At 63.1% G+C, this 56596-nt stretch carries 55 protein-coding genes and 1 pseudogene (2 of these 56 only partly in view); 39 read left to right on the forward strand and 17 right to left on the reverse strand.

Annotation, left to right across the window (positions count from 1 at the left end; all coding sequences use genetic code 11):
* Both JQ558_RS22025 and JQ558_RS22030 read left to right on the forward strand, forming a co-directional pair.
* On the forward strand, positions 1-586 hold the 3' portion of the coding sequence (locus tag JQ558_RS22025; RefSeq protein ID WP_212295045.1) for a bifunctional cytochrome P450/NADPH--P450 reductase. It extends 2651 nt beyond the left edge of the window; the window shows 586 of its 3237 coding nt (coding positions 2652-3237); the start codon falls outside the window, past its left edge; the stop codon is at positions 584-586.
* Between the two features lie 155 nt (positions 587-741).
* The gene (locus JQ558_RS22030; protein WP_212295047.1) at positions 742-1416 is read left to right on the forward strand and encodes a spermidine synthase; all 675 of its coding nucleotides are present in this window, start codon (positions 742-744) and stop codon (positions 1414-1416) included.
* Positions 1417-1525: 109 nt separating this feature from the next.
* On the opposite strand, the gene JQ558_RS22035 is transcribed toward JQ558_RS22030, so the two are convergent.
* Both JQ558_RS22035 and JQ558_RS22040 read right to left on the reverse strand, forming a co-directional pair.
* Positions 1526-1987, reverse strand: a complete 462-nt coding sequence (locus JQ558_RS22035) for a nuclear transport factor 2 family protein (RefSeq protein ID WP_212295049.1) — start codon at positions 1985-1987, stop codon at positions 1526-1528.
* A 104-nt stretch (positions 1988-2091) separates the two neighbouring features.
* On the reverse strand, positions 2092-3009 hold the full coding sequence (locus tag JQ558_RS22040; RefSeq protein WP_212210605.1) for an alpha/beta fold hydrolase: 918 nt from the start codon (positions 3007-3009) through the stop codon (positions 2092-2094).
* Between the two features lie 255 nt (positions 3010-3264).
* Here JQ558_RS22040 and JQ558_RS22045 point away from each other — a divergent pair, with 255 nt between their 5' ends.
* The 16 genes from JQ558_RS22045 to JQ558_RS22120 all read left to right on the forward strand — a co-directional run bounded on the left by JQ558_RS22045 (position 3265) and on the right by JQ558_RS22120 (position 17657).
* The gene (locus JQ558_RS22045) at positions 3265-3645 is read left to right on the forward strand and encodes a poly(R)-hydroxyalkanoic acid synthase subunit PhaE (protein WP_212295189.1); all 381 of its coding nucleotides are present in this window, start codon (positions 3265-3267) and stop codon (positions 3643-3645) included.
* Positions 3642-4727 carry an alpha/beta fold hydrolase gene (locus tag JQ558_RS22050; RefSeq protein ID WP_212295051.1) on the forward strand — a complete coding sequence of 362 codons (1086 nt, stop codon included), beginning with the start codon at positions 3642-3644 and terminating at the stop codon, positions 4725-4727. The genes JQ558_RS22045 and JQ558_RS22050 overlap by 4 nt, the downstream gene beginning before the upstream one ends.
* A complete protein-coding gene (locus JQ558_RS22055; protein WP_212295052.1) occupies positions 4724-5317 on the forward strand; it encodes a GNAT family N-acetyltransferase in 594 nt (197 codons plus the stop codon). The genes JQ558_RS22050 and JQ558_RS22055 overlap by 4 nt, the downstream gene beginning before the upstream one ends.
* Before the next feature lie 310 nt (positions 5318-5627).
* Entirely contained in the window at positions 5628-6104 is a 477-nt protein-coding gene (locus JQ558_RS22060) for a phasin (RefSeq protein WP_212295054.1), read from the forward strand.
* A gap of 248 nt (positions 6105-6352) precedes the next feature.
* Complete coding sequence (locus JQ558_RS22065; protein WP_212210611.1) at positions 6353-7639, forward strand: DUF445 domain-containing protein; 1287 nt, start codon at positions 6353-6355, stop codon at positions 7637-7639.
* 189 nt (positions 7640-7828) lie between these two features.
* A complete protein-coding gene (locus tag JQ558_RS22070; protein ID WP_212273680.1) occupies positions 7829-8599 on the forward strand; it encodes a triacylglycerol lipase in 771 nt (256 codons plus the stop codon).
* Positions 8600-8713: 114 nt separating this feature from the next.
* Positions 8714-9583: a phenylacetic acid degradation operon negative regulatory protein PaaX gene (gene paaX / locus JQ558_RS22075; protein WP_212273679.1), complete on the forward strand. Its 870-nt coding sequence runs from the start codon at positions 8714-8716 to the stop codon at positions 9581-9583.
* A gap of 75 nt (positions 9584-9658) precedes the next feature.
* Positions 9659-10651 carry a 1,2-phenylacetyl-CoA epoxidase subunit PaaA gene (gene paaA / locus JQ558_RS22080; protein ID WP_212210621.1) on the forward strand — a complete coding sequence of 331 codons (993 nt, stop codon included), beginning with the start codon at positions 9659-9661 and terminating at the stop codon, positions 10649-10651.
* 10 nt (positions 10652-10661) lie between these two features.
* A complete protein-coding gene (gene paaB / locus JQ558_RS22085; protein ID WP_212210623.1) occupies positions 10662-10949 on the forward strand; it encodes a 1,2-phenylacetyl-CoA epoxidase subunit PaaB in 288 nt (95 codons plus the stop codon).
* A gap of 118 nt (positions 10950-11067) precedes the next feature.
* Complete coding sequence (gene paaC, locus JQ558_RS22090) at positions 11068-11844, forward strand: 1,2-phenylacetyl-CoA epoxidase subunit PaaC (protein WP_212295056.1); 777 nt, start codon at positions 11068-11070, stop codon at positions 11842-11844.
* Positions 11838-12341 (forward strand): 1,2-phenylacetyl-CoA epoxidase subunit PaaD, encoded by a 504-nt coding sequence (gene paaD / locus JQ558_RS22095; protein ID WP_212273676.1) that lies wholly within the window; start codon positions 11838-11840, stop codon positions 12339-12341. Before paaC ends, paaD begins: the two co-directional genes overlap by 7 nt.
* Positions 12342-12343: 2 nt before the next feature.
* The gene (paaE, locus tag JQ558_RS22100; RefSeq protein WP_212295058.1) at positions 12344-13423 is read left to right on the forward strand and encodes a 1,2-phenylacetyl-CoA epoxidase subunit PaaE; all 1080 of its coding nucleotides are present in this window, start codon (positions 12344-12346) and stop codon (positions 13421-13423) included.
* An 88-nt stretch (positions 13424-13511) separates the two neighbouring features.
* The gene (paaI, locus tag JQ558_RS22105) at positions 13512-13964 is read left to right on the forward strand and encodes a hydroxyphenylacetyl-CoA thioesterase PaaI (RefSeq protein WP_212295060.1); all 453 of its coding nucleotides are present in this window, start codon (positions 13512-13514) and stop codon (positions 13962-13964) included.
* A 27-nt stretch (positions 13965-13991) separates the two neighbouring features.
* On the forward strand, positions 13992-15323 hold the full coding sequence (gene paaK / locus JQ558_RS22110; protein ID WP_212210632.1) for a phenylacetate--CoA ligase PaaK: 1332 nt from the start codon (positions 13992-13994) through the stop codon (positions 15321-15323).
* Positions 15324-15366: 43 nt separating this feature from the next.
* Complete coding sequence (locus JQ558_RS22115; RefSeq protein ID WP_212295062.1) at positions 15367-16371, forward strand: zinc-binding alcohol dehydrogenase family protein; 1005 nt, start codon at positions 15367-15369, stop codon at positions 16369-16371.
* A 182-nt stretch (positions 16372-16553) separates the two neighbouring features.
* A complete protein-coding gene (locus tag JQ558_RS22120) occupies positions 16554-17657 on the forward strand; it encodes a YeeE/YedE family protein (RefSeq protein ID WP_212210637.1) in 1104 nt (367 codons plus the stop codon).
* A gap of 161 nt (positions 17658-17818) precedes the next feature.
* Here JQ558_RS22120 and JQ558_RS22125 read toward each other — a convergent pair whose 3' ends face one another.
* Genes JQ558_RS22125 through JQ558_RS22135 form a run of 3 tightly spaced genes read right to left on the reverse strand, consistent with a single transcriptional unit; the run spans position 17819 to position 21251 of the window.
* Positions 17819-19042, reverse strand: coding sequence for a bifunctional alpha/beta hydrolase/OsmC family protein (locus JQ558_RS22125; RefSeq protein ID WP_212295063.1), 1224 nt, complete (start codon positions 19040-19042; stop codon positions 17819-17821).
* A gap of 26 nt (positions 19043-19068) precedes the next feature.
* Positions 19069-19734, reverse strand: a complete 666-nt coding sequence (locus tag JQ558_RS22130) for a sulfite oxidase-like oxidoreductase (RefSeq protein ID WP_212295065.1) — start codon at positions 19732-19734, stop codon at positions 19069-19071.
* A gap of 50 nt (positions 19735-19784) precedes the next feature.
* Positions 19785-21251 carry an amidase gene (locus JQ558_RS22135; RefSeq protein ID WP_212295067.1) on the reverse strand — a complete coding sequence of 489 codons (1467 nt, stop codon included), beginning with the start codon at positions 21249-21251 and terminating at the stop codon, positions 19785-19787.
* Between the two features lie 52 nt (positions 21252-21303).
* Between JQ558_RS22135 and JQ558_RS22140 the strand changes: the two genes are divergently transcribed.
* The gene (locus JQ558_RS22140) at positions 21304-22155 is read left to right on the forward strand and encodes an alpha/beta hydrolase (RefSeq protein WP_212295069.1); all 852 of its coding nucleotides are present in this window, start codon (positions 21304-21306) and stop codon (positions 22153-22155) included.
* Positions 22156-22325: 170 nt separating this feature from the next.
* Here the strand turns inward: JQ558_RS22140 and JQ558_RS22145 are convergent, their stop codons facing one another.
* A complete protein-coding gene (locus tag JQ558_RS22145) occupies positions 22326-23102 on the reverse strand; it encodes an SDR family oxidoreductase (RefSeq protein WP_212295070.1) in 777 nt (258 codons plus the stop codon).
* A gap of 191 nt (positions 23103-23293) precedes the next feature.
* On the opposite strand from JQ558_RS22145, the gene JQ558_RS22150 reads away from it, so the two are divergent.
* From JQ558_RS22150 to JQ558_RS22160, 3 genes are all read left to right on the forward strand, one after another.
* Positions 23294-24367, forward strand: coding sequence for a tartrate dehydrogenase (locus tag JQ558_RS22150; RefSeq protein ID WP_212295072.1), 1074 nt, complete (start codon positions 23294-23296; stop codon positions 24365-24367).
* Between the two features lie 157 nt (positions 24368-24524).
* Complete coding sequence (locus JQ558_RS22155) at positions 24525-24686, forward strand: hypothetical protein (RefSeq protein ID WP_212273666.1); 162 nt, start codon at positions 24525-24527, stop codon at positions 24684-24686.
* 25 nt (positions 24687-24711) lie between these two features.
* Positions 24712-24900, forward strand: a complete 189-nt coding sequence (locus tag JQ558_RS22160; protein ID WP_212273665.1) for a hypothetical protein — start codon at positions 24712-24714, stop codon at positions 24898-24900.
* Here JQ558_RS22160 and JQ558_RS22165 read toward each other — a convergent pair.
* The 4 genes from JQ558_RS22165 to JQ558_RS22180 all read right to left on the reverse strand — a co-directional run bounded on the left by JQ558_RS22165 (position 24867) and on the right by JQ558_RS22180 (position 29094).
* A complete protein-coding gene (locus JQ558_RS22165; protein ID WP_212295074.1) occupies positions 24867-25574 on the reverse strand; it encodes a topoisomerase DNA-binding C4 zinc finger domain-containing protein in 708 nt (235 codons plus the stop codon). The two genes, JQ558_RS22160 and JQ558_RS22165, sit on opposite strands and share 34 nt — an antisense overlap.
* 371 nt (positions 25575-25945) lie before the next feature.
* A complete protein-coding gene (locus JQ558_RS22170) occupies positions 25946-26860 on the reverse strand; it encodes an NAD(P)-dependent oxidoreductase (RefSeq protein ID WP_212295076.1) in 915 nt (304 codons plus the stop codon).
* Positions 26861-26885: 25 nt separating this feature from the next.
* On the reverse strand, positions 26886-28136 hold the full coding sequence (locus JQ558_RS22175) for a Zn-dependent hydrolase (protein ID WP_212295078.1): 1251 nt from the start codon (positions 28134-28136) through the stop codon (positions 26886-26888).
* A 40-nt stretch (positions 28137-28176) separates the two neighbouring features.
* The gene (locus JQ558_RS22180; RefSeq protein WP_212210656.1) at positions 28177-29094 is read right to left on the reverse strand and encodes a LysR family transcriptional regulator; all 918 of its coding nucleotides are present in this window, start codon (positions 29092-29094) and stop codon (positions 28177-28179) included.
* 119 nt (positions 29095-29213) lie between these two features.
* On the opposite strand from JQ558_RS22180, the gene JQ558_RS22185 reads away from it, so the two are divergent.
* The 6 genes from JQ558_RS22185 to JQ558_RS22210 all read left to right on the forward strand — a co-directional run bounded on the left by JQ558_RS22185 (position 29214) and on the right by JQ558_RS22210 (position 34662).
* The gene (locus JQ558_RS22185; RefSeq protein ID WP_212295080.1) at positions 29214-30035 is read left to right on the forward strand and encodes a putative hydro-lyase; all 822 of its coding nucleotides are present in this window, start codon (positions 29214-29216) and stop codon (positions 30033-30035) included.
* Positions 30036-30116: 81 nt separating this feature from the next.
* Positions 30117-31361, forward strand: a complete 1245-nt coding sequence (locus JQ558_RS22190) for an ABC transporter substrate-binding protein (RefSeq protein ID WP_212273661.1) — start codon at positions 30117-30119, stop codon at positions 31359-31361.
* A gap of 23 nt (positions 31362-31384) precedes the next feature.
* On the forward strand, positions 31385-32263 hold the full coding sequence (locus JQ558_RS22195; RefSeq protein ID WP_212273660.1) for a branched-chain amino acid ABC transporter permease: 879 nt from the start codon (positions 31385-31387) through the stop codon (positions 32261-32263).
* Positions 32263-33243 (forward strand): branched-chain amino acid ABC transporter permease, encoded by a 981-nt coding sequence (locus JQ558_RS22200; RefSeq protein ID WP_212210664.1) that lies wholly within the window; start codon positions 32263-32265, stop codon positions 33241-33243. Before JQ558_RS22195 ends, JQ558_RS22200 begins: the two co-directional genes overlap by 1 nt.
* Complete coding sequence (locus JQ558_RS22205; protein WP_212273659.1) at positions 33240-33974, forward strand: ABC transporter ATP-binding protein; 735 nt, start codon at positions 33240-33242, stop codon at positions 33972-33974. Before JQ558_RS22200 ends, JQ558_RS22205 begins: the two co-directional genes overlap by 4 nt.
* Positions 33958-34662, forward strand: a complete 705-nt coding sequence (locus JQ558_RS22210) for an ABC transporter ATP-binding protein (RefSeq protein WP_192737287.1) — start codon at positions 33958-33960, stop codon at positions 34660-34662. Before JQ558_RS22205 ends, JQ558_RS22210 begins: the two co-directional genes overlap by 17 nt.
* Positions 34663-34865: 203 nt before the next feature.
* Here JQ558_RS22210 and JQ558_RS22215 read toward each other — a convergent pair whose 3' ends face one another.
* Both JQ558_RS22215 and JQ558_RS22220 read right to left on the reverse strand, forming a co-directional pair.
* Complete coding sequence (locus tag JQ558_RS22215; RefSeq protein WP_212210670.1) at positions 34866-35132, reverse strand: hypothetical protein; 267 nt, start codon at positions 35130-35132, stop codon at positions 34866-34868.
* Positions 35133-35151: 19 nt separating this feature from the next.
* Entirely contained in the window at positions 35152-35808 is a 657-nt protein-coding gene (locus JQ558_RS22220; protein WP_212273658.1) for an aldolase, read from the reverse strand.
* A gap of 36 nt (positions 35809-35844) precedes the next feature.
* Here JQ558_RS22220 and ltnD point away from each other — a divergent pair, with 36 nt between their 5' ends.
* From ltnD to JQ558_RS22255, 7 genes are all read left to right on the forward strand, one after another.
* On the forward strand, positions 35845-36837 hold the full coding sequence (gene ltnD / locus JQ558_RS22225) for an L-threonate dehydrogenase (RefSeq protein ID WP_249142582.1): 993 nt from the start codon (positions 35845-35847) through the stop codon (positions 36835-36837).
* Positions 36838-36859: 22 nt separating this feature from the next.
* Positions 36860-37642, forward strand: a complete 783-nt coding sequence (gene otnI / locus JQ558_RS22230) for a 2-oxo-tetronate isomerase (RefSeq protein ID WP_212295081.1) — start codon at positions 36860-36862, stop codon at positions 37640-37642.
* Positions 37639-38916 (forward strand): 3-oxo-tetronate kinase, encoded by a 1278-nt coding sequence (otnK, locus tag JQ558_RS22235; protein WP_212295083.1) that lies wholly within the window; start codon positions 37639-37641, stop codon positions 38914-38916. The genes otnI and otnK overlap by 4 nt, the downstream gene beginning before the upstream one ends.
* A gap of 189 nt (positions 38917-39105) precedes the next feature.
* A complete protein-coding gene (locus JQ558_RS22240; protein ID WP_212295085.1) occupies positions 39106-40797 on the forward strand; it encodes a methyl-accepting chemotaxis protein in 1692 nt (563 codons plus the stop codon).
* A gap of 206 nt (positions 40798-41003) precedes the next feature.
* Positions 41004-43031, forward strand: coding sequence for a methyl-accepting chemotaxis protein (locus JQ558_RS22245; protein WP_212295191.1), 2028 nt, complete (start codon positions 41004-41006; stop codon positions 43029-43031).
* 210 nt (positions 43032-43241) lie between these two features.
* Positions 43242-46421 (forward strand): efflux RND transporter permease subunit, encoded by a 3180-nt coding sequence (locus tag JQ558_RS22250; protein WP_212295087.1) that lies wholly within the window; start codon positions 43242-43244, stop codon positions 46419-46421.
* The gene (locus JQ558_RS22255) at positions 46411-47610 is read left to right on the forward strand and encodes an efflux RND transporter periplasmic adaptor subunit (RefSeq protein WP_212295088.1); all 1200 of its coding nucleotides are present in this window, start codon (positions 46411-46413) and stop codon (positions 47608-47610) included. Before JQ558_RS22250 ends, JQ558_RS22255 begins: the two co-directional genes overlap by 11 nt.
* A 120-nt stretch (positions 47611-47730) precedes the next feature.
* On the opposite strand, the gene JQ558_RS22260 is transcribed toward JQ558_RS22255, so the two are convergent.
* Positions 47731-49239, reverse strand: coding sequence for an acetyl-CoA acetyltransferase (locus JQ558_RS22260; protein WP_212295090.1), 1509 nt, complete (start codon positions 49237-49239; stop codon positions 47731-47733).
* Between the two features lie 132 nt (positions 49240-49371).
* A complete protein-coding gene (locus JQ558_RS22265; protein WP_212295092.1) occupies positions 49372-50505 on the reverse strand; it encodes a nitronate monooxygenase in 1134 nt (377 codons plus the stop codon).
* 233 nt (positions 50506-50738) lie between these two features.
* Here JQ558_RS22265 and JQ558_RS22270 point away from each other — a divergent pair, with 233 nt between their 5' ends.
* On the forward strand, positions 50739-52397 hold the full coding sequence (locus JQ558_RS22270) for an NAD(P)/FAD-dependent oxidoreductase (RefSeq protein ID WP_212295094.1): 1659 nt from the start codon (positions 50739-50741) through the stop codon (positions 52395-52397).
* Between the two features lie 72 nt (positions 52398-52469).
* Here the strand turns inward: JQ558_RS22270 and JQ558_RS22275 are convergent, their stop codons facing one another.
* On the reverse strand, positions 52470-53636 hold the full coding sequence (locus tag JQ558_RS22275; RefSeq protein ID WP_212295095.1) for an aminotransferase class V-fold PLP-dependent enzyme: 1167 nt from the start codon (positions 53634-53636) through the stop codon (positions 52470-52472).
* Positions 53637-53822: 186 nt separating this feature from the next.
* On the opposite strand from JQ558_RS22275, the gene JQ558_RS22280 reads away from it, so the two are divergent.
* On the forward strand, positions 53823-54185 hold the full coding sequence (locus JQ558_RS22280) for a hypothetical protein (RefSeq protein ID WP_212210696.1): 363 nt from the start codon (positions 53823-53825) through the stop codon (positions 54183-54185).
* A 26-nt stretch (positions 54186-54211) separates the two neighbouring features.
* Here the strand turns inward: JQ558_RS22280 and JQ558_RS37335 are convergent.
* Positions 54212-54439: pseudogene (locus tag JQ558_RS37335) on the reverse strand (ABC transporter ATP-binding protein); the annotation flags it as partial.
* Between the two features lie 177 nt (positions 54440-54616).
* Here JQ558_RS37335 and yghU point away from each other — a divergent pair.
* Positions 54617-55510, forward strand: a complete 894-nt coding sequence (gene yghU, locus JQ558_RS22290) for a glutathione-dependent disulfide-bond oxidoreductase (protein ID WP_212210700.1) — start codon at positions 54617-54619, stop codon at positions 55508-55510.
* A gap of 127 nt (positions 55511-55637) precedes the next feature.
* Complete coding sequence (locus JQ558_RS22295) at positions 55638-56393, forward strand: alpha/beta fold hydrolase (RefSeq protein ID WP_212295097.1); 756 nt, start codon at positions 55638-55640, stop codon at positions 56391-56393.
* Positions 56394-56485: 92 nt separating this feature from the next.
* Here JQ558_RS22295 and JQ558_RS22300 read toward each other — a convergent pair whose 3' ends face one another.
* A protein-coding gene (locus tag JQ558_RS22300) for a GNAT family N-acetyltransferase (RefSeq protein WP_212210704.1) crosses the window boundary here: on the reverse strand, positions 56486-56596 show its end. The gene runs 174 nt beyond the window's last position; only the last 111 of its 285 coding nucleotides appear in the window; its start codon lies beyond the right edge, outside the window — the gene reads right to left on this strand; it ends in the stop codon at positions 56486-56488.

The raw sequence follows: 56596 nt of genomic DNA on the forward strand, positions 1-56596 counted from the left end.
TTCGGGCCGCGGCGTCTACAAGGGCGTCTGCTCGAACTATCTCGCCGGCCGCCGCGCCGGCGACACCATCCATGCCACGGTACGCGAGACCAAGGCGGGCTTCCGCCTGCCGGACGATGCGTCGGTGCCGATCATCATGATCGGCCCCGGCACGGGGCTGGCGCCGTTCCGCGGCTTCCTGCAGGAGCGCGCCGACCGCGAGGCCAAGGGCGCGAGCCTAGGCCCGGCGATGCTGTTTTTCGGCTGTCGCCATCCCGAGCAGGATTTCCTCTATGCGGATGAATTGAAAGCGTTCGCCGCCAACGGCATCACCGATCTGCACACCGCGTTCTCGCGCGCCGACGGGCCGAAGACCTATGTGCAGCACCTGGTCGCGGCGCAGAAGGACCAAGTGTGGAACCTGATCGAGAAGGGCGCGATCGTCTATGTCTGCGGCGACGGCGGCAAGATGGAGCCGGACGTCAAGGCAGCGCTGGTGTCGATCTATCGCGAACGCACCGGCGCGGACGAAGCAGCAGGCCTGCGCTGGATCGACGATCTCGGCGCCAGGAACCGCTACGTGCTGGATGTGTGGGCGGGGGGATAGTCTTTCATCCGTCGTCCCGGCGAACGCCGGGACCCATACCGCGTGATCTATCGGTCTAAAAAAGCTGTTCGACGAGTCTTCGTAACCACCAGCATTTGTGGTTATGGGTCCCGGCCTTCGCCGGGACGACGAAAAAATCATGCTAGAACCCCCTCATGATTCCCTGGGAAAAGCTCGACACCGCACATATTCCCGGTACCGACGCGGAACTGCGCCTGATGCGGCGCGGCGCCGAGTTTTCCATCATGCTCGGCACCAACGAGCTGATGAACAGCCGCCTCAGTGGTTCCGAAGCCGCGCTCGCGACCCTTGCGGTCAAGAAGCTGGAAGCGAACAAGAAGCCGCATCTGCTGATCGGCGGACTGGGCATGGGCTTTACGCTGCGGGCCGCGCTTGCGGTGCTCGGTGCTGGGGCGCGGATCGTGGTGGCTGAACTGGTGCCGGCTGTCGTTGCCTGGGGGCGGGGCCCGATGGCGGAGATTTTTGGCGGCAGCCTGAACGATACGCGCGTCAGCATTCAGGAAGTGGACGTCACCGAGATCATCCGGTCTTCGCGATCGAAGTTCGATGCCATTCTGCTCGACGTCGACAACGGCCCCGAAGGTCTGACCCGCAAGGCCAATGATGGGCTCTACAGTTCAGCCGGATTGGGCGCGGCACATACGGCGCTGCGGCCCGGCGGCGTCCTCGCGGTCTGGTCGTCAGGTCCGAATCCGCCGTTCTCAAAACGGCTGCGTGCCGCCGGCTTCGATGTGAACGAGGTTGCCGTGCGCGCCACCGGAAGAGGCGGCGGTGCGCGTCATGTCATCTGGATCGCAACGAAGAGCTGAGTTTCAATTCGTAGGGTGGGCAAAGCGCAAGCGTGCCCACCATCATTCCGCGTAAAGATAGATGGTGGGCACGGCGCAAGCGCGCCTTTGCCCACCCTGCAGCCCGCCCTCAGAACATCGTGTTGTTGTTTGCCGGATTCTCGGGGATCGGCTGGACGACGTCCCAATGCTCGACGATCTTGCCGTTCTCGAGCTTGAAGATGTCGATGATCGCGTTCCCTCTCGTGCCCGGCTCGCGAACGGCGTGGACATGCAGGATGACGTAATCGCCGTCCACGAGCGAACGCTTGATCTCGCTGCGGGAGTTCGGGAATTTTTCGCGCAGGAATCCAATGAACTTGCGAAAACCCTCGGGACCGTCAGCGGCATTCGGATTGTGCTGGACATAGCGGTCGCCCATATAGGCGATCGCGCCGTCGGCGTCTTTTTGGTTCAGGCCTTTCTCATAGAAGTCGAGCACCGCCTTTCTGTTGGCTTCCTGCTGCGGCGAGGCGGCGTAGGCGGCGGGAGCGGCAAGGGCCAACAGAATGACGGCGGCTAACGCTGCGCGCGGCCGGAAAGCAAGATCCATGTTCGGGCTCCATGTGGCGATATCGGTGCGCCGTCTATAGGCCTCGGCCCTGTTGCGCGGAAGAGGGCACCCCGCGCTCACGAAGTTACCCGGAAGTAACCTGATCAAGCCGCCTTCGCCGCCGCGCCATGTGCGTGCTTGTCGATGGCATCGATGATCTGCGGCCACATCGGGATCGGCAGTGCATGGCCCATGCCGTCGATCATCACAAGTTTGGCGCCGGGAATGGAGGCCGCGGTGTCCTTGCCGCCTTCAATCCGCACCAGCGGATCGACGGTGCCGTGGATGACCAGCGTCGGCGCCTTCACGGCACCGAGCCGCTCCTTGCGGCTGCCGGAGGCAAGCACCGCGCGCAGCTGCCGGCCGACGCCGGCGGGATTGAGGCCGCGTTCATAGGTGCGTTCGGCGCGCGAGCGGTCGGCCGCTTCGTCTTCCGGGAACGAGCCGACGCGCAGGATTTTCCAGGTTTTCGCAAACCGCTCGAAATACTCTTCCTTGGTCGCGGGCGGCGGCGCCATCAGCATGGCGGCGGCTTCGCGCGTCGGCCCCGGCACTTTTGGACTGCCCGTCGTCGACATGATCGAGGTCAGCGAGCGCACCCGCGCCGGAAACGAGATCGCGACTTCCTGCGCGATCATGCCGCCCATCGATGCGCCGACCAGATGCGCCGACTTGATGCCGAGCACATCCATCAGGCCGACCGTGTCCTTGGCCATGTCGATCAGTTTGTAGGGCGCGGCGACCGGGATCCTCAGGAATTTCAGCTTGAGCAGTTCGAGCGCGGTCAGTCGCTTGCCGCCGGTCATCCTTGAGGATTTGCCGATATCGCGGTTGTCGAAACGGATGACGCGAAAACCGCGCGCGGCAAGCTGGCGGCAGAAATCATCGTCCCAATGGATCATTTGGGCACCGAGACCCATGATCAGCAGCAGCGGTTCCGCGCCGGAATCGCCGAAGACTTCGTAGCAAATGTCGATGCCATTGGCGTGGGCGATCTGCGGCGGCTGATGGGCAAGCGTCACGGCGGCGGTCCTTTGTATCAGTCCTGCGATGGTACCTTGTTGGGGTCTTGTATGACACGGTTTACCGCATCGCAGAAGGCTTTGCAGCTCACTGTTAACCAGTCCCTTGTTTTGGGCGCGTTTCCAGACGCGAACCGCTATCCACTTCGCTTGAAAACGCCATGTCGCCCGGTTGACCGCCACGCCGCAACGGTGTGGTATGGCGGAATAATATCCGAGGCGTGGCAAAGCGCTCGTAACCAAGGGAGGGCGCCTATGGCCGACAAGGGCAACGATCCTGCCGTGATCTGGCAGACGATGATCGGAGAGATGGAGAAGGGGTTCAACTCCTTTGCTAACCAGGCGATGGCTTCGCCCGAATTTTCCAAGGTGATGAACCAGGTCGGCGGCGCCACGGCGGGCGCGCAGAAGCAGCTCGGCGAGCTGATGGAGAAATATCTCGTCAGCATGAACTTGCCGAGCCGGGCGCAAATGGTCGGCATGGCCGAGCGCATCCAGGGCATCGAAAGCCAGCTCAACGAGATCAAGGCGATGCTGCACCAGATCCATCACAATTCGCTGGCGCCGGAAGGCGGCTATGGCGCGGCGCGGCCGCCGCGCACCAAGCGTCCCCCGCCGGAGGGAGAGCAAAAATGAACGCGCCCGCAGCGGCCCTCGATCTGGCGTCGATTCCCGAGCGGATCCAGTCCGAGGTGCAGCGCGCGATCCAGCGCAGCATCAAGGGCGTCGAATACATCTCCTCGTCGGGCCCTGCGCTGGGTTCGACGCCGAAGGACGTGTTGCTCAGCCGCGGCACGCTGAACCTCTATCACTACCGGCCGATCGCGGACGAAATCTACCGCGTGCCGATCCTGATCGTGATGGCGACCACCAATCGCGGCTACATCCTCGACATGGTGCCCGGCCAGAGTTTCATCGAATTCCTGCTCAAGCGTGGCTACGACGTTTACATGATGGACTGGACCGCGCCGAAGCCGGAGGAAAAATCGCTGCGGATGGAGGACTACGTTCTCGACTTCATCCCGGATTGCGTCCGCCGCGTGCAGCAGGATTCCGGCGAAACGGACGTCACCGTGATCGGCTATTGCTTCGGCGGCGTGCTGTCGCTGCTGTACGGCTCGATCTTCAACGACGGACCGATGAAGAATCTGATCTGCTTCACCACGCCGATCGACTTCCGCGAGATGAAGCTGTTCTCGAATTTCTCGGACCGACGCTATTTCGACGTCGATCGCCTCGTCGACAGCATCGGCAATGTGCCGCCGGAAATGATCCTGTCGTCGTTCGAAATGCTGCGGCCGGCGTCGCGCGCCGTCAGTCAGGTGAATTTGTGGGAGAACATTTGGAACGACGAATACGTCAAGGCCTACCGGATGATGGATCGCTGGGGCACGGACACCTTGCCGCTGGCCGGCGAATATTTTCGCGCCATTACCAAGGACCTGATGTGGGACAACAAGCTGTTCAACGACACCATGAGCGTCGGCGGCCGTGCGGCCAAAATTGCCGACATCAAGGTGCCGATCCTGCATGCGGTCGCCGAGCACGATCACATCGTGCCCTATGACGCGGCCAAGCACCTGATCGCCAAGGTCGGCTCGTCCGACAAGGAAGAGGTGATCCTGAAGGGCGGTCATGTCAGCGTCGTCGCCGGCGCCAACGCAATCAAGCGGCTGTGGCCGAAACTGGACAACTGGTTAGGTAAGAGATCAACATGAGCGAAACACGTTCCTATCCGCGCCACGCCAAGACCGACGCCGGCGAGATCGAATTCCGCCTGATGTCCCGCGCCGACGAGGCTGCGGTGCTTGCCTTCGCGCAAAAACTGCCGACCCATGATCTCTTGTTCCTGCCGCGCAACATCAGCCAGCCCAAGGTGCTGTCGGCCTGGATCAACGAGATCGAGCGCGGGCAGATCACGAGCCTCCTGGCGGTGAAAGGCGACGCGGTGGTCGGTTGCGGCACGCTGGTGCGCGACCCGCATTCCTGGTCGCCGCATGTCGGCGAGATCCGGATGGTGGTGTCCCAGGACGTGCGCGGGCAGGGCGTCGGCCGGGCGCTGTCGCAGGAGACCTTCGCGCTGGCGCTGGGTGCCGGGCTGGAAAAGCTCTCGGTGCAGATGACCGTCGACCAGCAGGCGGCGATCGCTCTGTTCGAGAGCCTCGGCTTCAAGGCCGAGGCCCTGCTGCGGGACCACGTCCGCGACGTCGGCGGCAAGAAGCACGACATCGTCGTGCTCGGGCACAATGTGGCGCAGGTCCGGGCGCAGCTGGAAGCCTTCGGGCTCCCAGGCGCCGTCCAGCACTAAGCGCGCCGTCCAGCACTAGAACCGGCCGTCAAGCACTAAGCCCGCCGTCCAGCCCGGACTCAAAATCGCGAAACAACCCCATGCAAAGTAGGCGTGGGGCCTCGGCTATTCGTCCGAGGCTAAGACTAAAGTGGAACTTTTGCCGGTTCCCTAGGCAAACCGCCTATCATTGAGGCCGATCACGTATTCGTGATATCGCGATGCAACATTGATGTTGCGTTGCACCATTAACTATGGCACAACGATCTCGCCCCGGGCCACTCCGGACGGGGTGAGCCCATAGCTCAAACCTGAGGATGGAGAGACCCCAATGACCAACGAAACCAATTCCGTGCTGAACACCGTCAAGGAAGCCTTCGCGCCCGTCACCGAGGCGTTCACCAAGCTCCAGAACCTGGAAGTTCCGGAAGCTGCCCGTGAGTTCGTGAAGAAGCAGGCCGAGACCGCGAAGGTTCGCGCCGCCGACATGCATGCCGGTTCCGAGAAGGTGACCGCCGCCATCGAGACCGCCGTTGCCGGTTCGGTTTCCGAGGCTGCCAAGATCAGCCGTAACATCCAGCAGGCGTTTTATCAGGACGCGGAAGCGTTCTTCGCCGGCATCGACAAGCTCGCTTCGGCCAAGTCGCTGAGCGAAGCCGCCCAGATCCAGTCGGACATGGTCCGTGCGCGTGGCGAAGTGTTCGTCTCGCGGGCGAAGGCCACCACCGAATATCTCGGCAAGCTCGTCGCCGACAGCGCCAAGACCGCTCAGGACAACTTCTCCAAGGTCTACAGCAAGACCGCCTGATAGCGATCTGCCAACTGCCCTTTTGGAAGGCCCGCTTAGGCGGGCCTTCTTTTTGTCTCCCACAGTTTGCGTTCCCCGGACGCAGTGCAGCGCGCACCGGTGCACTGCAGAGCCGGGGTCCATCGCCTGTGCATGGGTCCCGGCTCTGCGGAGCAGCGTGAAGAACGCTGCACCGCGTCCGGGACACGCAACTGCCGATGTGCGCAGCAGTTGAAAACGCTAAGCTTCGATTTCATTTGGAAGCTGTGATGACTGTCCCCGCCAAATTTTCATTCGACACGCCTGCCGACGCGCTGCGGGCTGCCGAACTGCGCCGTGTAAAGCTGCTGGCGACGCTGGTGCTGGCGGCGACGTTTGCGATCTTCATTGCGGCGAGGGCGCTGCTGCCGATCCATCCGGCGTTCGGCTTCGTCGCAGCCTTTGCGGAGGCCGCCACCATTGGCGGGCTGGCCGACTGGTACGCGGTCGTGGCCTTGTTTCGCAGGCCTTTGGGGCTGCCGATCCCGCACACCGCGATCATCCAGAGCAACCAGCACCGCATCGCCGACAAGCTCGGCGAATTCATCGAGCAGCATTTTCTGGAAGCGGCCCCGGTCGAAGCAAAACTCCGGCAGATCGATTTCGGTTCGTTCATCGCCGACTGGCTGCGCGACCGCAAGCGCAGCGAGGATCTCGCGCGCTTCGCACTGCGGCTGTTGCCCGAGGCGGTCGCGGCCACGGAGAATTCCGGCCTGATGACCTTCGTCAGCCGCCGCATCACCTCGCAATTGATGTCGATCGATCTTGCGCCGCTCGCGGCTGGCACGCTGCGCACCTTCGTGAAGGAAGGCCGGCACCAGGGCCTGCTCGACGACATCATGCGCGCGGTGCATCAATCGCTGACGCAGGCCGAGACCATGGCCATGATCCGCGAGAAGATCCGCGACGAATTGCCGACACTGCTGAAACTCTATCGCGCCGACAGGTTTCTGGTGAACAAGATCGTGGCGTCGGCGACCGCCTTCTTCGAGGAAGTGCGCAACGATCCCAAGCATCCGTTCCGCGACGAGTTCGACCGCATGGTGCTCACCTTCGTCGACCGGCTCGGCAGCGATCCGGCCTATGCCGAGCGCATCCAGGGGCTGAAGCGCGATCTCCTGGCGCGCCCCGAACTGAACAGCCTCGCGCGCCACATCTGGGAGAATGCGCGATCGTTCTTCGAGCGCAGCGCCTCAGGCGAGACGCAGGTGCTGGAGCAATATCTCGTGCGCATGTTCGTAACGGCCGGCGAGGCGCTGGCCGCCGACGCCGAGATGCGCGCCGAAATCAATCAGGGTCTGGTTGCGGTGCTTCGAAGTGTGGTCGCCGAACAAAAGAGCGGCGTTTCCACCTTCATCTCCGACCAGGTCAAATCCTGGGACATGGGGCAGTTGATTTCGCTGATCGAAATCAACATCGGCCGCGACCTGCAATACATCCGCTTCAACGGCTCGCTGATCGGCGGGCTTGCAGGATTGGTGCTTTACACCCTCGAGTACCTGCTGCGGCTCGTGTGACTATTTGATCACGTCTGCGCTTTTAATTGTCACAAGTGTGAAGTGGGCCGTTGAAAGAAGAATTCCGGTTCCTTAGCTTTTTACGAAATAATGTTGCGTTGCGGAACGATTCTACGAGGTGAGCATCTTCCCATTGAACCCTGGCCTGGCTGCCGAGACGCAAGGGGCTTGGCCTGAGAAGGAGATACGATGTCCGTTGCTACGCAGACGCTTCGTCCGCCGTCCAGAACCCTGATGTTTCTGGAGGGGCGGGCGATTTCCGAATTGGGCGCTTTCCTTGGTGCCTTGCCGCTCCTGAGTCTGGCGCCGAGAGGCGACGGGCATCCGGTGCTGGTATTGCCCGGCCTCGTTGCCTCCGACACCTCGACGCGTCCGCTGCGCAGCTTCCTCAGGAGCCGCGGCTACGCCGTCAGCGGCTGGCGCCAGGGCCGCAATCTCGGTCTGCGCCAGGGCGTGCAGCACGCGATGGTCGATCTCGTCCACGAATTGAACGACACCCACGGCCGCAAGGTCAGCCTCGTCGGCTGGAGCCTTGGCGGTCTTTACGCGCGTCAGCTCGCCAAGATGATGCCGGAGCGCGTGCGCTCGGTGATCACGCTCGGCAGCCCGTTCGCGGCCGGCCCGAAGGCGACCAACGCATGGCGCGTCTATGAGATGGCCAGCGGCCGCCGCGCCGACGAAGAGGACACGCGTTTCGGCGGGTCGCTGGCGGGCACGCCGCCGGTGCCGACCACCGCGATCTTCAGCCGCACCGACGGCATCTGCGCCTGGCAGGGCTGCATGGAGCAGACCACCGCGACGTCGGAGAGCATCGAGGTCGAGAGCAGCCATTGCGGCATGGGTCACCACCCCGCCGTGGTCTATGCGGTCGCCGATCGCCTGGCACAGCCGGAAGGCAAATGGGCGCCGTTCGACCGCAGCGGCTGGCGCAGCATGGTTTATCCGAACCCGGATAGGTAGTTGCTTCCTTACCTCTCCCCGCGCTTGCGGGGAGAGGTCGGATTGCGAAGCAATCCGGGTGACCCTCTGCACCGGCGTTTTCGTGAATCTGCAAAACGCGCTATGCCTTGACGCATGCCGCAGCCGCTTGCCCGCATTGTCGAACAGCTCAAGCGCGAACCGTCGCGCACCGGCTCGATCGTCATCACCGTGTTCGGCGACGCCATCGTGCCGCGCGGCGGTTCGGTGTGGCTCGGCACGCTGCTGGAGTTCTTTGCCGCGATCGACATCGACAGCGGCGTCGTCCGCACCGCGATGTCGCGGCTGGCGAGCGACGGCTGGCTTGAGCGCAACAAGGTCGGTCGCAACAGTTTTTACCGGCTCGACAAGAAGGGGCGGCAGACCTTCGATACCGCCACCAGGCACATCTACGATCCGCCGCCGTCCGACTGGACCGGGCGGTTTGAGCTGCTGCTGATCGGCAATGGCGGGGACCGCGATGCATCGCGCGATGCGCTGAAAAACGCCGGCTTCGGCAGTCCGCTGCCGGGCGTGTGGGTTGCGCCGTCAGGCGTGCCGGTTCCGGAAGAGGCCGCGGGTGCCATACGTCTGGAAGTCTCCGCCGAGGATGAGAGCGGCCGGCGTCTGCTCAGCGAAAGCTGGCCGCTTGAGCGCACCGCCGACGCCTATCTGAAATTCATGAAGACGTTCGAGCCGCTGCGCGCTTCGCTCGGCCGCGGCGAAGTCCTCTCCGACACCGATGCCTTCACCGCGCGGATCCTCTTGATCCACCATTACCGCCGCGTCGTGCTGCGCGATCCCCTGTTGCCGGCGCCGCTGTTGCCCAGGGACTGGCCGGGCAGGGCGGCAAGACGGCTCTGCGGCGAGATCTATCGCGGGCTGCTTTCGGCGTCGGAACAATGGCTTGACGACCATGCGACCAACGAAAACGGGCCGTTGCCGAAGCCGGGCGGGGCGCTGGCGCGCCGGTTCGACGGGACGTAAACATGTTACAAAAATAACTTGCATTTTGTTTTTTATGTTATATGTTGGAGGAAAGAACATACGGGGAGGTCGGCCATGTACACGCAGGCGCTCAATACGTCCGATGGCGATATCAGCCACATCGAGGACGCCGCACGTTCCGCAAACTTCCAGGCGCGCATCGATGCCGACGAGCGCATCGAGCCGAACGACTGGATGCCGGCGGCCTATCGCAAGACGCTGACGCGGCAGATTTCCCAACACGCGCATTCCGAAATCGTCGGCATGCTTCCCGAAGGCAACTGGATCACCCGCGCACCGTCGCTGCGCCGCAAGGCTGCGCTTCTCGCCAAGGTCCAGGACGAATGCGGCCACGGGCTTTATCTTTATGCCGCCGCCGAGACGCTCGGCACTTCCCGTGAAGAGCTGGTCGATTTGATGCTGGCGGGGAAAGCAAAGTATTCCTCGATCTTCAATTATCCGACGCTGACCTGGGCCGACATCGGCGCAATCGGCTGGCTGGTCGATGGTGCGGCGATCATGAACCAGATTCCGCTGTGCCGCTGTTCCTATGGTCCCTATGCGCGCGCGATGATCCGCGTCTGCAAGGAAGAATCCTTCCACCAGCGCCAGGGCTTTGAGATCATGGTGACGCTGTCGAAGGGCAGCGAAGAGCAGAAGGCGATGGCGCAGAGCGCGCTCGATCGCTGGTGGTGGCCGGTGCTGATGATGTTCGGCCCGCCCGACAAGGCAAGCCAGCACAGCGACACTTCCACCAAGTGGAAGATCAAGCGTTTCTCCAACGACGAGCTGCGGCAGAAATTCGTCGACGCCACGGTGCCGCAGGCGCAGTTTCTGGGTTTAACGATTCCCGATCCCGGCATGAAGCAGAATGCCAACGGCAACTGGGAATACAGCGCGATCGATTGGGAAGAGTTCAATCAGGTGCTCGCCGGCAACGGCCCCTGCAACCGCGACCGGCTGGCGGCGCGGCGCAAGGCGCATGACGACGGCGCCTGGGTGCGCGAGGCGGCGCTGGCCTATGCCGAAAAGCGCAAGCAGCGCACGCACGCGCAAGCCGCGGAATAGGGAGAGCGCCATGGCCACGCCGAATACGCCGCTCTGGGAAGTCTTCATCCGCAGCCGCAACGGGCTCGCGCACAAGCATGTCGGCTCGCTGCACGCCGCCGACACCACGCTGGCGTTGCAGGCCGCCCGCGACATCTACACCCGCCGCGGCGAAGGCCTCTCGATCTGGGTGGTGCCGTCGAACGCGATCACGGCGTCCGATCCCTCCGAGAAGGGCATGATGTTCGAGCCCGCAGAATCCAAGATCTATCGGCACCCGACGTTTTACGACGTGCCTGACGAAGTCGGGCATATGTGATTGTCATCCGTCATTGCGAGCGCAGCGAAGCAATCCACCGCGCCGCAAAGGGATAGAATGGATTGCTTCGCTGCGCTCGCAATGACGACGAGAGTATCGCGCAAGCAGGATAGGCAAAATGGCAGTCGCATCCATCTCAGTCTCCGAAACCCCGCTGGTGCTCTACACCCTGCGCCGCGCCGACGATGCGCTGATTTTGGGCCATCGGCTGTCGGAATGGTGCGGCCACGCCCCTGCCATGGAAGAGGACATGGCGCTCGCCAATATGGGCCTCGACCTGCTCGGCCAGGCCCGCGAGCTTTATGCTTACGCCGCCAAGGTCGAGGGCCGGGATAACGACGAGGACAAATTCGCCTATCTGCGCGATGTCAGGCAGTACCGCAATCTGCTGCTGCTGGAACAGCCGAACGGCGATTTCGCGCGCACCATGGCGCGGCAGTTCTTCTATGCGGCCTTCGCCGATCTCTATTGGCGCGCGATGATGCAATCCAGCGATCCGACGCTGGCGGCGATCGCGGCGAAGTCGGAAAAGGAAAGCGCCTATCACATCAGGCATTCGTCGGAATGGATGGTGCGGCTCGGCGACGGCACGGAGGAAAGCCACCGCCGCGCGCAGAGCGCGATCGACGATCTCTGGGCCTATACCGGCGAGATGTTCCATCTCGACGACAGCGAGCGCGGTCTGATCGACGCCGGCATCGCGATCGATCCCGCCAAATTGCACGCGCCATGGCTCAAGACCGTGTCCGGCGTCGTCAATGAGGCGACATTGGCGTTGCCGCAGAACAACTGGATGCAGCGTGGCGGCCGCGACGGCCGGCACAGCGAACATCTCGGCCATCTGCTCAGCGAATTGCAGTCGCTGCCGCGAACCTTCCCGGGGGCGAGATGGTGACCGTCATGCTCCGCGATGCCGATTTGCGCCGGCGCGCCTGGGATGCCGCCGCGCAAGTGGTCGATCCCGAGATTCCGGTGCTGACCATCGCCGATCTCGGCGTGCTGCGAGAGGTTGCGGTCAGCGACGGCCATGTCGAGATCGCGATCACGCCGACCTATTCCGGCTGCCCCGCCATGAACATGATCGCGCTCGAAATCGAACTGGCGCTGGAGCGCGCCGGCATCGCGCGGCCCAAAATCCGCACCGTGCTGTCACCGGCCTGGACCACCGACTGGATGAGCGAGGAGGGCCGGCGCAAGCTCCGGGAATACGGCATCGCGCCGCCACAGGCGTCAAGTTCGCGCCGCGCGCTGTTCGGTGAGCAACAGGTGTCGTGTCCGCAATGCGGCTCGGGAAATACGGAGTTGTTGTCCGAGTTCGGTTCGACCTCCTGCAAAGCGCTGTGGCGCTGCAAGAGCTGCCGCGAGCCGTTCGACTATTTCAAGTGTCATTGATCATGTCCCTCACACCCCGTTTCCATCGTCTTGCCGTCAACGACCTGCGCCGCGAAGCGCCGGATGCGATATCGCTGACCTTTGCGATCCCCGCGGAGCTGACCAACGACTACACCTTCTCGCCCGGTCAATATCTGACCCTGCGCACAACCATGGACGGCGAGGAAGTCCGCCGTTCCTATTCGATCTGTTCCGGCCCCGACGACGGTGAATTGCGCATCGCGGTGAAGAAGGTCGATGGCGGTGCGTTTTCGAATTGGGCTGCGGATGAATTGAAAGCCGGCGACGAGCTTGACGTGATGACGCCGACCGGCCGCTTCGGCGTCGCGCATGCGCCCGATCAAGCGCGAGTCTATGTCGGCTTTGCCGCAGGAAGTGGCATCACGCCGATCCTTTCGATCGTCAAGGGCGTGCTGGCGCGCGAGCCGAACAGCCGCTTCTTCCTGTTCTACGGCAACCGCTCGACCTCGAGCATGCTGTTCCGCGAGGCACTGGAGGAACTGAAAGACCGCTTCATGCAGCGGTTCTCCGTCTTTCACGTGATCTCCGGCGAGGAGCAGGACATCCCGATCCTGCACGGCCGGCTCGACGGCGAAAAGGTTCGCGTGCTGCTGCGCTCGCTGGTGCCGGCGTCGAGTGTCGATCACGTCTTCGTTTGCGGCCCGCTGGGCATGAGCGAGGACATCGAAAACACCTGCCGCGAGATCGGCATTGCCGAGGATCGCATTCACGTCGAGCGCTTTGTCTCCGAGTTTGGCGGCAAGCCGCGCGCCAAAAAGATCGTCGAAACAACTGCGCCGCCGAAGGCGCTGGCCTCGCTCGTGATCGACGGCAAGCGCCGCGAGGTGCCGGTGGCCGAGGACGAATCCATTCTCGACGCCGCATTGCGCGCCGGCATGGACCTGCCGTTCGCCTGCAAGGGCGGCATGTGCTCGACTTGCCGCGCCAAGCTGGTCGAGGGCGATGCACAGATGGAAGTGAACTATTCGCTGGAGCCGTGGGAGCTGAAGGCGGGGTTCATCCTCACCTGCCAGGCGCGGCCGGTGTCGGACAGGGTCGTGGTGGATTACGACCATGTGTGAACAACGCCGTCGCGTTTGACGGTGCGACGGCTAGACTACCCGAATGAAAGAGGCCGGTTGCAACAGGCCCGACGACAGGGAGACCGCAGTGAACGTCAATGCCACGCTATCGCCTGACGACCTCGCGCGCGCCTGTGCGGACGCGATGTGGAAGGAGGACGACGCCAGCAAGGGCCTCGGCATGCAGATCGCCGAGATCGGGCCCGGCCGGGCGACGCTGTCGATGACGGTCAGGCCTGACATGGTCAACGGCCAGCGCATCGCCCATGGCGGTTTCATCTTTACGCTGGCGGATTCCAGTTTTGCCTTTGCCTGCAACACCCATAACGAGCGCGCGGTCGCGGCGCAGTGCCATGTCACCTTCATCCGGCCCGGCAAGCTCGGCGATGTGCTGGTGGCGAGCGCGCGCGAGATCTCGCGCAGCGGCAGATCGGGCATCTACGATGTGCAGGTCACCGCTGGTGACGTTGTGATCGCGGAATTCCGCGGTCATTCCCGCACCATCGGTGGTGCGTGGCTGCCCGGTACCACGATAAAATAAACAAAACGATCTTTGAGGAAACACGCGATGGCTTCGACCAAGCTTCATTCCAGTGCAGGCGGCTACCGCGCCGAGTTGGACGCTGCGGAGCGCGCCTCCCGCGACGAGATCATGGCGCTGCAGACAAAACGCCTCGCCTGGTCGCTGGCGCATGCCTATGACAATGTCGCGCATTACAAGAGGGCCTTCGACAAGGCCGGCGTGCATCCCGGCGATTTCAAACAGCTCGCCGACCTTGCGAAGTTTCCGTTCACGGTGAAAACCGATCTGCGCGACAATTACCCGTTCAACATGTTCGCGGTGCCGCGCGAGAAAATGGTCCGCGTCCATGCCTCATCGGGCACGACCGGCAAGCCGATCGTGGTCGGCTACACGCAGGCCGATATCGACGTGTGGTCGGACGTGATGGCGCGTTCGATCCGCGCCGCCGGCGGCCGCACCGGCATGATCATGCACAACGCCTATGGCTACGGCCTGTTCACCGGCGGCCTTGGCGCGCATTACGGCGCCGAGAAACTCGGCTGCACCGTGGTGCCGGTGTCCGGCGGCATGACCGAACGGCAGGTGCAACTGATCAACGATTTCAAACCCGACATCATCACGGTGACGCCGAGCTACATGCTGGCGATCCTGGACGAGTTCAAGAAGCAGAAGCTCGACCCTCGCGCATCCTCGCTCAAGTTCGGCATCTTCGGCGCCGAGCCCTGGACCAACGCGATGCGCGTGGAGATAGAGCAGGCCTTCGACATGGACGCGACCGACATTTACGGCCTGTCGGAAGTGATCGGCCCCGGCGTCGCGCAGGAATGTGTGGAGACCAAGGACGGCCTGCATATCTGGGAAGACCATTTCTACCCCGAAGTGATCGACCCCGAGACCGGTGCGGTGCTGCCGGATGGCGAAAAGGGCGAGCTGGTGTTCACCTCGCTGACCAAGGAAGCCTTTCCGATCATCCGCTACCGCACCCGCGACCTGACGCGGCTGCTGCCGGGCACGGCGCGCCCTAGCATGCGGCGGATGGAAAAGGTCACGGGTCGCTCCGACGACATGATCATCCTGCGCGGGGTCAACGTGTTTCCGACCCAGATCGAAGAGGCTCTGCTCGCGACCGACTGGTGCGGCGGACATTTCATCATCGAACTGACGCGCGAGGGCCGCATGGACGAAATGACTGTGCTGGCGGAAGCCCGTCCCGAACATTGGGACGGCAGCGGTCTGCCCACGCATACGGAGAAAGTCGCAACCTTCATCAAGAACACCATCGGCATCACCGCCCGCATCAAAGCCGTCGCCCCCGAGACCCTGGAGCGATCGCTGGGAAAGGCGAAACGTGTTTACGACAAGCGCCCGAAGGGGTAACTGCTGATCCGCGCGAGGTCGCGCGAGATCAGGAATTCGATACATGCTTGCCGAGAAGCCAGTTGTTCAAGCCCGCTGCGTCCGCCTGCCAGCGAAAGTCGCCGACGCTGCCTCGCTCGCGCCCGTCGTCGAGACCCACACGCTGTCGCGCGGCGCCAATGATCTGCTGATCGAAGTCAAGGCTGCCGCCGTCAATCCGTCCGACGTGAAGGCCGCCACTGGCCTGATGCCCTATGCGGTGTTTCCGCGGACGCCGGGTCGCGACTATGCCGGCGTCGTGATCGACGGACCCGCGGGATCGATCGGGCGGGACGTGTTCGGCTCGTCCGGCGATCTCGGCATTCGCCGTGACGGCACCCATGCCACGCATCTCGTGGTCGAAGCCGATGCCGTGGTGGAGAAGCCCAAAAGCATTTCGTGGGAGGAGGCCGCCGGTATCGGCGTTCCCTTTGTGACCGCGATGGAAGGGCTGCGTCGCGCCGGCATTCCCAAAGCCGGCGAGACCGTGCTGGTCATGGGCGTCAACGGCAAGGTCGGGCAGGCCGCGGTGCAGATCGCAAGCTGGCACGGCGCGCGCGTGATCGGCGTGGTGCGCAAGGATGAACTTTATGAAGGCCACGCCAATTCGAAGGTCGAAATCATCAACGCTTCCGTGACTGACGTCGCGGCGCGTGTGCGCGAACTCACCGACGGCAAGGGCGCCGACATCGTGTTCAACACCGTCGGCGATCCCTATTTCCAGGCGGCGCATCAATCGCTGGCGCTGCGCGGGCGGCAGATCCTGATCGCAGCCGTCGACCGCATCGTGCAGTTCAACATTCTGGAGTTCTATCGCGGCCAGCACACCTATGTCGGCATCGATACGCTCGGCCTGTCGTCGGTCGCAACCGGCGCGGTGCTCAGGGAAATCGGACCCGGCTTCGCCAGCGGGCATTTAAAACCGTTCCCGATCAAGCCGGCGGCGATCTTTTCCCTGGAACAGGCCAGGGCCGCCTTCATCGCGGTGGCGGGTTCGTCGCGCGACCGCGTGATCCTGCGGCCGGTGTAAATCCTTTCGGCCAGATATTTTTCCTCTTTATCGCGGGAACGAAACCAATCGCATTCCAGTTGGAATCGATTGTTTTATTCTCTCATTGTCGCACCGCGCGGAAGCTTCATTCTTTGTTGTCCCCCGCCGTGGACGCGCCCATGCATGCGCCGCTATAGCAGGGTGAAATCTGTAGCATATTTATGCTGTTGCGGCTGATATCGCCGAACGCTCCAAGGGAAAATGCCGTGGAAGGCCCTGCCAATATTGTCGTGCTGAGCGGATTGCTGATCGGCCTCGTCTATGGCGCGGTCGCTCTGTTGAGCGGCTTTTGCATGCTCTCCAGCCTGCGCGGCTGGTGGGCGGAAGGCGATGGCCGCCTGGTCCGTACCTATGCGCTCGCCATCGGCGTGAGTGTTGCAGCAACGCAGTTGCTGGCGGCCGCGGGCCTCGTCGATCTCGGCAAGTCGATCTATCTGCAACCGTCATTCTCGGCGCCGCTGATGTTTGTCGGCGGCCTGCTGTTCGGCTACGGCATGGTGATGTCGAACGGTTGTGGTTCGCGCGCGCTGGTGCTGCTCGGGCGCGGCAACCTCCGCTCCTTCGTGGTGGTGATGGTGCTCGGCATTTTTGCAATGATGACGCTGAAGGGCCTGATCGCGCCGGCGCGTATCGCGATGGTGCAGGCCTCGCAGACCACGACGACAGTGAATTCGGTGCCGGCGCTGTTGTCGGCGCTCGGCCTCAGCGAAATCACGGCGCGCATGCTGGCGGCGTCCGCCGTCAGCGCGGCGCTGATCATCTTCGCGTTCGGGCACGCGCCATTCCGGAAATCGCCGGGCCAGGTGGCTGCCGGTTTTGTGATCGGCATTCTGGTGGCGAGCGGCTGGTTCGCGAGCGGCTATCTCGGCGCCGATGATTTCAATCCGACGCCGGTGGTGTCGCTGACCTTCATCGCGCCGATCGCGGATGCCTTGCAATATGTCATGCTGTCGACGGGATCGACGCTGAACTTCGGCATTGCCACGGTCGGCGGCGTGCTCGCCGGCAGCCTGATCACGGCACTGGCGACCGGACGTTTCCACCTGGAAGGTTATCAATCGCCGCGCCACATGCTGCGCTCGGGCGGCGGCGCCGCGCTGATGGGCGCCGGCGGCGTGATGGCGTTCGGCTGCTCGATCGGGCAGGGACTGACAGGGTTTTCGACGCTGGCGCTGGCCTCGTTCATCGCGGTCGCCGGCATCCTGGTCGGCACCGCGCTAGGCTTGCGCGGCGCGCTCCGTGTACGTCCGCTGGCAACGGCTTGAAAATCGATGTCGTCCCGGGATTGACCCGGGACCCATACGCCGTGTCCTTTCGGTGAGAGCACCGGCGTTAAATACCTTCTTAATCAACTAAAGCCACGGCGTATGGGTCCCCCGATGCGCAATTGCGCATCTGAGCTCAAGGCCGGGACGACGACTTCGCTTTACTCCGCAGCCTTGGTCACGATCTGGATTTCCGATGTCAGCGTCCGGTGCACCGGGCACTTGTCGGCAATTTCCATCAATCGCTTGCGCTGATCGGCGTCGAGCGCGCCCTCGATCGAGATCACCCGGTCGATCTGGTCGAGCATGCCGACGCGGGTTTCGCATTCGGCACAGTCTTCCGCATGGATCTTCTTGTGCTGCAGCGTCACCGTGACGCGATCGAGCGGCAGCGATTTGCGGTCGGCATACATCCGCATCGTCATTGAGGTGCAGGCGCCAAGGCCCGCGAGCACGAAATCATACGGCCCGGGCCCGGAGTCCTCGCCGCCGGCGGCGACGGGTTCGTCGGCCAGCATCTGGTGCGACCCCGACGTGACGGTCTGCTGGAATTTGCCGGCGCGGGTCTCGCGCACCACGACATTGCGCGGTACCTCGCCGCGTTCGGCGGCCGGTTGAGCTGGAAGCGGTTCGACATAGCGTTCGGCCCAGGCGGCAATGACGTCGGCGACATACGCGGAATCGCGCTTGTTGCTGAGCAGATGATCGGCGCCGGACAGCGACACGAAACTTTTCGGATGTTTTGCAGCGACAAAAATATTGGTCGCGTTATCGATCCCGACCGTGTCATCGGTCGGCGAATGCATGATCAACAGCGCCTTGTGCAATTTGGCGACATGCGCCATCAGGCCATGTTCGGCGATATCGTCGAGGAATTCACGTTTGATGTGAAAGGGGTGTCCGGCGAGCTGAACCTCGATCTTGCCCTGGGTGCGAATGTCCTCGACGCGATCCTTGAAGAAATGGGTGACGTGTGCGGGATCGGAGGGCGCGGCAATGGTGACGACCGCCCTGGCATCGGGGATTTGTCCGGCGGCGGCGAGGATTGCGGCACCGCCGAGGCTGTGGCCGATCAGGATCGCCGGAGCCTGCCGGGTGTCGCGCAGATGATCGGCGGCGTGGACGAGATCGGCGACGTTCGAGGTAAAGGTCGAGTTGGCGAAATCGCCTTCGCTGGAGCCCAAGCCTGTGAAGTCGAACCGCAGCACGGCGATGCCGCGAGCGGTGAGCGCAGTCGCGATGCGTTTGGCCGCCAGCACATCCTTGCCGCAGGTAAAACAATGCGCGAACAACGCGTAGGCGCTGATGGCGCCGTCGGGCTTGTCCAGCGCCGCGGCAAGCTGATGGCGGCCTTCACCGGTGAATTGAAAGCGTTCGGTCGGCACGGGCGTTCTCCCTTGGCTCTAAGGCGTCAATCGCTGGAATAACGCTGCTCCGCCCACGGGTCGCCGCGGTTGTGATAGCCGCGGACTTCCCAATAGCCCGGCGCATCCTTATCGAGGAATTCGATGCTCTGCAGCCATTTGGCGCTCTTCCAGAAATAGAGATGCGGCACCACCAGCCGCACCGGGCCGCCATGGTCCTGCTCCAGCGGCTGGCCGGACCAGCTGTGGGCGAGCAGGGCATCCTCGGCGGCGAAATCTTCCAGTGCAAGGTTGGTGGTGTAGCCGTCATGCGAATGCAGCACCACGAAACGCGCCTCGTCGCGCGGCCGGCACGCCATCAGCAGGTCGCGGGTCGAAAGCCCTTCCCATTGATTGTCGTAGCGCGACCAGGTGGTGACGCAATGAATGTCGGACAGGAATTGCGTCTGCGGTTGCGCGCTGAACTCGGCAAAATTCCAGAAGATCGGGTTTTCGACCGCGCCGTAAACGTCGAGCCGCCAGCGCTCGCGCGAAATGCTCGGCGTCAGGCCGAGGTCGAGCACCGGCCAGTCGCGCGTCAGATGCTGGCCCGGCGGCAGGCGCTGGTCCTCGGGACGGGTGATCTTTCCGGTGAGGAACTTTCCTTCGCGCGCCCAGCGCTCCTTGCTGCGCGTCAGCTTGCTCTCCGGCGGCGGCTCGGGGTCTTCGGTCATATCGGAACCTCATTCGTGACGATGCATCGACGATTTGAGGGAGAAATACATTACCTCGGCGCGCGCGGCTCGATCGGCGTGGTGCCGCGCATGCCCAGAATGTCTTCCAGCACCTTGGCGCCGGCCAGGAGTTGCGCCTCGCCACGAGGCTTGGCCACCATCTGCAGTCCGACCGGCAGGCCCGAGGCAGTAAAGCCGCACGGCAGCGACAGCGCGGGACAGCACACCAGCGTGATCGCGTAGACGATGCCGAGCCATTCGACATAATTGTCGAACTTTTTGCCGGCGCATTCGGCGACGTAACGGTTCTCGACCGGGAACGGCGCCACGATGGTGGCAGGCGCCAGCAGCAGATCGTACTTGTCGAAAAATTCCAGCGTGCGCGCGGTCATCGCGACGCGCTGCGCTTCGGCGCGCTCGAGCTGCTCGACGGTCAGCTTGAGACCCTCCTCGATGTTCCAGATCACTTCGGGCTTGAGCTGGTCGCGCTTGGTGCGCAGCAGCTGCGCCTTGCTCAGCGCAAAGTCGAACGCGCGCAGCACGTGGAAACATTCATGGGCCTCGCGGAGGTCCGGATGCGCTTCCTCGACGATGACCCCGGCTTCCGCGAAACGCTGCGCTGCCTTGCGGGTGACCGCGGCAACTTCGGGATCGACCGGCGTGATGCCGAGATCAGGCGAATAGGCGATGCGCTTCGGCTTGCTGCCCGCGCGCACCGCGGACAGGAACGAATTCGGCAGCACCGGCAGCGACAGGGGATCGCCGGGATGTTCGCCGCTCATCGCATCGAGCAGCAGGGCTACGTCCTCGACGTTGCGCGCCATCGGGCCGTTGACCCCGAGATTGCGATCGACGGCGGCCGCGAGCGTGTGCGCGACGCGGCCGATGCTCGGCCGCAGCCCGACGATGCCGCAGAAGCTGGCGGGGTTGCGTAAGCTGCCGCCCATGTCGGAGCCGTGGGCGAGCCAGGCTGTTCCGGTGGCGAGCGCCACCGCCGCACCGCCCGAGGAGCCGGCGGCGGAGCGGGAAGTATCCCAGGGATTGCGCGTCGCGCCGAACACTTCGTTGAACGTGTTGGCGCCGGCGCCGAATTCCGGCGTGTTTGACTTGGCGTAGATCACGCCGCCGTTGTTTTCGAGATGCTCGACCAGAATGTCCGATTTCGCCGGGATGTTATCCTTGTAGATCGGCGAGCCCTGCGTGGTCAGCACACCCTCGACCGCTGTGAGGTCCTTGATCGGGATCGGCAGGCCTGCGAGCAGGCCGCGCTCGCCGACCGGCTTTTTCATCAGCGCCCGGGCACGGTCGCGGGCGCGGTCGAAGCACAGCGTCGGCAGTGCGTTGACGGGCCCGTCGACTTCAGCGATCCGCTTTTCCAGCACGTCGAGCAGATCGAGTGGCGTGACTTCACCCGCTCTCAGCTTGCCAACGATGGCACACGCCGTCTCTCTCACCAGCCCCTGATCAGCCACTTTGCCCTCCGCGGTTTCTTGGTCGTGAATGGTGCTGTAGAACATTTTTTGGCAAAGTGGAAACCCGCCCACGTCGTGGCTGCACTGGAGATTTGGAATGCCGGTATTGTTTTCTGCGCTGGACTGGCGCGCCATGAGCCAGCAAGACCGCGATCTCGGCTTCAATAATGGCGTCGCCGTGCCCGGCAGCGTCGAGCTGGTCGCGGGCTGGGAGCAGCGCTCCGCCGACATGCGCAAGCGCTTCCCCGACCAGCTCGACCTCCGCTATGGCCCGCGCGAGCGCAACCGGATCGATTTCCTGAAAGCCGCCGACAAGGCGCCGACGCTGCTGTTCATCCACGGCGGCTATTGGCAGACCCGCGCCAAGGAGGCCTTTACGGTGTTCGCCGAAGGCCCGATGGCGCATGGCATCAATGTGGCGCTGATCGGCTACACGCTGGCGCCCGATGCGACGCTCGACGAGATCGTCGCCGAAATCCATTCCGGCATCGATTATCTCACCGGGCAATTGCCCGAGCTCGGTGCGGCCTCTGACGACATCGTGGTATCAGGCTGGTCCGCCGGCGGCCATCTCACCTCGATGGCGCTGTCGCATCCGAGGGTGAGGGGCGGGATGGCTATATCAGGCATCTTTGACCTCGAGCCGATCAGGCACAGCTATCTCAACGAGAAACTGAAGGCCGACGAGGCGACGTCGCGCCGCAACTCGCCGATGATGATGGCCGGCGGTCCGCTCAAGCCGCTGTCGCTGGTAGCCGGCAGCGCCGAACTGCCGCTGCTACGCAAACAGACCGCCGACTTCGCCGGCCACCGCGCCAGGCATGGATTGCCGGTGACCTATGAGGAAATTCCCGGCGCTGACCATTTTACGATCATGCACGAGATGCTGTCGCCGACGGGGAGGATCACGACGCTGATAAGGCAGTTGTTTGAAAGGACGGCGGGCTGACGTCATCGTGAGGTGCGAGCCTCTTCGGCGAGCCTCGAAGGATGACAGGAACAGGTGCCCGCTGCCCATCCTTCGAGGCGCGCAAGAGCGCGCACCTACGGGTGAACGCAATTGCGTTCATCCCGGGGATGACGGCGGAGTATCGGGTGGCGTTGACGTGTTGATCGCCTCTACCCCCACCCCGCACTGATCCCGCCGTCCACCGTATAGATCACGCCCGATGTATACCCTGATCGATCCGACGCCAGAAACGCCATCAAGTCGCCGATCTCGCGGGCATGGGCGGGGCGGCCGAGCGGCAGGCCTTTCTGGAATTCCTTGTAGCGGTTCTCGTCGCCGAACTGGTTTTTGGCGCGGGTCTTCAGCAGCGTGACGTGGCGGTCGGTGCCGACGGGGCCGGGGTTGATGCCGACCACGCGGATGTTGTCGGCGAGGCTCTTGCCGCCTAATGCACGCGTGAACGCCATCAAGGCCGCATTGCCCGCGCTGCCGCAGATATAATTCGCGTCGAATTTTTCACCGGCCGCACCGATGTCGTTGACGATGACGCCGTGGCCGCGCGCCTTCATCTGCGCATAAACCGCGCGGGTGAGGTTGATGTAGCCGAACACTTTCAGTTCCCAGGCGTGACGCCAGGTCGCCTCGTCGATCTTGTCGATCGAGCCGCCCGGAATATCGCCGGCATTGTTGACGAGGATGTCGATATCAGACGTATCCTTCACCAGTTTCTCGATGTCGGCCGGGTTGCGCAGGTCGACGACATGCACCGAGGCGTCGATCTGGTGGGCCGAGCGCAGCCGGTCGGCGAGCGTCTTCAATTGCTCGCCGTTGCGGGCGGCCAGCCTGATGTCGCAGCCTTCCTCGGCGAAAGCCTCGGCCGCGGCGGCGCCAATGCCCTTGGAGGCGCCGGTGATCAGGACGCGCTTGCCGCGCAAATGCAGATCCATGGGAATACTCGCTTGCTGGGATGGTATCTCGGGAAGGCCAGCGAAATTGGTAGGCGGTCGGCACGTCGGCGGTCAACATTGCACTGCAGCGTTGCACCCGCGCGCCGTTTGGTCCATTGCAAGGCCATCAACCGGCCGTGTCTGGGGCATGGCACACGACCCAAAGAGCAAGCCACCCAAGGATTTCAAGGATGAGCAAAAAAACCTATCGGATCGCGGTCATTCCCGGCGACGGCATCGGCAAGGAAGTGGTGCCGGAGGGCCTGCGCGTTCTTGAGGCGGCCGCGAAGAAGCACGGCGTGGCCGTGCATTTCGACCATTTCGACTTCGCCTCCTGGGACTATTACGAAAAGCACGGCGAGATGATGCCGGAGGACTGGAAGGCCAAGATCGGCAAGCACGACGCGATCTACTTCGGCGCGGTGGGCTGGCCGGCCAAAATCCCCGATCACATTTCCTTGTGGGGCTCGCTGATCAAGTTCCGCAGGGAGTTCGACCAGTACGTCAATTTGCGCCCGGTGCGCCTGATGCCCGGCGTGCCGTCGCCGCTCGCGAACCGCAAGCCCGGCGATATCGATTTCTGGGTGGTGCGTGAAAACACCGAAGGCGAATATTCTTCCGTCGGCGGACGCATGTTCCCGGATACCGACCGTGAATTCGTCACCCAGCAGACGGTGATGACGCGCGTCGGCGTCGATCGCATTCTCAAATTCGCATTCGATCTTGCAGCGTCACGCCCGAAGCAGCATCTGACCTCGGCGACCAAATCCAACGGCATCTCGATCACGATGCCCTATTGGGACGAGCGCGTGGAGGCGATGGCGAAGAACTATCCCAAGGTGAAGTGGGACAAGTACCACATCGACATCCTTACCGCGAATTTCGTGCTGCATCCGGACTGGTTCGACGTCGTGGTCGGCTCCAATCTGTTCGGCGATATTCTCTCCGATCTCGGTCCGGCCTGCACCGGCACCATCGGCATCGCGCCGTCAGGCAACATCAATCCGGAAGGCAATTTCCCGTCGGTGTTCGAGCCGGTGCACGGCTCGGCGCCCGATATCGCAGGGCAGGGCATCGCCAACCCGATCGGCATGATCTGGTCGGGCGCGATGATGCTGGAGCATCTCGGCGAGAAGGAAGCGGCGGCCTCGATCGTCGGCGCCATCGAGCGCACGCTCGGCGAACGCACGCTACGCACCAGGGATCTCGGCGGCAACGCGGACACGACCGCGTGCGGCAAGGCGGTTGCTGAGATGGTGGACTGATCACGTTTCCCTCTCCCTTTATGGGGAGCCGAGACGAGCGAAGCTCGCTCTTGGGTGGACGCGATGCGCAGCATCGCCGACGGGTGAGAGGTCTGTCTCCGCGGATGCAAACCTCTCATCCGGCGTGGAATTGGTCCACGGACTTGAGCGCGAAGCGATGGAGTTCGCCATCGAGCTGATGCACACATCGAAGGCGTTCCACAGCACGGTCTGCAAGCGCCTTGAAATCATCTCACACGAAGACATCGACACGCAGGGCGACCCGGCCATCGTACCCTTTTGTCGCCACCGCCGTCGCGCAGGCGATGAAGTGGTATGACGCGGAGAAGATGGGAAAATCGAGAATGGCAATCGGCAAAGCGATCACGTTGATGTGCCGCGCGCGCAAGAGCCGCGAGGGCGATCACTTCGCTGCGACCATCGGGCTGCGGTTGCTGTTTGAAGGCTTTACCAGCGTCATCAACAAGACCGCGCCAGCGTCATCGCGGCCCAAACATTTCTATATTGAACGTGAGTACGTACAATTCGGATAGTTTGAGCATCCATAGAACACTCCGAACTTCCCGTTGCGCTTTACCAAACTTCCAACACAGCCTTCCGCTGGACATTTTTCAACAGTTTTCGGTTCTTTTGCGGATAGACGGCGATCAATATATTTCTGACGCTTAAAGGTCCAAGGGTGAACATTATCCTCATACGCCCAAATTCCCCGCTTGTTCCTCTGAGCAACTTCCAAAGCTTCAAAATATATCTCATCAGGCCCGTATCGTTCGAGAACCCAAGCCCAACCATTCAGCAGCATCTCAATCTCAATATTTCCTGTCAGATATAACGAACGATTGCTGACCATAGAAGCCGGATATCGATCACCCAAATATGGAACAGCGACAATCCGCCCATGCCGATCCAGCGATTTGCCTGTATCCATCTTGGTCAGGATATCAATCCAAATTTTTCTCCCTCCGATCAAAGCAGTGAGAAACTCTCTCGCTTCACGACCACCTCTTTGCTCAAGCTCTGGAGCATCGACAAAGCCAAATCGAATTGTGGCTTCGAATTCCGTGTGGTCTTTTGGATTATCCGTCAGTTGACAAAGGGCGATCTTGGTGAGGAACCCATCACCATCAAACACTTTCAATACAGGAACCTCAATTGCAGTCGGTGAAGCTACGTCTTCGAAAAACGCAAGTTGATCAGGATCATTCATGACCGGGCTTTTGCTTCGCGAGAGCCGCGCAAGGCGCGCTGGCTACTAACTTAGAATATCCCAATCGCATCGTGATTGTCAGCGCGTGCCAAACCGTTGCGATTGCAAGCCATCGTCAGGCGATCAGGCACCGCCTGCGCATGGCAAGAGGGGGCGTCAGCCGTCAAGGGAAAGGCCGCACTAAGCCCGCCAGTGCGCCGGGGACCACAGGCAGGGCCGAGCGAGGCGGCCACGTGCCATCGGCTACCGGGACCGCTGCGGCAAGGAACCTCGTACAAGGGACACTATACGGACACCGATTTCCGTTTTGCCCGCTATCTCAATCGGTTACACAGGGTCCATATTCCCACAAGGGGAGACGAAGAAGGCGCCTACTTCCCCTTCGCGATCCGCCGGCAGTGCTCCAGCGCCGCCCCGATCAGATTCTCGCTGGCCTCCGGCGTGCGGAAGGCCGAATGCGCCGACAGCGTGACGTTGGGCAGCTTGGTCAAGGGATGATCCGCCGGCAGCGGTTCGATGTTGAAGACGTCGAGGCCGGCATGACGGATCTGGCCTGATTTCAGGGCCTCGATCATCGCTTCCTCGTCGACGATGGCGCCGCGCGCAGTGTTGACGAGGATCACGCCGGGCTTCATCGCCTCGATGCAGGCGGCCGAGACCAGCCCGCGGGTCTCGTCGTTGAGCAGCAGGTGAATCGAGATCACGTCACTCTCGGTCAAGAGCTCATCGAGTTCGACGAACTCGACCTTCGGATGCTTCTTGGGCGACCGGTTCCAGGCGATCACGCGCATGCCGCTGCCGAGCGCGATCCGCGCGACTTCGGCGGCGATACCGCCGAAGCCGATCAGCCCCAGCGTCTTGCCGGTCAGTTGCATGGCGTCATCGCGCAGCCAGTTGCCGGCGCGGATCCCGCGATCCATGCTGGCGAGGCCGCGCGCGCCTTCCCACATCAGCGCGATGGCGCATTCGGCAACGGCGGTATCGCCATAGCCTTTGATCAGGTGCACTTCTATGCCGAGCTGGCTAAGCTCTTCCGGGTTCATGTAGCTGCGCGCGCCGGTGCCGAGGAACACCACGTGCTTCAACCCGGTACACTTCTTCGCAATCTCGGTCGGCAGCGCGGTGTGGTCGACGACAGCGATTTCGGCGCCATCGAGGATCTTTGGATATTGCTCCGAGGTGATGTCGGGATCCCGGTGGATAAGCACCTCGGGATCACCGGGCTTTTGCAGCCGCTCGAAGATCACGGCCAGGGATTCATTGGCATCGACAAAAACACCGCGCACGGCAGTCCCTCCGGTTTTGATTATTTTATGACGCCACGCCGGCAAGCGCCAGCACGGTATGCATCAGGACGTTGGCGCCGGCGGTGCAATCGGCCTGCGTGGCGTCTTCCAGTTCGTTGTGGCTGATACCGTCCTTGCAGGGCACGAACACCATCGCCGCCGGCATCACGGTGTTGAGGTTGCAGGCGTCGTGGCCGGCGCCGGAGGTGATGCGGCGATGCGAGTAGCCGAGCGCCGTGGCGGCGTTTTCGACCGCGTCGACCAGCTTCGGATCGAAATGGGTCGGCGGCTTGCGCCAGACCAGATCGAGCTTGACGTCGACCTTGCGGCGGGCCGCGATCTCCGCAATCGCCGCGCGCAAATCCCTGTCCAGCGCGTCCATGATCGCGGCGTCCGCGCTGCGGCAATCCATCGTAAAGGCGATTTCACCGGGAATGACGTTGCGCGAGGGATTGGCGATCACGGCCTCGCCGATGGTGCCGACCGCCTTCGGGCCGTGTTTTTTTGCGGTTGCTTCCATCGCCAGCACGATTTCCGACAGCGTCGCCAGTGCGTCGCGTCGCAGCGGCATCGGCGTCGAACCGGCATGACTTTCGAACCCGGTGATCTTGCCGTCGTACCAGAGCACGCCCTGGCCGGAATCGACCACGCCGATAGTCTTGTTCTCGGCTTCGAGGATCGGGCCTTGCTCGATATGCAGTTCGACGAAGCTGGAGAATTTCTGGCGGCCCACCGGGCTCTCGCCGCGATAGCCGATGCTGTCCAGCGCCTGCGCCACCGTCACGCCCTCGGCATCCTTGCGCGACAGAATGTCGTCGGTGGTGAAATCACCGACATAGGCGGCGGACGCCATCATCGCCGGCGCAAAACGCGAGCCTTCTTCATTGGTCCAGTTGCAGATGCAGATCGGCGTCTCGGTCTCGATCCCGGCATCGTTGAGGGTGCGAACCATCTCCAACGCAGCGAGCGTGCCGAGTATGCCGTCGAACTTTCCGCCGGTGGGCTGGGTATCGAGATGGGAACCGACCCCGATCGGCGCCTTCGACATGTCGCGCCCCTTGCGCAGGCCGAACATCGAGCCGAGCGCGTCGACGTGAACCTCGAGGCCAGCGGATTCGCAGGCTTTCCGGAACCAGTCGCGGACCAGCTTGTCCTCAGGTCCCAGCGTCAGTCGCCGCACGCCGCCTTTCGGCGTTGCACCGAATTTGGCGGTTTTATGAATGGTGTCCCACAGCCGGGCGGAATCGATTTGCAGGTTGGATGCGATCTTGGTCATTGAGCCATTCCGGTCTTGATTGATGCTCACCCGATCCGCTTCAATGACGCGCCTGCAGCGGCGCGTCAACAACGACGCCGCCCTGCGCGAGCGAGGCCGCCAATTCAGCCACCCGTTCGACCGCGACCGTGTCGGGGGAGGTCAGCCAGCTCGCCGAAAACGTCAATAGCGGCATCTGCAGGTTGGTCGACAGCAAGTGCAGCCTTCCATCGGCGATTTCGTTTTCGACAATCGCCGTCGGAACGACGGCAATGCCGAGGCCTTCGATCGCCATATGCTTGACCGTACCCAGCGAGGCGCTGGCGTGCAGGCGCATCGGCGGCAGGTCGGGCCGGTTGAACAGCGAACGGACGATTTCGTAAGGCGGCGTCTTGCGTGGAAAGGTGATGATGGGAAATTTGGCGAGGTCATGCACCGTCAGCCGCTCCTTGCCCAGCCCGAGCGAAGGACTGGCAAGAAATCCGACCGAATAGTCGCACAGCACCCGGTTGCTGATGGTCGGCCCCGTCACCGGCCCGAGCAGGAACGCGAGTTCGATCTCCTGCGCCAGCAGCCGGTTGCGCAAATTCGAGGTGATGTCGACCTCGATCTCGAGCGAAAGGTTGGGGTAGGTGTGATTGACGCGCTTGATCAGCTGCGTGAGGAACGTGTGCACGATGGTCTCGGCGACGCCGAGCCGGAGCACGCCGCGCATCGCCGAATGGTCGCCGACAACCGCCAGCATTTCCGAGCGTAGTCCGATCAGTTTCTCGGCATAGACCATCAATTGCCGGCCGTTCGGTGTCGGCATCACCATGCGGCGCTCGCGCTGTAACAATCTGACGCCCACCTCCCGTTCGAGCTGGGCGATCCGCTGCGAGATGGCGGGTTGCGTGGTGTTGAGCTTCTGCGCGGCACCACGGAAGCTCCCGAGCGTTACCACCCACATGAAGGTCTCAATTGCCTTGAAATCAACCATGCACCCTCTGCCCGCAGATTGATAAACTGGATTTATCCATCTTGATTAAAAATCACGATTAGACATTATCATAGCCATATGCGGGAGTGGATGTCGACCTGATTGGAGCTGTTGCAACGATGACCAGCTTGGCAAGAACGGAACGACCCGGTCTCGATACGGCGAATTTATCGCCCAGCGTCGCCGCCCGGCATGCCTGCCGTACCGGTATGGCCGCCACCACGGCCGGCGTCGCCAACGGCTTCGTGCAGGGCAATCTGGTGATCCTGCCGGAAAAGCTGGCGGCGTCGTTTCACCGGTTCTGCCAGCTCAATCCCAAACCGTGCCCGATCATCGGCATGTCCGATGTCGGTGATTTCAGAATTCCCTCGCTCGGCCTCGATCTCGACATCCGCACCGACCTGCCGCGCTACCGCGTCTGGCGCGACGGCGAAGTGGTGGAAGAGCCGACCGACATTACCGCGCATTGGCGCGACGACCTGGTGGCGTTCGTGATCGGCTGCTCCTATTCATTCGAGGAAGCGCTGCTGGCGGACGGCCTGCCGATCCGCCACATCGAGCGCAAGCTGCGCGTTCCGATGTACCGCACCAACATCGCCTGCGGCGCGGCGGGTCCGTTCGCGGGCCCGATGGTGGTGTCGATGCGGCCATTCAAACCGGCGGATGCGATCCGCGCCGTGCAGATCACCTCGCGCTTTCCTTCGGTGCACGGTGCGCCGGTTCATCTCGGTCATCCGCATGCGATCGGGATTGCCGACATCAACAAGCCCGACTACGGCGATGCGGTGCCGGTCGGGGACGACGAGATTCCGGTGTTCTGGGCCTGCGGTGTGACGCCGCAATCGGTGATCGCGGCCGCCAGGCTGCCGTTTGCGATCACGCACGCGCCCGGATTGATGCTGGTGACCGATCTGCAGAACAAGGCGCTTGCCGTGCTTTGATGCAGATGGTGCCGATCATTGAGGCTTTACCGTAACCGCTAACCGCTTCATCGATGTCAGCCGTTCAAAAGGGGATTTGCAATGACGATCACGCGCCGCAATGTATTGCTTGGAGCCACCGCTGCCGCCGCTCTCGCGCCGATCGCGGCCCGCGCGCAAACGTCCGAAGTGGTGATCGGCGTCACTTACCCGATGTCCGGCGCCAACGCGCAGATCGGCGTCGACGCGCAGCACGCCTATGTGACCGCCACCGACATCATCAACAACAAGCATGATTTCGAGCTGCCGCTGGCAAAGGATGCCGGACTGCCTGGCCTCGGCGGCGCCAAGATCCGCCTCGTGTTCGCCGACCATCAGGGCGATCCCCAGAAGGGCCGCGCCGAAGCCGAGCGCCTGATCACGCAGGAGAAAGTCTGCGCCATCATCGGTAGCTACCAGAGCTCGGTGGCGGTCACCATCAGCCAGATCTGCGAGCGCTATCAGACCCCGTTTGTCTCGGCTGACAACTCGTCGCCGAGCCTGCATACCCGTGGCCTGAAATTCTTCTTCCGCGCCGCGCCCCATGATGAAATGTTCACCAAGGCGATGTTCGACTTCTACGAGGCCATGAAGAAGAAGGGTACCAAGATCGAGACGCTGGCCCTGTTCCACGAGGACACGATCTTCGGAACCGACTCCGCGAACGCACAGATCAAGCTTGCCAAGGAGCTCGGCTACAAGATCGTTGCTGACATCAAGTACCGTTCCAATTCGCCGTCGCTGTCGGCGGAGGTCCAGCAGCTCAAGTCGGCGAATGCCGACGTGCTGATGCCCTCGAGCTACACCACCGACGGTATCATGCTGGTCAAGACCATGGCCGAACTCGGCTACAAGCCGAAGGCGATCGTGGCGCAGGCCGCGGGCTTTTCCGAGAAGGCGCTGTACGACGCGGTCGGCGACAAGCTCGAGGGCGTCATTACCCGCGGCAGCTTCTCGCTGGATCTCGCCGTCAAGCGGCCGATGGTCGGCAAGATCAACGATTTGTTCAAGGCGAAGTCGGGCAAGGATCTGAACGACAACACCTCGCGCGAATTCATGGGCCTGATCGTGCTCGCGGACGCCATCAATCGCGCCAAGTCGACCGACGGTGAAAAGATCCGCGCGGCGCTGGCCGCGACCGAAATCCCGGGCGAGCAGACCATCATGCCATGGAAGCGCGTGAAGTTCGACGAAATGGGCCAGAACAACGACGCCGATCCGGTGCTGCTGCAGTATATCGGCGGCAAGTTCGTCACCATCTCCCCGCCGCAAGGCGCGGTCGCCGAGGCCGTCTGGCCGATGAAGTAACGGGCGGACACGGGGGCGGGGACATGACAGCCGAGACCATTATCCAGAGTCTGGCGAGCGGCCTTTTGATGGGGCTGCTCTACGGGCTGATTGCGGTCGGCCTCGCGCTGATCTTCGGCCTGATGGACGTCGTGAATTTCGCCCACGGCGAATTCCTGATGATCGCGATGTACGCGTCGTTCTTCCTGTTTGCGTTCTTTGCGATCGATCCATTGTTGGCGGCGCCGCTGGTCGCGGCGGCGTTGTTCGCCTTTGGCGCCGTGGTCTATCTCCTGATCGTACGCTTCGCGGTCAGGGCCAAGGCCAACGCCGGCATGGTGCAGATCTTCTCCACCTTCGGGCTTGCGATCGTGATGCGCGGCGTGGCGCAGTTCTTCTTCACGCCGGATTACCGCAGCGTCACCCATTCCTGGTTCGGCGGCAAAACCGTCTCGATCGGCGGCATCTTCCTGCCGCAGCCGCAACTGATCGGCGCGGCGGTGGCGATGCTGGCCTTTGGCGGGCTCTATTACTTTATTCACCGCACCGATTTTGGCCGCGCGCTCGAAGCCACCCGCGAGGATGCCGGCGCCGTGGCGCTGGTCGGTATCGACAAGAACCGCGTGTTCGCGCTGGGCTGGGGGCTCGGTGCGGCGATGGTGGGTCTCGCCGGCGCCATCATGTCGATCTTCTTCTACATTTATCCCGACGTCGGTGCGTCGTTTGCGCTGATTGCCTACGTCACGGTGGCGCTGGGCGGCTTCGGCAGCGTGTTTGGCGCCTTTGCCGGCGGCATCATCGTCGGCCTGGTTGAAGCCACCACCGCACTGATCCTGCCGCCGTCACTGAAGTCGGTCGGCATCTATGCGGTTTATCTCCTGGTCGTGTTCGTGCGGCCGCGCGGTCTGTTCGGGTCGATGTGATGGATACGGATTTCGCAAAACGCCGCCGCCGCGACCTGATCCTCGCATTCTGCCTCGCCGCCATCGCCGCGATCGTACCGCTGTTCGTCAAGGACTCCTACGTCCAGAACATCATGGTGCTGACGCTGATGTGGGCGGCGCTGTCGCAAAGCTGGAATATCCTCTCCGGCTATTGCGGACAGATCTCGCTCGGCCACGCGCTGTATTTCGGGATTGGCGCCTATACCACGACGCTGCTGTTCACCAAGTTCGGCGTCCTGCCGTGGTTCGGTATGCTCGGCGGCGGCCTGATATCGGCTGTCATCGCGATGGGCCTGGGCTATCCCTGCTTCCGCCTGCGCGGGCATTATTTCGCGATCGCCACCATCGTCATTGCCGAGATCGGGCTCTTGCTGTTCCACAACTGGGATTGGGCGGGCGCGGCACTGGGCATCGAGATTCCCGTGCGCGGCGACAGCTGGCTCAAATTCCAGTTCGCGCGCAGCAAGCTGCCGTATTTCTACTTTGCGCTGGCGCTGGCCTGCGTCGCCTGGTTCGTCACCTGGTGGCTGGAGGATTCCAAATGGGGCTATTGGTGGCGCGCGGTGAAGGACAATCCGGACGCCGCTGAAAGCCTTGGGGTCGTCGTGTTCAATTCCAAGATGGGCGCAGCCGCGGTATCGGCGTTTCTGGTCGCGGTCGGCGGCAGCTTCTATGCGCAGTTCGTCTCCTATATCGATCCCGAGAGCATCATGGGCTTTCACATCTCGCTGCTGATGGCGCTGCCCGCGGTGCTGGGAGGCATCGGTACGCTGTGGGGGCCGATGCTGGGGGCCGTCATCCTGATTCCGCTCACGGAATTGACGCGGTCCTACGCCGGCGGCTCCGGCCGCGGTGTTGACCTGATCGTCTATGGCGGCCTGATCATCGCGATCTCGCTGGCGCGGCCGCAGGGGCTGGTCGGTCTGTTCTCGCCCGCGCGCAAGGAGGCGAAGCAATGAGCACGCCCTTGCTGGAAACGCGCGGGGTCTGGCAGCGCTTCGGCGGTCTCGTCGCCAACAGTGACGTCTCGATTTCGGTCGGGCGCGGCGAAATCGTCGGCTTGATCGGGCCGAACGGCGCCGGCAAATCGACGCTGTTCAATCTGATCGCAGGCGTGCTGCCGCCCACCCAAGGCTCGATCTGGTTCGACGGCGAAGACGTCACCGCGCTCCCCGCAGCCGAGCGCTGCGTGCGCGGCGTCGCCCGGACCTTTCAGGTCGTGAAAAGCTTCGAGACCATGACCGTGATCGACAACGTCATTGTCGGCGCGCTGGTTAGAAACACCGTGATGCGCGTGGCGCGGCGCAAAGCCCATGAGGTGCTGGATTTTTGCGGCCTGGCCGGACGCGCCAATGTGCTCGCCAGCGATCTGGTCCCGTCGGAAAAACGCCGCCTCGAGGTGGCGCGCGCGCTGGCAACCGAACCGAAACTGCTGCTGCTCGACGAATGCCTGACCGGCCTGACCCCGCTCGAGGCCCAGACCGGCGTCGAACTGGTACGCAAGGTGCGCGACACCGGCGTTACCATTCTGATGGTCGAGCACGTCATGGAAATCGTGATGCCGCTGGTCGACCGCGCCATCGTGCTCGATCTCGGCAAGGTGCTGGTCGAGGGCAAGCCCGCCGACGTCGTTCGCGATCCGAAAGTCATCACCGCCTATCTGGGGGATCGTCATGCTGTCGGTGCATGAAGTCACCACCGCCTATCAGGGGCTGGTCGCGATCTCGGCGGTCACGATCGAGGTCGCCAAGGGCGAGGTCGTCTGCGTCGCCGGCGCCAACGGGGCCGGCAAGTCGACGCTTTTGAAATCGATCGCCGGCGCCGAGCGTCCGCGTTCCGGTACCGTCACCTTCGACGGCGAGCGGATCGACGGCCTGGCGCAGCATGTCATCACCTCGCGCGGCATCGCCTATGTGCCGGAAAACCGCCGGCTGTTTCCGCGGCTCTCGGTGCGCGACAATCTGCGGCTCGGCAGTTACCTCTATCGCGGCGAAGCGGACCGCGAAGCGCCGCTGGATTTGGTGTTCAAGCTGTTCCCTCGGCTGTCGGAGCGGCTGGATCAGCGCGCCGAAACGCTGTCCGGCGGTGAGCAGCAGATGCTGGCGATCGGCCGCGCGCTGATGACGCGGCCGCGGCTGTTGATGCTCGATGAGCCCTCGCAAGGCATCATGCCGAAACTGGTCGATGAAATCTTCCAGGCCGTGAAGCGCATCCGCGACACCGGGATGACCGTCTTGATCGTCGAACAGCGCATGGCCGAGTGCCTCGAAATCGCCGACCGCGCCTACATCCTGCAAACCGGCCGCGTGCTGATGCAGGGCAGCGCCGCGGAGATCCGGACCAATCCGGACGTAAGGAAGGCGTATCTGGGGCTTTAGGCCGGGATCGTCATCAAGCCGTCATTGCGAGGAGCGTAGCGACGAAGCAATCCATAGTTGCTTCGCCGCCCGATGGATTGCTTCGCTGCGCTCGCAATGACGAGGTAGTGGAGTTTGTAGGGTGGATTAGCCGAAGGCGTAATCCACCGTTCGCTCTCGACGAAAGAGGTGGGTTACGGCTTCGCCTAACCCACCCTACGGACCTACCGGATAACCTCGACCTTCGCCGCCATATCAGGCGCGCGGCCGACGCGGTAGTTCGCATTGCTGCACCTGAGAACCCACACTTCGCGGTCTGGCTTCGAGCGCTTGGCGTCCTTTTTCGCGCCGAGTGCCTTGTCGCAGGAAAAACCCTGCGTGCGGATCTGGGCGGCCAGCATGCTTTGCACGGTCTCTTGGGCCTGCGCGGTCGATCCAGTCCAACCGCTCAAGAACAGAACTCCGAAGGCGAAACCGATGTATTTGAACATGTGCGTCCTCCGCAAAAGATCAGTGATTGTGGTCCGGCAGCGTCAATCCAAACGTTTTAGTCAGATCCGCCACCTGTTCCGGCGACAGATATCGCGGATTGAGTCCGCGCAGGAGCAGATACAGTTTCGCCGTCTCTTCCAGTTCCTCGATCGCGAACACGGCCGCTTCCAGCGTGTCGCCTGAAACCACCGGGCCGTGGTTGGCGAGCAGCACGGATGAATACTTTCCGGCGAGCCCCTTGATCGCGTCCGCCACCGCGGGATCGCCGGGCCGGAAATACGGCACCAATGCGGTGTGGCCGCATTTCATCAGGTAATAGGGCGTCATCGGCGGTAATGCGGCGCGGGGATCGATCTCCGGCAGCATCGACAGCGCCACCGAATGGGTCGAGTGCAGGTGCACCACGGCGCGCGCAGCGCTGCGGGTTTGATAGAGGGCGGTGTGCAGCGGCACTTCCTTGGTCGGGGCGTCGCCGGACACCAGCTTGCCGTCGGGCCCTAACCGCGACATCCTGTTGGGATCGAGCGAGCCGAGCGAGGCGTTGGTCGGGGTCACCAGCCAGCCGCCATCGTCGAGTCTGACGCTGATATTGCCCGAGGAGCCCGGCGTCAGCCCGCGCTCGAACAGCGAGCGGCCGAGACGGCAGATTTCCTCGCGAATTCTGGTTTGGCTCATGGATAAAACCCTGTTCCTCCGGTCTTTTCTCACGCTTTGGCAGCGCGGCCAAGCCGTGATACCCAGAGGCAAAGCCGCAAGGGTCAGACTCCAAGAGCACAAGGAAACGCCACAATGCCAGAATCCGCAAAACCGCGCGCCGCCGTCATCGGGCTGGGCTCGATGGGCTTTGGCATGGCCACCTCGCTGCGCCGCGCCGGGTTCGAGGTGACTGGGTGCGATGTCTCGGCCGAGTCCGTCGCGCGCTTCGTGGCCGATGGCGGCCACGGTGCCAAGACCCCGGCGGAAGCCGCCAAGGCAGCCGATATCGTCGTCAGCGTCGTCGTCAATGCCGCCCAAACCGAAACCATCCTGTTTGGCGCTGACGGTGTCGCCGAAACCCTGGCCAAGGGCGCGGTGTTCATCTCCTCCGCCACCATGGACCCCGATGTAGCCCGGCGGCTGGCCAAACAGCTGGAGGCGACGGGACGGCTTTATCTCGATGCCCCGATCTCCGGCGGCGCGCAGCGCGCGGCGCAGGGCGAACTCACCGTCCTGGCCTCGGGCAGTGCGGCCGCGTTCGCCAAGGCACGCCCGGCGCTGGATGCGATGGCGGCAAAACTTTATGAACTTGGCGATGCCGCCGGGCAGGGCGCCGCGTTCAAGATGATCAACCAGCTATTGGCCGGCGTGCACATCGCCGCAGCTTCCGAAGCGATCACGTTTGCCGCCAAGCAGGGCCTCGACATCAAAAAGGTCTATGAAGTGATCACAGCCTCCGCCGGCAATTCCTGGATGTTCGAGAACCGGATGCCGCATGTGCTCGATGGCGATTACGCGCCGCGCAGCGCGGTGGAGATTTTCGTCAAAGACCTCGGCATCATCCAGGACATGGCTCGATCAGCGAAATTCCCTGTGCCGGTCGCCGCCGCGGCGTTGCAGATGTTCCTGATGACGGCGGCCTCCGGCATGGGCCGCGACGACGACGCCTCGGTGGCGCGGATGTATGCCCGCGTCACCGGCACGCATCTGCCGGGCGAGCCGAAGTAATTAAGCAGGAAGAGGACAGCACATGCCCCGCTTTGCCGCCAATCTCACCATGATGTTCAACGAGGTCCCGTTCCTCGATCGCTTCGACGCCGCCGCGAAAGCCGGCTTCACCGCCGTGGAATTCCTGTTTCCCTACGAGTACCCGGCCGACGAGGTAGGCTCGCGGCTCAAGGGCGCCGGGTTGACGCAGGCGCTGTTCAACCTGCCGCCGGGCGACTGGAACGCCGGCGAAAAGGGATTCGCGGCGCTGCCGGAACGTTTTGAAGATCTCAAGAAGAGCCTGCAGACCGCGCTACCCTATGCGCAGGCGACCGGCGTCAAGCGGCTGCATCTGATGGCGGGGATTGCCGACCGCGGCGACCGCAAGGCGGTGGAAGCGTTCTATAAGTCAGTAGCGTGGGCGGCCGAGTTCTTCGCGCCACATGGCCTCGACGTGGTGATCGAGCCGATCAATTCGCGCAACGTGCCGGGTTACTTCCTCAACGACTTCCTGTTCGCGCGCGATCTGATCACCGAGTTGAAGATTCCCAACCTGAAACTGCAGTTCGACATCTACCACTGCCAGATCATCCATGGCGACGTCACCATGCGGCTGCGCGAGTTGATGCCGATAACAGGCCATATCCAGATCGCCAGCATCCCCTCGCGCAACGAACCCGACGGCGAGGAGCTGAACTATCCGTTCCTGTTCGCTGAGCTCGACCGGCTTGGCTATGGCGGCTTTGTCGGCTGCGAATACAACCCGCGCGGCAACACCACCGACGGCCTCGGCTGGTTCAAACCCTACGCCGGAGCAAAATCGTGAAACTGTCTTTGGGCTGCATCGCCGACGACTACACCGGAGCCTCCGACCTCGCCAACACCCTGACGCGCTGCGGCCTGCGCACGGTGCAGACCATCGGCGTGCCCGCAGGCGATCTCGCGCTGCCGGAAGTCGACGCGGTCGTGGTGTCGCTCAAAAGCCGCTCGATCGAGGCGGGCTTGGCCGTCACCAGATCGCGGTCAGCAGAAAAATGGCTGCGCGGCCGTGGCGCTGATCATGTGCTGTTCAAGATCTGCTCGACCTTCGATTCCACCGACGCCGGCAATATCGGTCCCGTGATGGATGCGCTGTGCGCTGACTCCGGCGATGCCATCGTGCTGGTGACGCCGGCGTTTCCGGAAACCGGCCGCACCGTCTATCAGGGCAATCTGTTCGTCGGCGCCGTGCCGCTGAACGAAAGCCCGCTGAAGGATCATCCGCTCAACCCGATGCATGATTCCAATCTGGTGCGGGTGCTGGCGCGCCAGAGCCAGACGAAAGTCGGACTGGTCGACCTTGCGACGCTCGCGCGCGGGGAAGCTTCCGTCCGCGCGCGTCTTGCCGATCTCGCCGGCAAAGGCATTGGCGCGGCCGTCATCGACGCGGTGTTCGACCGCGATCTGGAAACCATCGGCAACGTCGCGCTGGATCATCGACTGTCGGTCGGCGCCTCCGGCATCGGGCTCGGCCTCGCGCGGGCGTTGGTCGCTTCCGGCAAGGTCAGATCCAACGTGGCAGAGGCGAACGCCGATGCGCCGGTCGGCGGACCGGCGGCGTGCCTGGCCGGCAGCTGTTCGCAGGCAACCTTGCTGCAGATTGCCAATGCCGAAAAGGCGATGCCGGTTCTGCATCTCGATCCCGACCGCGTCGTCGCGGGTCCCGACGAAGCGCGACGTGCGTTGGCGTGGGCAAAGGAGCGAATCGGTGACGGCCCGCTGCTGATCGCGAGCAGCTCGACGCCGGATCAAGTTGCAGCCCTGCAATCCCGGCATGGCCGCGATGCAGCTGGACATGCCATCGAGCAGGCGATGGCCGACATCGCAAACGGATTGGTGCAGTCCGGCGTGCGCCGGTTGGTCGTCGCAGGTGGTGAAACTTCAGGCGCCGTGGTCGATCGGCTGGGGATTCCCGGCTTCCTCGTCGGCGCGGAAATCGCTGCAGGCGTGCCGGTTCTGCGCGCGGTGGGCGCGAAAGACGGCGAGATGCTGCTTGCACTTAAATCGGGCAATTTCGGCGGCGCCGAATTCTTTTCCGACGCACTCAAGCTGATGCGCTGATCGTCCTACGCCATTCATTTCTCAAAGACTTCTGTCGCGTACCGTATTTTTACGGTGCGCCAAATTAACACAACCTGAGAACGAATAAGATTCTGCTGCGTGCAAGGCGTCCTTCCGCCCGAATGACTCACCGCCTCCTCGTCGCAATCGGCGCGTCTCCCGCGCCCAAAACCAAGAGATTCCAAACCAATGCTCGCGAAGTACTCGATCCGCGCCAAAATCATCACCGTCGTCGCCTTCCTGCTGGTCGCGATGACGGGCATGGGCCTGCTGGCCGTCCGCAACATGCGGGCCATCAACGCCAGCACCGTCGACATCGCGACCAGCTGGATGCCGAGCGTCCGGGTGCTGGGTGACCTGCGCGCCGGCGTCATTACCTACCGCAATGTGATCCGCGAGCACATGCTGGTCGGAACGCTGGAAGGAAAGCTGGCGCAGGAAAAGACCCTGGCGAGCGTGGTCGAGAGCAACACCAAGATCCGTGCCCTCTACGAGCCCATGATCACCTCTCCGGAGGAGCGTGCGCTGTACAAGGAATGGTCCGATCTCTGGGACAAGTACAAGGCGGGTACGCAGGAAGTGATGGCGCTGTCGCGCGCGGCCGCCGGCAAATTTCCAGCAGAGGCGCATGAATTGAACTCCAAGACCGTCAACAAGATCGGGCTCGAGGCCGACGCCGTCCTGCGCAAGGACATCGACCTCAACAACGCCGGTGCCGACAAGGCGGCCCAGGATGCGGCTGGCAGCTACGCGTCCGCCTTCATGATGCTGGCCGTGATCCTCGGCGTCTCCGTCATCATCGGTATTGCCGTCAGTATCTATCTGGTTCGCGACGTCTCAACCGGCATCGCTTCCATCGTCACCCCGATGCAGGCGCTGGGCAACGGCGACCTCAGCGCGGAAGTTCCGCATCAGGCTGAGAAGACCGAAATCGGCGCCATGGCAGACACCTTGCAGGTGTTCAAGCAGGCGCTGATCGCGAAGAAAGCCGCCGACGAGGCCGCGGCCCTCGACGCCGAAGCCAAGATCGAGCGCGGCCGTCGGGTCGACGGCATCACCCGCAATTTCGAATCTGTCATCGGCGAGATCGTTCAGACCGTGTCCGCAGCTTCGACGCAGCTCGAAGCCTCGGCCGGCACACTGTCGGCGACCGCCGAGCGTTCACAGTCGCTGACGACAGCGGTGGCTGCGGCCTCCGAGGAAGCTTCCACCAACGTGCAGTCGGTGGCGTCGGCGACCGAAGAACTGTCGTCATCGGTCAACGAGATCAGCCGCCAGGTGCAGGAATCGGCGCGCATGGCGACCGACGCTGTCGGCCAGGCCCGCGTCACCAACGACCGGGTCAGCGAATTGTCGAAGGCGGCGAGCCGGATCGGCGACGTCGTCGAATTGATCAACACCATCGCAGGCCAGACCAATTTGCTGGCGCTCAATGCCACCATCGAGGCGGCGCGCGCCGGCGAAGCCGGCCGCGGCTTCGCCGTCGTGGCGTCGGAAGTGAAGGCGCTGGCCGAGCAGACCGCGAAGGCGACCGGCGAGATCGGCCAGCAGATATCGGGCATCCAGGCCGCGACCCAGGAGTCGGTCAACGCAATCCAGGAAATCAGCGGCACAATCGAGCGGCTGTCGGAGATCTCCTCGACCATCGCCGCCGCGGTGGAAGAGCAGGGTGCCGCGACACAGGAAATCTCGCGCAACGTGCAGCAGGCGGCGCAAGGCACCCAGCAGGTCTCCTCTAACATCACCGACGTGCAGCGCGGCGCGAGCGAAACCGGCTCGGCCTCCTCGCAGGTGTTGTCGGCGGCGCGGTCGCTGTCCGGCGACAGCAACCGCCTCAAGCTCGAAGTCGGCAAGTTCCTGGATTCGGTCCGGGCAGCCTGACGCCCGGCCGATCACCGGCGAAGAGCCCGGCTCCCAACAGAGCCGGGCTTTTGCGTTCTGCAACCCAGCAGCGAAATCCGATTGGGCTGCTCGGTACTCGCTACTGAGCTAAAATTAACCAGTGTTCTTTACAAGAGCACCATCTTTACGGCGCGCGCGCTGTTCGCCGACAGCGCGTTTGGGGAAATTTGGGGTTCGCTGACATGATCAAGCTCAATCGCATCGGGTATAAACTGGGCCTGGCTGGCGCCGTCGGCATATTGCTGGCGGGCGGCATGGTGGCCAACCAGATGATGTCGGAACGGGCGATCGAGGCGGCAAACAGCCGCGCCGACCGCTCGCAGCGGGTCATCGACGCCGCGATATCAGCTAACCTGAACGGACGGCAGATCGAGCTTGCCGCGCGCAACATCCGCCTGGCGACGAAGGCCGCGGACGTCGAAAGGAACGCGGCGGACCTCAGTCGGTTGAAGGCCACTCAAGCCAAGGCGTTGGATGACGCGCTGGCGATTGCGGCGCTGCCGGATACCAAGCAGCGCCTGGAGAAAATCAGGTCGCTGATGAACTCCTACACGACCGGCGTCGATGAGCTGGCTAAGACGCAGCTCAATCTTCTCGCGGTGATCGACAAGCGCTCGGCGATTTCGGCTGAATGGACCAAGGCGATCGAGACCCAATTGGCGTCACCCGCGCTGGCCAAGCTCGACAACAAGCTCGAAATCGAAAAGCTGCTGCATATGGCCGACGCCAAGGTCAACACGCTGCGGGCCATGGTGTGGCGGCTGGGCGCCACCGGCGATGTCAGCCTGATCGCCCAGATCGCCAAGACCCAGGCGGCGCTCAAGGCCAATTTCAACCTGTTGCGGGGTGAGGCCGATGACCGCGATCTGCTGGTCGTGGTCAGCTCGCTGGATTCGATCGTCAAGCGCTTCCTGGCCGCCAATGACGAAGCGGTCAAGACCGAGGAATTGAAGGTAGACATCGTCGTCAACCGCTCCGTCAAATTTGCCCAGGAGGCGGGCACGCAGATGGACAGCTTGGTCGACGTGGCGCGAAAGGACTACGCCACATCGAAGGAGGAAGCCGCCGCCGAGACCGAGCGAGCCAGCATGGTCAGCCTCGCCATGGGTATCGTGGTGATTATCGCGCTGTTCGCATCGATGGTGTTTTCCTTCCTCGGGATCTCCCGCCCGATGATGCGCCTGAACGGTGCGCTTGGGGAGATGGCCGGCGGCAACCTCGACGTCGTGATCCCCGGCGCCAGGCGCGGCGACGAAATCGGCGACCTCGCCAAGACGGTCACGATCATCAGGGAGAATGCCGAGCAGAAGGCCCGCGACGAAGCCGAAGCCAAGATCAAGCAGGACCAGATCGCCGCCCGGCAGCGCAAGGACGACATGATCAAGCTCGCCGATACGTTCGAGACGGCGGTCGGCGAGATCGTCGAGACCGTGTCGTCGGCCTCGACCGAACTGGAAGCCTCCGCCGGCACGCTGACGTCGAACGCCGAGCGCGCCCAGGAACTGACCACGATGGTGGCGGCGGCCTCGGAGGAAGCCTCCACCAACGTGCAGTCGGTGGCATCAGCGACCGAAGAGTTGTCCTCCTCGGTCAATGAGATCAGCCGTCAGGTGCAGGAATCGGCGCGAATGGCCACGGCGGCCGTCGACCAGGCCCGCACCACCAACGACCGCGTCAGCCAATTGTCGAAGGCGGCGAGCCGGATCGGCGATGTCGTCGAACTGATCAACACCATCGCCGAGCAGACCAATCTCCTGGCGCTGAACGCCACCATCGAAGCGGCGCGCGCCGGCGATGCCGGCCGTGGCTTCGCGGTTGTGGCGTCGGAAGTGAAGGCGCTGGCCGAGCAGACCTCCAAGGCCACCGGCGAGATCGGCCAGCAGATATCAGGCATCCAGGCGGCGACCCAGGACTCCGTGAACGCGATCAAGGAAATCAGCGGCACCATCGAAAAGCTGTCGGAGATCTCCTCGACCATTGCCGCCGCCGTGGAAGAGCAGGGCGCCGCGACGCAGGAAATCTCCCGCAACGTGCAGCAGGCCGCTCACGGCACACAGCAAGTGTCCTCCAACATCACCGACGTGCAGCGCGGCGCCTCCGAGACCGGCTCCGCCTCCACGCAGGTTCTCTCCGCCGCGCAATCGCTGTCGGGTGACAGCAACCGTCTCAAGCAAGAGGTCGGCAAGTTCCTCGACTCGGTGCGCGCGGCCTGACAAAGACAGGATGACAATACGAAAGCCCGGCGCCGGAAGGGGCCGGGCTTTTCGCATTTGGTTGACCAGCAGCTATGCCAAGGAAGTGAAGGACGGCTGCGCTGCCCGCGTTGGCTATTTGGCCCCGGTTCGGCTAAATCAGCGCGGTTGAACTGGCCTTTTTTGGATGCCGGTTCTCAGCCCTTCAAAGGCCTCGGGATTGCCTCCTAGATGATTGCTCTGGTCCGTATTGCGCTGAGCCGGCCCTATACTTTCGTTGTGCTCGCGATCCTGCTGCTGATCATCGGACCATTGGCCGCGCTGCGCACGCCGACCGACATCTTCCCGGACATCCGCATCCCCGTCATCGGCGTGGTCTGGAACTATACCGGCCTGCCGCCGGACCAGATGTCGGGGCGTATCATCACGCCGTTTCAGCGCGCGCTGACCACGACCGTCAACGACATCGAGCACATCGTCGCCAATTCCTACACCGGCATCGGGATCGTCAAGATCTTCTTCCAGCCGGGCGTCGATATCCGCACCGCCAACGCCCAGGTGACGGCGATCTCGCAGACCATGATCAGGCAGTTGCCGCCCGGCGCGACCCCGCCGCTGATCCTCAATTACAGCGCCTCCACCGTTCCGATCATCCAGGTTGCACTGTCCGGTGAGGGGCTGACCGAACAAAACCTCGCCGATATCGGCATCAACCAGTTGCGCACCCCGCTGGTGACCGTGCCGGGCGCGGCCATTCCCTATCCGTTCGGCGGCAAGCAGCGCCAGGTCCAGATCGACCTCAACCCGGCCGCGCTGCAGGCCCGCGGCCTGTCCGGGCAGGACGTCGCCAACGCGCTCGCCGCGCAGAACCTGATCACGCCGGTCGGCACCCAGAAAATCGGCCAGTTCGAATACACCATCCAGCTCAACAACTCGCCGCTTCGAATGGAAGAGCTCGGCGACCTGCCGATCAGGGCGGTGAACGGCGCGATGGTCTATGTTCGCGACGTCGCATCCGTGCGCGACGGCAATCCGCCACAGACCAACATCGTGCACGTCGACGGCAACCGTTCGGTGCTGATGATGGTGCTGAAGGCGGGCGCAACCTCGACGCTCGATATCATTGCCGGCATCAAGCAGAAGGTGACCGAGGTCAAGGATTCGCTGCCCGACGCGCTGAAGATCGGCTTCATCGGCGACCAGTCGGTGTTCGTGCGCGGCGCCATCGAGGGCGTCGCCGTCGAAGGCGTCATCGCCGCGCTCCTGACCAGCGTCATGATCCTGCTGTTTCTCGGCAGCTGGCGCTCGACCGTCATCATCGCCGTCTCGATCCCGCTGTCGGTGCTGGGCGCCATCATCTGTTTGTCGGCGATCGGCGAGACGCTCAACATCATGACGCTCGGCGGGCTGGCGCTGGCGGTCGGCATCCTCGTCGACGACGCCACCGTGACCATCGAGAACATCAACTACCATCTGGAGCAGGGCAAGCCGGTCGAGCAGTCCATCCTGGACGGCGCCAACCAGATCGTGACGCCGGCCTTCGTCTCTTTGCTGTGCATCTGCATCGTGTTCGTGCCGATGTTCTTCCTGCAGGGCGTCGCGCGCTTCCTGTTCGTGCCGATGGCCGAAGCCGTCATGTTCGCGATGATCTGGTCGTTCCTGCTGTCGCGCACGCTGGTGCCGACGATGGCGAAATATCTGCTCCAGCCGCATGTCCATCATGAGGGCGGGCGGCCGCCGACGCGCAACCCGCTGGTGCGCTTCCAGCGCGCCTTCGAGGCGCGGTTCGAGCGGATTCGCGCCGGCTACCACGATCTGTTGTCGATGGCGCTGGCAAGGCGGCCGCTGTTCGTCACCGGCTTTCTCGCCCTGGTGGCGCTGTCGTTCCTGCTGGTGCCGTATCTCGGCCGCAACTTCTTTCCGGCGGTCGATGCCGGCAACATCCTAATGCATGTCCGCACCCAGGTCGGCACCCGCGTCGAGGAGACCGCCAACCAGCTCGCCGACGTGCAGAAGGCGATCCGCAAGATCATTCCGCCCGGCGAGATCGAAACGCTGACCGACAATATCGGCATGCCGATCTCCGGCATCAACATGACCTACAACAACACCGGCGTGATCGGACCGGCCGACGGCGACATCCAGATCAAGCTCAGGGAAGGCCACAGGCCGACGGACGAATACGTCCAGATTTTGCGCGAGCAATTGCCGCGGCTGTTTCCCGGCATGAACTTCTCGTTCCTGCCGGCCGACATCGTCAGCCAGATCCTGAACTTCGGCGCGCCGGCGCCGATCGACCTGCAGATCCGCGGCGCGGACATGAAGGCGAACTTCGACTATGCCAACAAGCTGCTGAGCAAAATCCGCCGCATTCCCGGCATCGCGGATGCGCGCATCCAGCAATCGCCGAACGCGCCGACCTTCAACATCGATGTCGACCGCACCCGGGCGCAATATGTCGGCCTGACCGAGCGCGACGTCACCAACAGCCTCGTGGTCAATCTCGCCGGCAGTTCGCAGGTCGCGCCGACCTTCTACCTCAACCCCGACAATGGCGTGTCCTATTCGATCGTGATGCAGACGCCGCAATACAAGATGGATTCGCTCAGCGCCCTGCAGGCGCTACCCATTACGGCGACCGGCAATCCGCAGGCGCCGATCCTGGGCGGCATCGCGGACGTGAGGCGCTCGGCCTCCAGCGCCGTCGTCTCGCAATACGACATCCAGTCGATGGTGCAGATCTACGCGACGCCGCAGGGCCGCGACCTCGGCGCGGTTGCCGCCGACGTCCGGACCGCGATGGCGGAGACGGCGAAGGATGTGCCAAAAGGAAGTTCGGTGGTGCTGCTCGGCCAGGTGCAGACCATGAACAGCGCGTTTTCGGGCTTGCTGTTCGGGCTGCTCGCCGCCGTGGTGCTGATCTATTTCCTGATCGTGGTGAACTTCCAGTCCTGGTCCGATCCGTTCGTGATCATCACGGCGCTGCCCGCGGCCCTTGCCGGCATCGTCTGGATGCTGTTCACGACGCAGACCACGCTGTCGGTGCCGGCGCTGACCGGCGCCATCATGTGCATGGGCGTTGCCACCGCCAACAGCGTGCTGGTGATCAGCTTTGCCCGCGAACGTTATGAAGAGCTCGGCGATCCCATCGCGGCGGCGCTGGAAGCCGGCTTCGTCCGCTTCCGCCCGGTCCTGATGACGGCGCTCGCGATGATCATCGGCATGACGCCGATGGCGCTCGGACTCGGCGAGGGCGGCGAGCAGAACGCGCCGCTCGGGCGGGCAGTGATCGGCGGCTTGATCTTCGCCACCATCGCCACCCTGATGTTTGTTCCCGTGGTGTTCAGTATGGTACACAAGAAACAGGGCGTCATTGCCGACGCCGCACCGGAGAGCCCGCATGACCACTGAACAACGCCCGCCGGTATCGCGCCGGAAATTGGGCCTATTCGGGGTCGTGGCGCTGATTGGGGCGGGGCTGATCGTCGCCACCGGCATCCGGGCGCGCGAGGAATCCGGCTCGAAGCTGCGCGAATGGACCGACAACCAGGCGGTTCCGAGCGTCGCCGTCGCATTCCCCAATGCCCGCGCGCTCAATCCCACCATCGACCTGCCGGGCCGTCTTGAAGCTTACTCGCGGGCGCCGATCTTCGCGCGCGTCAGCGGCTACCTGAAAAGCTGGAGCGCCGATATCGGCGCCAAGGTCAAGGCAGGCCAGGTCATCGCGGAGATCGAGGCGCCCGACCTCGATCAGCAATTGCTGCAGGCTAGGGCCGATCTCGTCAGCCAGCAGTCGAGCGCGCGGCTGTCAGAGGCTACGCTGAACCGGCGCAAGACGCTGCTCGCCTCGAACTTCGTCTCGATGCAGGAAATCGACGAGCGCACCGCCGACCTCGCCAACAAGAAAGCCGCCGTCAATTCCGGCACCGCCAATGTCGAGCGGCTGGAGGCGCTGGCGGGTTACAAGAAGATCACCGTGCCGTTCGATGGCGTGGTCACGGCGCGCGAAACCGATGTCGGGGCGCTGATCAATGCCGGCGGCGGTTCGGGGCCTGCGATGTTCGTGGTGTCTGACATCACCAAGCTGCGCGTCTATGTCAACGTGCCCCAGAGCTACGTTCCCGCCGTCAGGATCGGCGCGAAAGCCGTGCTGACGATGCCGGAATATCCGAACCGGACTTTTGCGGCGACCGTGGAAGCATCCTCGCAGTCGGTCGATGTCTCCTCGGGGACGACGCGCATGCAGCTGGCGCTTGACAATGCCGGCGGTGAACTGATGCCCGGCGCCTATGCCAATGTTCGCCTGCCGCTGGAACGCGACGCCGTGCCGCTGCATATTCCCTCCAGCGCGCTGATCTTCAACAAGGACGGTTTACGGGTCGCGACCGTCGGTCCCGACGACAAGGTGCTGTTCAAGACCGTCACCATCGCCCGCGATCTCGGCCGCGAGATCGAACTCGCCTCCGGCGTCACCCCCGACGACCGCATCATCACCGCGCCGCCGGACGGCATCGCCGACGGCGACCCGGTCCGCGTCGTCGGCGCCGCCGCCAAGGGCAAGCCCACGACGGCATCGGAAAAGCAGGATGTGAAGGGGTAGGGGGGCGGGGACGACAGTCTTCGTCATGCCCGGGCTTGACCCGGGCATCCACGACTTACTTTCGTTCGAGTTACAAAGACATGGATGGCCGGGACAAGCCCGGCCATGACGGTGGAATTTCTACCCCGCCCGCCACTCCAGCACGCCATCACCGGCCGTGACGATCTCCCCCACCGAACCCACCGGCGTGCGCTCCATGTTGCGCAGGTGCGCCAGCGTCGCGCTGTCGTTCGCCGGCACCCGCGCCAGGGCGCGCGCATCGCCGGCCGTGCGAATCATCACCACGCCGTGCTCGACGTCGCCCTTGCCGCCATAGATCACGGTAAAGCTTTCGACCTTGCCCTTGCCGGTGGCTTCGGTGACGAACTCGGGCACGGCGCCCTTGCGGCGGTCGGCCTCGGCCTGCACGCTGGTGTCCAGTGCCAGAGCCTGCTTTGGCGCCTGTCGCGACAGCACCAGGCCATGATGCTTGGTGACAAAACCGCCCTGGCCGTAGAGCAGGCCGAGCGTGCCGCCTTCACGCAGCTTTCTCACCATCGCGCAGGCGGCATGCGTCATATAGGTGTTGAGCGGCGCGCCGAAGAACGTGAGGCCGCCGGTGACGGTGGGCCTGACGTCGGGGCCGAGCCCCAGCGTCCGCCGCGCCATCTTGGGCACGCATGGGAAGCAGCTGTACAATTCAATCGCGTCGAATTTCCTGCCGTCGCCGCCGACGAGGTCCATCACGGCGTTGAGCACGGCGTTCTGCGGATGGCTCTCGAAGAACTGGTCGCGCACCAGATAATCGCGCGGCTCTTCCGCAGATGCGCCGCCGAGAGGGTAGATCAGCCGGTCCTCGGGCACGCCGGCGGCGCGCGCCTTTGCCAGCGAGGTCATCAGGATCGCGCCGCCCATATTGACGGTCGGATTGGCCACCATCAGCTTGGTGTATGGCCAGGCGATCAGCCGGTTTTCCGGCGTCGGCGTTGTGATCTCGTCCGGCGTGAATTGCTTCTTCAACCAGGAATTGGGATTCTCCGACGCCACGCGCGCATAGGTCGACCACAACTGTCCGGATTCGGCGAGCGCCTCGCGCGGGGTCTGGCCCCAATGCGCTGATGTGGCGGACTCATACAGCGGATAAACGGTGATGGGACGGAACACACCGAGCGTCACCGCCATCGGCTTCTGGAACGCTGCGCCGCGCTTGGGCTCCTCGACGTCGTGGGCAAACGGCGTCCATGGCAGATCGATACCGGCCCGCTGGGCTTTTGTTGCGGTCGATTGCGCCTCGGCGCCGCACACCGCCGCCACGCTGCATTCGCCGCGCGCGATGCGTTTTGCTGCTTCATGCAGATAGCGGATCGGGCTCTCACCGCCGACTGGACCGTAATAGCAATACGCTGGTTTCGCGCCGAGCCGCTCGGCGAGCAGCTTTTCGGGATCGCGGTAGCGCCAGCTCAGGAAATTGACCACGTCGAGCGAACCGAGTTCGCCCAGCAGCCTTGCGCCGCTGTCCGCCTCCGCGCGCTTCAGCGCCTGCTCCAGCAGCGCGAGCGGCTCAAGTCCGGCGGCGATGTCCTTTGGCCGGTCGACGATTTCGCCGACGCCGACGATGACGGGAATGCGGTCTTCGGGAGTCTTCGACATTTTCTTGTTTCTCTTTCAGGGCTAGGCAACGTCCTCATCCTGAGGAGCCGCGAAGCAGCGTCTCGAAGGATGGGCCACGGGCCTCATGGTTCGAGACGCGCGAAGACGCGCTCCTCACCATGAGGAGAAATATCACTCCTCCATCAACGCATTCATATGCTCGACCGCGTCGACAAAATCTTCCTTGAATTCCTGCACCACCGCGCCGGCGGATTTGACGCTGTCGATCAGGCCGACGCCCTGGCCGACGAAATAGCTGACGAGGTCGCGCGCCTGGACGTTGCCGGCGGCGGCGGCGCGGTCGATCGAGTTGAAGGCGTCGCGGCTGATGATGCTTTGCAGCGGCATGGGCAGCGCACCGGGGCTGTCAGGCCCGCGGTCCCACGCATCGGTCCATACCGAGCGCAACTGCCGGGCGGGCTTGCCGGTGCGGCCCTTGGAGCGGATCGCGTCGCGCGAGGACGCCGCAATCATCTTCTCGCGAAAAATTTCGGTGGTCTCGGATTCCACCGTCGCGAGCCACACCGAGCCGGTCCAGGCACCGGCCGCGCCCATCGCCATGCAGGCGGCCATCTGGTGCCCGGTCATGATGCCGCCCGCCGCCAGCACCGGCACGTTGCGGATCGGCTTGATCGCCTTGATCACCTCGGGCACCAGCACCATGGTGGAAACTTCGCCGCAATGGCCGCCGGCCTCAGTGCCCTGCGCCACCAAAATATCGACGCCGGCCGCGACCTGCCGAAGCGCGTGCTCCTTGGAGCCGATCAGCGCCGCGACCGGCACGTCGTGCTTGCGGCCCATCTCGATCATCGCCTTCGGTGGGACGCCGAGCGCGTTCGCGATCAGCCTGATCGGATGACGGAAGGAAACGTCGAGCAACTCCAGCGCGATCTCGGCGTCAAACGGCTGTGGCTGGTTGTCGGCGACACTCTCGGTCGTGAGTTCGATGTTGTATTTCTTCAGAAGATTGCGGGTGAAATCACGATGCTCTTGCGAAACCCGCTTCTCCAGACTTTTCCAGGTGAGGTTCTTCTCGCCAGCGGTCGAGATGTTTTCCGGGATCAGCACATCGATGCCGTAGGGCTTGCCGTCGACGTGGTCGTCGATCCATTTCAGTTCCTGCTCCAGCGTCTCCGGCAAGAAGCGGGTCGCGCCGAGCACGCCAAATCCACCGGCGCGGCTGACGGCGGCGACCACGTCGCGGCAATGGCTGAAGGCCAGCAGCGGAAATTCTATTCCCAGCATGTCGCAGATCGGGGATTTCATGGTCGTATCCGTTCCCTGGGGTGGCTTTGACGCCGCTCGTTGTTTGTTTTTGTTTGCCGTATTGACCTGACGCTAGCCCATCGGGGGCTGGGATGCCAAGCGCTCTTCGATCATGAGGGACGAACATTCCACGCCGCAAAATATGCAAAGCAAGACCGCCGATTTGTGTCTTGCGCTTTGGCGCTATCGAGAGAATGCTGTCCGGCAAATCAAGAATTCGCAAGGGAGTGTCCATGACCGCATCGCCATCCGTTTCCGGGAAAGCTGCCGAGAGCTACGACGTCGTCGTGGTCGGCGCAGGCTTTGCCGGCATGTACATGCTGCATAAACTGCGCGGGCAGGGGTTTTCAGCGCGGGTCTATGAGCAGGGCGATGGCGTCGGCGGCACCTGGTACTGGAACCGCTATCCCGGGGCGCGCTGCGATGTCGAGAGCATGCAATATTCCTATTCGTTCTCCGAAGAGCTGCAGCAGGAATGGGACTGGAGCGAGCGCTACGCGCCGCAGCCGGAGATTCTGAAATACGCCAATCACGTCGCCGACCGTTTTGGTCTCCGTCCCGACATCCAGTTCAACACCGTGGTGGAGCGCGCGGAGTACGACGAACGCACCAACCTGTGGTCGGTCACGCTATCCGGCGGCAAGGCCGTCATTGCAAAATTCGTGGTGCTCGCCACCGGCTGCCTGTCGAACGCGCGGATGCCCGAGATCAGGGGTCTCGATCGCTTTGAAGGCAAGGTCTATCACACCGGTCACTGGCCGCATGAAACCGTCGATTTCACCGGCCAGCGCGTCGGCGTGATCGGCACGGGATCGTCGGGCATCCAGTCGGTGCCTGTGATCGCCGAGCAGGCGAGCCACCTCACGGTGTTTCAGCGCACCGCGAATTTTTCGATTCCCGCCCGCAACGCCATGCTGACCGAGGAAGAGCGGCAGGCGTTCCGCGCCAAATATCCGGAAGTCAGGCAGTTCGCGCGCACGGAATCGCGCAACGGCATCTATACCGAGATGCCCGATCGCGGCGCGCTCGATGATGGCGACAACGAGCGCCGCGCCAAATACGAAGCGCGCTGGAGTCGCGGCGGGCTCACCTTCATGTCTGTTTACAACAACCTCGCGCTCGATCAGGCCGCCAACGACACCGCGGCAAATTTCGTCCGCGAGAAGATCGCCGAAATCGTCAAGGACCCCGAGAAGGCAAAGCTGCTGCAGCCGAACAACCATCCGATCGGCTCCAAGCGCATCTGCATCGACACCGAATATTTTTCGACCTTCAACCGCCCGAACGTGACGCTGGTCGACATCAAGTCCAACCCGATCAAGGAAATCACGGCCAACGCCGTACGATCAGGCGGCAAGGACTACGAAGTCGATGCATTGGTGCTGGCGACCGGCTTCGATGCGATGACGGGTTCAGTTGCCAAGATCGACATTCGCGGCCGCAACGGCCAGACGTTGAACCAGAAATGGGCCGAGGGGCCGCGCACCTATCTCGGCTTGATGAGCGCCGGCTTTCCCAATCTCTTCGTCATCACCGGTCCCGGCAGCCCGTCGGTGTTGTCGAACATGATCGTCTCGATCGAGCAGCATGTCGACTGGATCACCGACTGCGTGACCTATATGCGCGACCGCGGCTTTGAGGCCATGGAAGCCAAGAAGGAAGCCGAGGATAACTGGGTCGCCCACGTCAACGAGGTCGCCTACACCACGCTCTATCCGCAGGCCAATTCCTGGTACATGGGCGCCAACGTCCCCGGCAAGCCGCGCATCTTCATGCCCTATATCGGCGGCGTCGGGCCGTACCGGCAGATCTGCGACGATGTCGCGGCGAAGGGCTACGAGGGCTTTGCGATGACGGGTGCCGAGCAGCCGAGGAAGATGGCGGCGTCGTAGTCACTACCGTCATTGCGAGCGAAGCGAAGCAATCCATCTCTCCGCGAAAAGAAAGAATGGATTGCTTCGTCGCTACGCTCCTCGCAATGACGTGTTTAACCGCCTTCCCAAAACCTCCACAAACCGATCCGCATCGGCCTCGTCATTATATACATGCGGCGAGATGCGCAGGCGCCCCAGACGCGGCGCGACGTAGACGCCGTCGCTCGCCAGGCCCTCGACCAGTCCCGCCGGCATGCCGCCCTTGAACGCGAGGCTCAGAATATGCGGCGCACGCAGCCGCCCATCCGGCACGCTGACGCCGATGCCGCGCACGCCTTCCGCAATCCGCTCCGTCAGCATCGCGAGCCGCCGCACCACGGCCGCTGCACCCCATTCGGCCAGCATTTCCATGCCAATGGACGCCATCTCCATCGAAATGAAATAGTCGCGCTTGCCCATGTCGAAGCGGCGCGCATCGGGCACGTAATCGAGATCGGTGAAATAGACCGAATTCTCGGCGCGCACGTCGCGGCGGCCGGCTGAGGTCTGCTCCAGCGGAATGCCGCTCTGATGGCGTTTTGCAACATAGAGAAAGGCGCGGCCGTAAGGCCCGAGCACCCATTTGTAGGTCGGGAACAGCACGAAATCAGGATCGAGACGCTTGACGTCCATCGCCAGCACACCGACGCCCTGCGTGGCGTCGATCAGGAACATCGCGCCGCGCGGCTTGAGCGCCGCGCTCACTTTGTCGACGTCAATCAGCCCGCCGTCCGACCAGTGCACCGAGGAGATCGAGGCGAGGCTGACCGGCGCAGCACCCGATCGTTCGATCACGGCCAGCACCGCCGACGTCCAGTCGCCGTCTTCGGGTTGTCGAACCGTCTCGACGGTAAATCCCTGCACATCCGCTCGCGCGTGCCATTCCAGCACGGGGGAGGAGTGATCGCTTTCCAGCACGATCACGCGCGTGCCGCGGGGAATGGTCAAAAGCTTTGCTGCCGTCGCGACGCCGTAGCTGATCGAGGGGGTCAGCGCGATATCGGATGGCTCGGCATTGATCAGCCGGGCAGCAGCCGCGCGCGCACGTTCGTTCTGCTGGTTGGCAAAGGAAGCCGGCAGCGTCCACGGCGTGCCCTTGCGCCCGACCGCGGCGCGGCCGGCTTCCAGAGTCCGGATCGGCAAGGGGCTGTAGGAGGCGGCGTTGAGGTAGCAAATCTGGCGCGGTATCTCGAACAAAGCGCGTTGCGAGGCAAGCATTTGGGATGATCTCTTGGGTGCGATCCATCCACTATGGCCGATCGTGACCAAGCCAGCCACAGAAGCATTGCTCCGAGTACAACTCTGCCGCGCCTAAGGACTTTTACGCTATGAACCTGGACCATGGCAGGCGCGACCAAAGGGCGTTCGCAGAGCTCCACGATATCAGTGGCAACAGAGGCGGCCATGTCACTTTCTTACGAAACCCAGCGATCCATCGCCTCGGACAATATCGTCGCCGGAGCCGTCTACGTACTTTACGGCGTAGGATATTTCACCGGGATTACAGCGCTGATGGGTCTCATCATCGCGTATGTGAAGGTCGACGATACCGACCCCGTGATGCAATCGCATTTCCGGTTTCAGATCAGGACCTTCTGGATCGGATTGCTGTACCTTGCGATCGGCATTCCGTTCTCCCTGGTGCTGATTGGCCTGCCGATTGTTGCCTGGTGGTTCATCTGGTCACTCATTCGCATCGTCAAGGGCGGCCTGTTGAGCATCGAGCACAAGCCGATCGTCAATCCGAGGTCCTGGCTGTTCGGATAATCCGGCCGGCGGGAAGCTGCCCCCTTAACCTCCAGCCACTCCTTGCGCACGCCGGCATTGGCGGCAAGCTCCGCCGGCGTTCCCTCGAACACGATGCGGCCGTGGCCCATCACATAGAGGCGGCGGGAAATCTTCAGTGCGATGGTGAGTTTCTGCTCCACCAGAAGAATAGCGGTGCCGCGGCGCGCGATTTCGTCGAGCAAGGTGCCGACCTGTTCGACCAGTTTTGGGGCAAGCCCCTCGGTCGGCTCGTCTGAAATCGCGACATGGACCCGACGCGGACCGCCACGGGAATTGTTGGGCTGCCATGCAGCATCTTGCGGTTGGCGGCGACAGCCCCAAGGTATACCAGACAGTCGCATTGTAATTCCGCCGCGCGGCAGATCGCCCCTCACGTGACTCGGCCGACAAGAAGCCTGGAGCCAACACGAATGAACGAAATTGTTACCGACCCCACCGCCTATGTGCCGCCGAAAGTCTGGACCTGGAATAAGGAAAGCGGCGGCCGCTTCGCCAGCATCAACCGGCCGATCGCCGGTCCCACGCATGACAAGGAACTGCCGGTCGGCCGGCATCCGTTTCAGCTCTATTCGCTGGCGACGCCGAACGGCGTGAAGGTCACCGTCATGTTCGAGGAGCTGCTGGCCGCCGGTCACAGTGGCGCCGAGTATGACGCGTGGTTGATCAAGATCGACGGCAACCAGTTCGGCAGCGGTTTTGTCGCTGTTAATCCGAACTCCAAGATCCCGGCGCTGATGGACCGCAGCGGACCGACGCCGATCCGGCTGTTCGAGTCCGGCGCGATCCTGATGCATCTGGCCGAAAAGTTCGGGGCCTTTCTGCCGGCCGGCGGCGAGGCGCGGGCGGAATGCCTGTCATGGCTGTTCTGGCAGATGGGCAGCGCGCCGTTTCTCGGCGGCGGCTTCGGCCATTTCTATGCCTACGCGCCGACCAAGATCGAATACGCCATCGACCGCTACGCCATGGAGGTGAAGCGTCAGCTCGACGTGCTCGATCGGCGGCTTGCCGACAATGAGTATCTCGCCGGCAGCGAATACACGATCGCCGACATGGCGACCTGGCCGTGGTACGGCGCGCTGGCAAAAGGCCTCGTCTACGGCGCCGGCGAATTCCTGTCGGTGCACGAATACAAGAACGTGCAGCGCTGGACCGATCAAATCGCAAAACGCCCGGCGGTGAAGCGCGGCCGCATGGTCAACCGGATCTCGGGCGATCCGGCGAGCCAGTTGCACGAGCGGCATGAGGCCAGCGATTTCGATACGAAGACGCAGGACAAGATCGGCGAGCCGGCCAAGGCATCGTAGTAGTTTGTCGCTGTAGGGCGGATTGGAGCCGAAGGCGTAATCCGCCTTTGGTGCGGCCCGACAAAGATGGTGGGTTACGCTACGCTAACCCACCCTACGAAGTAAGAATCCAAACCGGGGAAACCGCATGCCGACTTTCGAAAAAGGCGCCGTTCGTATCCACTATGAGGAAACCGGCTCCGGTTATCCATTGCTGATGATCGCCGGCGGCGGATTGAACTCGACGATCGCGGGCCTGTCGGGCAGCTATCCGCCGTTCGATTCCTTCGAGGAGTTAAAGGGCGAGTACCGCTGCATCGCGGCCGATTTGCGCAACGCCAATACCGGGAAATCTTCCGGCCCGCTCGAAATCGACCGGCCCTGGGATTCCCACACCGACGACCATCTCGGCTTGATGGATCATCTTCGCATCGACAAGTTCATGGTGCTCGGCTTCTGCATCGGCGGCCCCTTGATCTGGAATCTGCTGAAGCGCGCGCCCGATCGCGTCGTCGCTGCCGTGCTGGCGCAGCCGTCCGGCTCGCGTCCCGAGATGCGGGACCTGTTCTACGACAACAACACCAAAGGCTGGGCGCCGGAGCTCCTGAAGCAGCGGCCGGACATCACCCCGGAGACAACAGATAAATTCCTCACCAGGATGTACCGCACCAATCCCGACTTCGTCTTCACGGTGACACGCGACTTCGTGCGCCAGTGCAGGACACCGGTGCTGATCCTGCCCGACGATATCCCGGCGCACCCTTATGCGGTCGCGATGGAGTCGGCGATGCTGGCGCCGAACGCCGAAGTCAGCATGTTTCCGTGGAAGGAGCCCAAGGAGCGGATACCGCTCGCGGTACGCCAGATCCGCTCGTTCCTGCGCGCGCACCGGCCGGTGGCGTAGCTTATAGGGTGGGCAAAGCGAAGCGTGCCCACCATTTCAACCGAGTTTCGAATGAAGATGGTGGGCACGGCGCAAGCGCGCCTTTGCCCACCCTACGAAGCCGTGCCCAGCAAATCGTTGTCTTCCGGATGCTTCTTCATATAGCCCTGGATGAACTCGCATTCGACGGTGAGCTTGCGTCCCTGCGCCCGTACCGCTTCGAG

Origin of the sequence: Bradyrhizobium sp. AUGA SZCCT0160 (assembly GCF_018130105.1) — a bacterium.
Lineage (GTDB): Bacteria > Pseudomonadota > Alphaproteobacteria > Rhizobiales > Xanthobacteraceae > Bradyrhizobium.

Coding starts and splice junctions, on each gene's coding strand:
- JQ558_RS22275 (WP_212295095.1), bottom strand. CDS start 53,636: ATGCTTGCCTCGCAACGCGCTTTGTTCGAGATACCGCGCCAGATTTGC.
- JQ558_RS22050 (WP_212295051.1), top strand. CDS start 3,642: ATGAACGCGCCCGCAGCGGCCCTCGATCTGGCGTCGATTCCCGAGCGG.
- JQ558_RS22065 (WP_212210611.1), top strand. CDS start 6,353: ATGACTGTCCCCGCCAAATTTTCATTCGACACGCCTGCCGACGCGCTG.
- JQ558_RS22200 (WP_212210664.1), top strand. CDS start 32,263: ATGGATACGGATTTCGCAAAACGCCGCCGCCGCGACCTGATCCTCGCA.
- JQ558_RS22205 (WP_212273659.1), top strand. CDS start 33,240: ATGAGCACGCCCTTGCTGGAAACGCGCGGGGTCTGGCAGCGCTTCGGC.
- JQ558_RS22260 (WP_212295090.1), bottom strand. CDS start 49,239: ATGTCGAAGACTCCCGAAGACCGCATTCCCGTCATCGTCGGCGTCGGC.
- JQ558_RS22115 (WP_212295062.1), top strand. CDS start 15,367: ATGCTTGCCGAGAAGCCAGTTGTTCAAGCCCGCTGCGTCCGCCTGCCA.
- JQ558_RS22295 (WP_212295097.1), top strand. CDS start 55,638: ATGCCGACTTTCGAAAAAGGCGCCGTTCGTATCCACTATGAGGAAACC.
- paaA (WP_212210621.1), top strand. CDS start 9,659: ATGTACACGCAGGCGCTCAATACGTCCGATGGCGATATCAGCCACATC.
- JQ558_RS22155 (WP_212273666.1), top strand. CDS start 24,525: ATGGAGTTCGCCATCGAGCTGATGCACACATCGAAGGCGTTCCACAGC.
- JQ558_RS22195 (WP_212273660.1), top strand. CDS start 31,385: ATGACAGCCGAGACCATTATCCAGAGTCTGGCGAGCGGCCTTTTGATG.
- JQ558_RS22265 (WP_212295092.1), bottom strand. CDS start 50,505: ATGAAATCCCCGATCTGCGACATGCTGGGAATAGAATTTCCGCTGCTG.
- JQ558_RS22215 (WP_212210670.1), bottom strand. CDS start 35,132: ATGTTCAAATACATCGGTTTCGCCTTCGGAGTTCTGTTCTTGAGCGGT.
- JQ558_RS22135 (WP_212295067.1), bottom strand. CDS start 21,251: ATGTTCTACAGCACCATTCACGACCAAGAAACCGCGGAGGGCAAAGTG.
- JQ558_RS22060 (WP_212295054.1), top strand. CDS start 5,628: ATGACCAACGAAACCAATTCCGTGCTGAACACCGTCAAGGAAGCCTTC.
- JQ558_RS22120 (WP_212210637.1), top strand. CDS start 16,554: ATGCTGTTGCGGCTGATATCGCCGAACGCTCCAAGGGAAAATGCCGTG.
- JQ558_RS22130 (WP_212295065.1), bottom strand. CDS start 19,734: ATGACCGAAGACCCCGAGCCGCCGCCGGAGAGCAAGCTGACGCGCAGC.
- JQ558_RS22240 (WP_212295085.1), top strand. CDS start 39,106: ATGCTCGCGAAGTACTCGATCCGCGCCAAAATCATCACCGTCGTCGCC.
- JQ558_RS22185 (WP_212295080.1), top strand. CDS start 29,214: ATGACCAGCTTGGCAAGAACGGAACGACCCGGTCTCGATACGGCGAAT.
- JQ558_RS22150 (WP_212295072.1), top strand. CDS start 23,294: ATGAGCAAAAAAACCTATCGGATCGCGGTCATTCCCGGCGACGGCATC.
- paaC (WP_212295056.1), top strand. CDS start 11,068: ATGGCAGTCGCATCCATCTCAGTCTCCGAAACCCCGCTGGTGCTCTAC.
- JQ558_RS22145 (WP_212295070.1), bottom strand. CDS start 23,102: ATGGATCTGCATTTGCGCGGCAAGCGCGTCCTGATCACCGGCGCCTCC.
- JQ558_RS22165 (WP_212295074.1), bottom strand. CDS start 25,574: ATGAATGATCCTGATCAACTTGCGTTTTTCGAAGACGTAGCTTCACCG.
- otnI (WP_212295081.1), top strand. CDS start 36,860: ATGCCCCGCTTTGCCGCCAATCTCACCATGATGTTCAACGAGGTCCCG.
- JQ558_RS22280 (WP_212210696.1), top strand. CDS start 53,823: ATGTCACTTTCTTACGAAACCCAGCGATCCATCGCCTCGGACAATATC.
- paaD (WP_212273676.1), top strand. CDS start 11,838: ATGGTGACCGTCATGCTCCGCGATGCCGATTTGCGCCGGCGCGCCTGG.
- JQ558_RS22045 (WP_212295189.1), top strand. CDS start 3,265: ATGGCCGACAAGGGCAACGATCCTGCCGTGATCTGGCAGACGATGATC.
- JQ558_RS22270 (WP_212295094.1), top strand. CDS start 50,739: ATGACCGCATCGCCATCCGTTTCCGGGAAAGCTGCCGAGAGCTACGAC.
- yghU (WP_212210700.1), top strand. CDS start 54,617: ATGAACGAAATTGTTACCGACCCCACCGCCTATGTGCCGCCGAAAGTC.
- JQ558_RS22055 (WP_212295052.1), top strand. CDS start 4,724: ATGAGCGAAACACGTTCCTATCCGCGCCACGCCAAGACCGACGCCGGC.
- paaB (WP_212210623.1), top strand. CDS start 10,662: ATGGCCACGCCGAATACGCCGCTCTGGGAAGTCTTCATCCGCAGCCGC.
- JQ558_RS22175 (WP_212295078.1), bottom strand. CDS start 28,136: ATGACCAAGATCGCATCCAACCTGCAAATCGATTCCGCCCGGCTGTGG.
- JQ558_RS22140 (WP_212295069.1), top strand. CDS start 21,304: ATGCCGGTATTGTTTTCTGCGCTGGACTGGCGCGCCATGAGCCAGCAA.
- JQ558_RS22070 (WP_212273680.1), top strand. CDS start 7,829: ATGTCCGTTGCTACGCAGACGCTTCGTCCGCCGTCCAGAACCCTGATG.
- JQ558_RS22210 (WP_192737287.1), top strand. CDS start 33,958: ATGCTGTCGGTGCATGAAGTCACCACCGCCTATCAGGGGCTGGTCGCG.
- JQ558_RS22035 (WP_212295049.1), bottom strand. CDS start 1,987: ATGGATCTTGCTTTCCGGCCGCGCGCAGCGTTAGCCGCCGTCATTCTG.
- paaK (WP_212210632.1), top strand. CDS start 13,992: ATGGCTTCGACCAAGCTTCATTCCAGTGCAGGCGGCTACCGCGCCGAG.
- paaE (WP_212295058.1), top strand. CDS start 12,344: ATGTCCCTCACACCCCGTTTCCATCGTCTTGCCGTCAACGACCTGCGC.
- JQ558_RS22250 (WP_212295087.1), top strand. CDS start 43,242: ATGATTGCTCTGGTCCGTATTGCGCTGAGCCGGCCCTATACTTTCGTT.
- JQ558_RS22180 (WP_212210656.1), bottom strand. CDS start 29,094: ATGGTTGATTTCAAGGCAATTGAGACCTTCATGTGGGTGGTAACGCTC.
- JQ558_RS22160 (WP_212273665.1), top strand. CDS start 24,712: ATGGCAATCGGCAAAGCGATCACGTTGATGTGCCGCGCGCGCAAGAGC.
- JQ558_RS22255 (WP_212295088.1), top strand. CDS start 46,411: ATGACCACTGAACAACGCCCGCCGGTATCGCGCCGGAAATTGGGCCTA.
- JQ558_RS22030 (WP_212295047.1), top strand. CDS start 742: ATGATTCCCTGGGAAAAGCTCGACACCGCACATATTCCCGGTACCGAC.
- paaX (WP_212273679.1), top strand. CDS start 8,714: ATGCCGCAGCCGCTTGCCCGCATTGTCGAACAGCTCAAGCGCGAACCG.
- JQ558_RS22220 (WP_212273658.1), bottom strand. CDS start 35,808: ATGAGCCAAACCAGAATTCGCGAGGAAATCTGCCGTCTCGGCCGCTCG.
- JQ558_RS22190 (WP_212273661.1), top strand. CDS start 30,117: ATGACGATCACGCGCCGCAATGTATTGCTTGGAGCCACCGCTGCCGCC.